Origin of the sequence: Acaryochloris sp. CCMEE 5410 (assembly GCF_000238775.2) — a bacterium.
GTDB lineage: Bacteria > Cyanobacteriota > Cyanobacteriia > Thermosynechococcales > Thermosynechococcaceae > Acaryochloris.
The window spans coordinates 1,441,786-1,498,416 of record NZ_AFEJ02000001.1; the positions used below are offsets into that span (position 1 = coordinate 1,441,786).

Below are 56,631 nucleotides of genomic sequence, written 5' to 3' on the forward strand. Positions count from 1 at the left end.
ATAAAGACGGTGGTTCTTGAGGCTGGGCTGGCTCTTCCTGGCTGACGGGGGCACCAGTGGGAGCCTCAAGGCGCTCACGAATCGCCCAGATAACGCCCCCTAACAGAGTTGCGATCGCCCCCAGAATCATCACTTGTTTCAGCAGGGTAATGGTCCAGTTTTGGACTTTAGTACCGACCTTCGTCACCACGCCTGGCTCTTTAACGATAGGCTCTGCTACAACCGTATGTTGGGTTACTTCAGCCTTAAACTCAGCAATATCTGTTGGCGGCGGTGGCGGAAAATCATCCCCTGTCTGATGGAGTGGGGGAGGCGTCGGTAGTTTTTGTCCTGGAGAAGGCGTGGCCAGATGTCCCAGCTGTTCTAAATCTCTTAGGGCTCGTTGGGCAGAAGGATAGCGGGCATGGGCTTGGGCTGCCACCATAGTCTCTAAAATCCGTGCCAATTCCTCATCCACGCCGAGATGTCGCCATTGGAAGGTCCGAGTATTAGCGTCATAAAATTCTTGGGGGTCTTGGCCCATCAGCATCACTAGAGCCGTTACCCCTAAAGCATAGAGATCGCTATGCTCATAGACTTTTCCCAGTCGAATCTGTTCTTCGGGTGCATATCCGGGCTTCCCGAGAATGGTGGTCCCCCCAAATTTTTGTTCGGGGTTATTGGGATTTACAAACTTACCAAAACTGGCCGTAATTTGCTTAACGCCCCCAAAGTCAATCAGAATCGGCAACCCATCCCTTTGCCGTTGGATCAGATTATCTGGCGAAATATCTCGGTGAATTAACCCCCGACGGTGGATGTAGTCGAGCACCGGTAAAAGCTGAGTTAAAAATCGATAGATTTCGGACTCGGTATAGGTTTGGCCTTGCTTGACTCGCTCTCGCAGCAAAGCTTGATAGGTGGCCCCTTCAACATAGTCTTGGACCAAGCATAGGGACCGATCCTGCGGCCCCATAAACCATTCTCGAAAGTGAGGAATTTGGGGATGATCTAGCTTATAGAGGACTTCTGCCTCCCGCACAAATAGCTCTTTGGCCTTTGTCAGCAGAATTTCGCTACTTTCGCTGGCTGGGGCAAATTCTTTGAGGACACATCGCTCATTGAATCGATGAATATCCTCGACCAAATAGGTACAGCCGAATCCACCCTGACCAAGTTCCCGCACGATGCGGTAGCGGTTGGCAATGGTTGTTGCTGGGGGATGATACTGCTGCGTTGGCATTCAGATGCACTCCACATCGGCAGATTGAAACAGAGCAGGGGCAAGACCCCGATTTCACCCTAAAATCGCGAGCCAAATCGAGTTATTGGCATCTTAGCAAACCCACCCTTGGGAATTTTGGAGGTTGTAGTGCTGCTCGATTCTTTACAAAGGCTAACAAACTCCATCGCCAGCGGGTGTCATCTCAATCACTGCATCTCTGTTAGCTCTATCTCAGTCTCCGTAATCAACATAGACGTTTTGGAACACCCTCTATGTTCCCTAATTCACCTTTTGTGAGTCTCAGAACGAGGGATAAAGGTGTCAATTTAGCATCCCTCGTATACCATGTAGCCAAAAGAAAGCGGTTTGTGGACAGGGTTTATGGTTCGAGAGCAACACAAACAGGCCACCAATGTGATTGGCACGGTCAAAGGACCGGGAGAAAGCGGAAACCAGTATGTGTTCATTACCGCCGATACCCAACACATCAAAATTGGCGAGTTTGTGTCCTATCGCCTCACCCATATCGACAACATCCCCGTTGAAATATTAGGAAAGATTTCAGCCTGCACCCTTGTGGATCATTTGCCGGATCGGATCTTTGCCGATACCGAAATCGACCCTAGCGCCATTGCTTCTCTGATCGGCTTTAAATATTCCAGTCCCGAAATCTATGAAGTCGCTGTGGATGTCATCGGCTACTTCCACCCCAACCTTGGGTTTATGAACCCACGCCAGCCCCCCGAGCCGGGAGCTAAAGTGTATCGGGCTGATGATCAGACTCTAAGGCGGATTCTGAATAAACGCCAAGTAGGGGATGTCGGTTCAGCCACCATTGGGTCACTACTCCTACGGGATCTCGATGCCGTTCCCATTAGCCTTGATGTCAAGGCTCTAGTCAGTACCCATATGGCAATTTTGGCAGGGACAGGTTCTGGAAAGTCTTACACAGCGGGCGTTCTGATCGAAGAACTACTCCGTCCTTACAATCGCGCGGCTGTACTGATCTTTGACCCCCATGGTGAATATGGCACCCTAGAAGCGATGCGGGGTCATCCTGCCTTTAGCAGTGAAGATGGCTATGCCCCTCAGGTCCAAATTCTCACCCCGGAGCAGATCACCATTCGGATTTCCTCCCTCAACTATGCCGATATCAAAATGCTGCTGCCAGAGATGAGTGAGCGCCAGCAAGCCATCCTCAACAAAGCCTTTAATAATCTCCAAGCTCGGAAACGAAAAAATGCCCGCTGGGATATCAATGACTTGATTTATGAGGTCAATGAAGCCGACGTTGTTCAAGATAAAAACGGCAATGAGCAGCCCGGTTCTTCCGCCCAAGCCCTGGAATGGAAACTAGAAAAGCTCGCAAACTCCCCCTATTTCCACGCCTTTGAACATCTCACCCCGCAAGATTTATTTGAACCGGGGCAAGTGACCGTTCTGCAAATGAACGAAATTAGCCAAGAAGAACAGCAGGTGATTTGTGCGGCCATCCTTCGCCAGGCTAACCAGGCCCGCATGAATACCCTCAAAGAAAAAATCACCGCCGAAGACGAAAATTATCTGCCCTATCCGGTGTTTATTCTCCTAGAAGAAGCCCACCGCTTTGCACCAGCCCATGAGCCGTCCCGCTGCAAAGCCGTCATTCGCACCATCCTCAGTGAAGGCCGCAAATTCGGTTTAGGAGTAGGACTAATCACTCAGCGCCCCGGCAAACTGGATTCAGATGTATTGTCCCAATGCATGAGCCAGTTCATTATGCGCATCGTCAACCCAGTCGATCAAGACAGCCTTAAATATGGCGTTGAGGCCGCTGGCCGCGATTTGTTGAAAGAATTACCTGCGCTTACTAAAGGTCAGGTGATTATCTCAGGCATGTGTGTGAATACACCCGTGTTGTGCCAAGTGCGCCTACGCTTAACTGCTCATGGAGGAGAAACCCTAGATGCGCCCTCTCTATGGCAAGCGCACTTCCAATCCCATCGTCTACGGGAACGAGCTGCTGCCAGTGCCCCTCTAGCCGGACGCCGACAAGCTGCCACAGTACGCGGGGTTTCGATTGATTAGAGCTCTTTAGATTAGAGCTATCTGAGGGCATTCCCACAACCTCCAGGAACATTAGGCGTCTGGGATCTGAGGGAAGCTTGGTCCATCTGGGTGGTCCTACTTTGCTTTAGCGCGTAAATTCTTGATCTTGACCTGCTTCCACCAGTCTTGCAGTTCCTGGGGTTCAATGTTGCGCCCATCCACTTCCACCATAAACCGCTTATCCACGAGGAGGCTGAGTTTCCCTTTCTTGGATGCATTGGTATATTCTTCTCGTCCAAAAGCATCGCCAATTTTTAAGCCTTTGCTATAGCCCTCGGTCGATTCTTTACTAAATCGGGCGCTGATCACAAATGGGGCGTAGAGTTGGCGATGGTGGGCCCAGTCAAAGAGCTGCACCTTAACGGTTTTATCACCCTGTTGATAGGATCGACTGGCTTGGCTGATGGCAAACTCGCCAAAGTTTGTGGATTCGCCCTTGGCTTCTGCGGCCTCCCAACCAGATGGCTGGTCGGGTAAACCGGTAATCAAGTCGGTATAGCTGAGGGGATCGACTGGTTTGAGATTCTTGAGTTCTGATTCGATATCTTTGAGATCCTTCTCTAATTTAGAGATTTGATCAATTCCTTTTAGGGGATTCTGGTCAACATCTACGCCCTCAACCACCTCCTGCAAATCAGGAACCCCACCACAGGCAGACAGAAATAGAGCGGAGATGGATAAAAGAAAGGTGATTCTCAGGCACACTCTCTTCGAAAATTCTTCATAAAAAATTCGATCAGGATTATCACTCATTTATCTCAAATCCAATCATTTCAGCAAGGATTAGAATCAGCGACACTTATACATCTGATCAGTAAATTGCGATGAACTTAATCAAAATGCAACTTAGCACTGTCCTAATTACAGGATGCCCTTGGGGCTGGTAAATCTATCGCAGGATGTGTCTGGCTTAATGCTTCTATATCAGTCTTCTCATAGCTTTCAAAGGGCTGATGGATCCACGGATTCTCGGGTAAATAGTCCACATAAAAATGGGGTTTGATTCTAGAACAAGCTTTGTACCACAACACAGCAGTGCGTAAGTCTGCAATCCCATCACCATACCGTTGTTGGAGCCAGATTAGCGTTTGTTCAAGGGTGATACCAGAATCCACTAGGTCATCAACGAGTAAAATGCGGCTTCCCAGGTTTGTGGTCGTCATTGTGAGGGCTTGGCTGACGGTCAGCTGATGGCGGTCTTGCCCGGTGGCTCCCCCATAGGAAGCGGTGGCTAATATGGCTAATGGCTGTTGATAAATGCGAGAGAGTAAATCGCCAACCCGTAAACCGCCCCGTGCTAAACAGATAATTTGATTGAATGACCAGCCTGAACGATAGATTTGGACTGCCAGTTTTTCAATGTGCTGATGATACTCTGACCAAGATACGTAGAGATCTGCCATTCGGGTTTGTTCTATCCACTCAATTTGTTCATGCTACCTCCGTTCACAAGAATAACGATGGCATGAACAAGACTCAATATTATTCTCTATCCCACCCTTAGAGTTGTCAGACAGGGACAATTTTCATTAGGCTAATGATGACTGAGCTGTTTTTGAGGGAACACAACCTGTTATGAATCCTGATATGGTGACCGAATTTCTAAAAAAAGGATTTCATGTAACCCTGGGAGCTACAACTTCAGTGGTGGAATCCCTTCAAGACTCCCAAAAGCGCGAGGAAAATATTTCCCAACTCAATCTTGGCTTTGATCAGCTGTCTCAGATCTGGGCGGACAAAGGGGAAATTACAGAGACAGAAGCTCGCAAAATGATTGATAGCATGGCGACTCAATATGGAGTGAATGCGAATCCCATGTCTTCTGGCAGTTCCACTGCTCCTTCGGCAACTTCCCCCTCCATTGATCCGTCTCTCCAACAAGAACTCAAAACCCTGACCAACCAGTTAGCCAACATTCGTTTGGAATTAACGCAAATGGGTAACCAAGACGACACCTGACAATCATGGGTTTATCCCGACATTGCTCGGAGTTAATTTGGATGCCTCTCTTCTGCACCTAACTGGGTAGTTGGTACTTTGGAGGGCCAAACTAATGCCACCACTCACTTCTAATCAGGCCGTTGCCTGGGGGGCCAATTTAGCTACGACTGTGTTGTTAGGGAGTCTTTTGCAGACTTCAGCACAAGCCATTGAACTCGCCGATGGAACAACGTATTTTGCCAATGTTCCTCGCCTAGAAAATGCTCGGACCACCTACAGCAGTGCCCGTGTCTTTGGAGCGACGTATTACTTTACGTTGCATGTTCCAGACGATGCTGGTGAGCCACTTCGGCGCGTGATGTTTAATCAGCAAGAAGGGGTAGACCCGATATCCTTTAATCTCAAGCGCACTCAAGCCTATCGGAATAAGCAGAAGAAACAACTCCTACCCATAGCCGCAGCTTCTACAGATGAGAAGGGCGCAATCTCGATATTTTTCGACCCACCTATCTCTCCAGGAACGACTGTCACTATTGGTTTGCGTCCCTATCGAAATCCCCGATCGAGTGGCGTTTATCTCTTTGGGGTCACAGCCTTTCCTCAGGGAGAACAAGCTTATGGTCAGTTTTTAGGCTATGGCCGACTCCATTTTTATGATCACTTTCGATGGCCCTCCTATTGGGGGCATTGAGTGAGCTAAAGGCCAGCACCATTTGAGATCAATGACTTTAGGGATCTACAAATAAATAGGGTTTGCTGAAAAAGTAAATTGAGCTAATTCCTGGCATCAAATCGTACAATCAACCCAGTTGTGACGGCCAGGGCCATATTCCTTCACTGGCCCTAGAAAAGCCCCAAGGCAGCCCTGGCAGCTCCATAACGCTTTCCAACACCAGCAATCCCACCCAAAAATGAATGATAAAAGGTGGCGGAGCCACCGCTCTAGATTCATCACCAAGAACGTGATAGCAATCGCACTAGCAGCCGTATCCGCTAACTTCGCCATCACTCGATTCAAGCCAAATCTTCGCTTGGCCTGCCCAAACTTGCCCTCAATTTGGACTCTCACCTTTTCGTCCTCCCGTGCTTGTTGCTTGAGTTGGCCCTGCACCTGGGGGTCTTGTTGAGGTCTTCCTAACGGTGGTCCACTCAATCGGATACCTCGAGCTTTACACCATCGTCGATTAGCTCGGGTTCGATAGATTTGGTCGGCATGGACTGAGAGAGGATAATGGCCAAAGCGACGATGAAAAGCTTCCACTTGATATTGAAGATGCTGGGATTCATTGAACGCATCCCAGCTTAAACGTTCCAGAAACACACATCCGTTGACACAACTGAGGGATAGCTTGGCCCCAAACTCAACAGGTACTCCAGCTTTGCCTCGGACCATCGGTCGGACATGAGGCTGAGTGAGGCTGACAATACGGTCATCTACTCGACGCACGTGCTGTTGATACATCCACTCTTGCTGTCGAAAGACTTCATGAATCACCAGCAACAGACGGTACTGTCGCCGGGACAGTCGGGACAGAGACGCTCCTAAAGCTATCAATCCATCAATGTGGGCTAGATTCCGACGCACATAGCCCAACTGCTGACGAATCCCTTTACGAATCAGCTTGCGACTCGGTTGACGTTTCTTGGCAATGGCCAGATAAGCTTTGCGGGCCTTTTGGCGGTAGGTGCGAGGTTTGCCCTTGAGAGACAGCATGACTTGAGCATATAAAGCATCAAGGATGGCTTCACTCGCTTTGCGGGCATCATTGAGCAGATCTAAGTCTGTCGGATAGCGAATATCGGCTGGCGCACAGGTCGCGTCTATCAACAATTGGCCCTGGTTGGGAGGGGCAGGAGGCTCATCTTCGTCATCTTCAGGAGAAGGAGATGACTCAGGGACATCACAACAGGAGAACCCTCAGATGCGAGCACTGATTCCACGACTGCGTCGTTGACTTGAGTCAGTAGCTCTAGATTCAACCGTTGGCGAAAGTGAACCAGCATGGAGGCATCAAACGGAGCACTCTCTCGATATTCACTAAAACCCAGAAAGTACTGCAAGTAGGGGTTCTCTCGAATCTGTTCTACGGTCTCTGCATCGGATACACCCAGTTTCTCTTTGATGATTAAGGTCCCTAAGGCCACACGAAAGGGTTTGGCAGGTGCCCCCATGGTCTGACTGAATTGCTCTGCATACTCTGACTCAAAGCTCTCCCAAGGAATCAGCTCGGCGAGTTTGACCCAGCGATTCTCTTCTGATAGTTTGCCTCCGAAGGGCAAGTAGAAGTTCTTAAAGGACAGTTGACCGGGGGATGGACGACGATACATTGGGGTGCATGTGCAAAGGTTTTGAGTATTTTGAACGATTTTCCTTGCACTTCTCAAGGGCGCTCAACACTTGGATACACTGCAAATATTCAACCTTAGACTTTCGAAGCAAGCCCTAAATAAGGTACCCATCAATTGGGCACAATCTTGATATCCCATTTGGGTAACGCTTCAGAACATAGCCATTGTTGTTTGTAGGCTTCTAGCTCATCTGAGGGCACAGTAATGTTCTTTTCATAGGTGCCCTCAATCAAATGAACCAAAGGCTTCAATCCATTCCAGGTCATATTCGATGCCCACTGGACAGCCGTATCAATGGAGTTGAGGATAGTGCCATTCCAATATTGTTCCAAGGCTGCCCAACATCGCTCAATCGGATTGTATTTGCTGTGATAGGGCGGATAGTAAATCAGATGAACCGATAATCGTGTCATTTGGACAAACTCAACCATACGCTTGATAAATTGTGTGCGGTTACTGCGCACTGCAGAGCCGCCATCAAGGTTAATTTCTAATCCCTCTATCTGAGGATAGTTATCGTGATGTTCGCGCCACCAAGCCTCTAAACAATCAACAATAAAATCAGTAGTTTCAGCAGACTGACCAAAGTAAATTGACAGTTGCCCTGCGAGCACATCGAGAATCCCGAAGGGTACCAAAATAGCGTCCCAATGGTCATCATGGTCATTGGCTTTTGTCGCGTCTAGGGTACGAGCTTTGCCGCCACGAGAGAGGTTGCCAATTTAACTTTGGCTTTGCTATCAATCGAGATGCGCAATAGGTTGGGGGCCGCATCGGCAGCATAATTGGCTTGAGCGATATTGCGAAAATCGCATCGGTTTGCGGCAGTTTTTTCAGGGGTTTAACTTTTGGGTTTTTAAGCGATAACCCATTCGATTCAATAGATTGCCGATGGTTTGACGGGTTGGTAATGCCTCATCGCTGTAGCCTTTCTCCTCAATCAATGCCTCACGCACGGCCCTGGCACTGATACGGGTGTAGTACAACGTTGATTTGAACTTCGGATCAGCTTGGGCTTCACCATCAACTAAATCCCGAATGTCAGTTGCTAAATGGGGTAGTTTCGTTTCGCTAAGCTGACGACCTCGGGCTTGATAGTTGTCAACGCATCTAATGCCAGTCCGTCGTTCATCAAGGCCCAGTTGAACACTGGTACGTCTCCAACCTAAATGACGCTCAGCTTTGCGGGCAGAGCCGTCCAGGTAGTCTTCAGCCACTTTTGCCATGAATGCTCGCTTGTGTGGGCCTGTCAGTTTCTTGGCGGCATCTCGAAACGTCTCTTTTATAGGGGCATCTAGCATCAGATATCCTCAAAACAATCGGTCAATCATGTATTGACTTGTTTCTTAGATTCGCAGGTACTTTATTTCTTGGCAAGTCCCTTAAAGCATATAACCCCCGCCATTCGGCGGGGGTTTGTTTGTCTATAAAAGCTCTGTATATGAATCTATATTAAGCAAAAATCTTAGAGATGGCTGTAGCTTACGCAACAAGTTTAATAAAAGTTTTTAATTTAATTCTTGAAAATTAAATTAAAAACCTAATGAATCGATTGGATCGTCACTCCAGGGCGTATCACCCCTTATATATCAGCCCTCTTCTTTACCCGCCATAGTGATGTCAGTCTGGATTTATGCCCAAGGGCAGGTGATAGCGAGAGGGTGACGCGGGGCAAGTTTCGAGTGATCCAAGCGGGCTCTAGTACAGAAGTGTTGCACTGGAGCCTGCTCTTTTAGTAGGTAAATAAGGATGTACTGGATATCTCCCTAGTTCAGCAAACTCCGTAGCATCCAAGCTGTCTTTTCATGAGTCTGCATTCGCTGAGTGAGCAGATCAGCGGTAGGCTCATCATTTGCCGCATCTGCTAGTGGAAATACAGATCGAGCAGTACGAACGACGGCCTCTTGGCCTGCAACGAGTTCTTTGATCATCTCTTCAGCAGTGGGAACTCCCTCTGCTTCTTCAATAGAAGTCAGTTGGCTATATTCTTTATAGGTCCCTGGAGCTGGGAATCCCAAGGTTCTAATGCGTTCAGCAACGGCGTCTACAGCGAGTGATAGCTCGTTATATTGTGCTTCAAACATTAAGTGAAGGGTTTGGAACATGGGGCCCGTAACGTTCCAATGGAAATTATGTGTTTTGAGATAGAGGGTGTAAGTATCGGCGAGGAGACGGGATAAACCCTCAGCAATGTGTTGACGATCGTTTTCTGAAATACCGATATTGATAGGAGGTGCTTGCATGGTGATTACCTCAAAAAAACACTACGGGATGGACATCTAAAGATACTGGAATACAGGGGGTGCTTCTACTCAGACGTTAGGCTAAATGTCGCTGGAGTACTGAGCGTGGGGCACGGCGAACACAACAGCGAATGGTCTGATGTCCCAATCGAGTACAGGCTTCAAAACGATGGCATCCTGAGAACCCGTAATATTGACCTTCAACTTCTAGGACTTCAATCGGAGTTTGCAGACCAATTTCTGCAATGGAGACCATTAAGGCTTCGACTCGCTGCTGATCATTTTGCCGATAAAGGGGGCGACGAATGGATTGAAGGGGGAGGTCTAGGATGCGAGCCATAAGCGAGTGCCATTCAATAGTTAAATCATAGTCGTTATGACTTCGCTTTGCAATGGGTAATTTATCTTACCTCCCAACACCTCTCCATGGATGAGGCCTGCTCATTTATAAACGGCCGAAAAATGACCTAGGACTCTGCTAAGAAGCTGTCTATGTCGGGAACATCCACCCAGGCTGCTTGGTGATGAGACTGGTGAGCCAAGTCCATGAGCAGTTGTGAATAGATCCCTTCCTTGAGGGAGGGAGCGGTGGCTTGACCTTTTTGAATCATTTCTACCCAATGCTCGACGACTCTCATGGTTGGGGCAATTCGACCGTCAGGATAGGTTTGTTTAAATTGCAGCCAATCGGAGATAGGAAGGTCTTGTAACTCAGCACCAGACTGACTCCCTTGTAACTGGAAGCCGTGGATATAGTCCTTGGGATTTTGGCTACCGAGAACTAAGGTGCCCCGATCTCCGTAGACTTCTACCCAATGTCCGCGACCGGCATAGGTCGTCGCACTAATATTAATCTGGCAAGTACAGCCATCTTGCAGCTCCAACATCAAAACGCAAGTATCATCGGCATCCACAAGCTTTGCTTTGCTACTGTCCGGATCAGGGCGAGCAGGAATTGTGGTGATTAGTCGGGCACAGAGCCGCTTTACTGGCCCAAATAACCAGGCAACATAATCGAAGGTATGGGAGGCCAATGCACCTAGAGAGCCACCCCCTAATTCTTTGCTAGCATGCCAACTCCAAGGGCGATTCGGATCAGCCCGTCCTGGGACGAGCCAGTCGATCTTGATCAGTCGGGTTTGACCTACGTAGTTTTGGGTGAGTAAGGTTTTGAGCTGCATCCAGGCTGGCACAAATCGAAACTCAAAGTTGAGGGTTGCCTGCAAGTTTTGCTTTTGCATCAGGTGATAAAGTTTGCGAGCATCCCCGGCATTAAGGGTGGTCGGTTTTTCCAGAAATAAATGTTTGCCGGAGTTGAGCACCATCTCTGCCATCTCGTAGTGCTGGAAGGGAGGGGTTGAGATGCTAACCCCCTGTATATCGGGTCTTCCCAGGATCTCAGCTAGGTTATTAGAGGCAAAGGGGATGTTGTTTGCGGATGCGATCGCAGATGCTTTATCGGCATCTCGGTTATAGACCGCCAAGAGCTGGGTCCCAGGAAAATCTCGAAAAGCGGGGATATGAACCTTTTGACCAAACCCAGTACCGACGACGGCGACACCGATTGCAGATTGAGAAGCGTGTTCAGCTGACATAGATTTAATTAGGTGCAATGAACAAATTGGCACAATCCGTATCATACCGACCGCCAGGGAATAGCTGAATGCATAAAATCGATTTCGCCAGATTCTTTAGGATTTATCCCTGATTCTGCCTCAGCAATCGTCTTAAATTGATTAGACTGTATATGCGAACTAAACGGTTCAATCCATTGGATGACATTATAGAACCGTTTGATTTTGTTTATCTCTGTCCTTCTCACCTATTGCATCAATGACAGATTCAACAGCAGAATCCATCCTGGCAACCACCACGGGGTTACTGACGTACTATTGCTACGAAGCTGAGAGCCAAGCTCAAGACTCTTTGTTGGATCGTTGGTTTGGAGATTATTCCCCTGAATGGGTACGGCTGGCCCTGATTGAGTCCTTGTATCGAGGGCGGTATAAAACAATCTCTGTGGGCGGATTGCTAGCTGATTGGAAGCGAAAAGGACAGCCTCTATATCACTTCAACCGAGAATTCGAAGCCCTGATTTGTCACAAATTCCCGCAAATTAAGTTTAAGCAAGCAGACACATCAGTTGACTCGCAGACTAAACTCCAACCGCCCGTGTTGAGTAAGAGGCAGACTCCACAACCGAAATCAACGATTGTAGCGACAGAAGTTAACAAGGTATTGAATCAGCCAGAAGCTGATTTTCTGATGGAGCAAAACTTACAGAGGTCTGAACCAGACATGGGCTCAAGCTTGGATGAGAACAGGATGCCCATAAGTCATAAGCTATGGAGTTTTGTCGCTGAGGTGTCTAGTAACCAGTCCCTAACGTCTGGCTATTCTCATCCCTCATCGCTAGGGAAGGATTTGAACGCTCCTTCAGAAAAATCTGTATGGGACAAAATATCTCAAAAGACTGAGGTAGCCCCAATTGATCAATTTATTCCTAACCAAGAAGTTCCTGAACATTACCAGAAGTTGGTAGGATTAGTCTCCAATCGAACGACCCATTAGTGCTAAAAATCAAGCTAAGGTGAGCCATATCTATTGATATTTTATCTTCTTGATTTCTGCCCCATAAACTCACCAGATTTGAAGCTCAGAAGAGACTTGATCCCGATCTCGATTTTTAAGACTTTGAGAGAATAATGAGCCATCCTAGAGTACTTTTTCCTCTCCTTTGGTTCAGTGGACAAGAACTGCTCAAAGACCCTATACTGGACCCTCATCATCTGTTTAGCGTTTTGGTACTAGGAGGGAACTATTCCTGAACAGCTAACCCTGACCGTAAGCTTACGAGGCACACGAGATATCAGGGAGAAATACCAACTTTTTCGCCTCACAGGCTTACTAGATGCGTTTTCAGAGCCTGTTTTTCGTAAGGTTATGACCAAGTGTCTAGATGACAGCCCCTTTCACGTTATTTTGGACCTTTCCAAAATTGACTTTATTGACAGCTCGGGCTTGGGAGTACTCGTGCAGTTGGCTAAAAAAGCACAAACTGCTGGGGGATCATTCCAAATTGTCTCTAATCCAAGAGTGACCCAAACCGTGAAGCTGGTTCGATTGGAAAGTTTTCTGTCGTTGCAACCCAACGTGGATACTGCGATCGCAAATGTTGATAAATAACTCGAGCTATCGTTTTCAACCCATCGTGATAGTTAATCCAGTTAAAAATCATATCTAAAATAGATTCCTGATGTCCCTCCTTGTTGCTTAGTACCTGAGCAACAGCGATGCTATATTGTCTCCCCTTTCCATTCCTCCAACCAGCGTCCCTTTCTCTTGCAGAAGTGCGGTCAGTTTCGCCAGCAGCACTGGCCTATATCGGAGATGCTGTCTTTGAGCTATATATAAGACGTTACTGCCTTCTGCCTCCATCTCGGTTGCGAGACTATCACCAGAAGGTCGTGTCTTATGTTCGGGCTGAGACACAGGCTGAAATGGTTCGAGACCTTTATCCTCTGTTGTCAGATGATGAGCAAGCAATCCTCAAGCAAGGTAGAAATGCTGCGGCAGGAGGCCCTAAAAGAATTAATCTAGAGACTTATCAATACGCAACGGGTTTTGAAGCCTTGATTGGTTATCTCTATCTTACGGATACCACTCGCTTGGAAGATCTGCTAGCTCAAATTAAGTTTGATCGCTCATCGCCTGATCCTGCTTAAAATAGCTTCAGTTTAATTTTGCCCTGCACGTAGTATTTGTCCCGTAGCTCGAGAGTTTCATCCCTATGACTAAAGCGCGGCCATCCCATAATAATCACGGTAAAAGTAAGCCGCGCAAACCACAGCGCTCTTATTCATCAGCCAAAAAGTCCCATCGTCAATCGACGTCCTCACGGCCACCTCAGAAACCTAGAGTGTTGCCTAAAGAGCCTGCCCAGGTTGAAGAGGAGAAGGGAGACTTAATCTATGGACGCCATTCAGTTCTGTCAGCCCTGGAGCATCAACGGTCTTTAAACCGGGTTTGGATTGTGTCTCGTCTCCGTTACGATCCCCGCTTTCATAGTCTTCTCAACCAAGCCAAATCTCAAGGCACCATTATTGATGAGGTGGATCATCGGCGACTGAATCAACTGACCCAGCAAGCAACCCACCAAGGGATCGCTGCTCAAGTGGCGGCCTATGAATATTTAGATATCTTGACGTTGATAGAGCAAGCTAACGCTGCTAACCCTAAACCCGTCATTATTGCTGCTGATAGTATTACTGATCCCCATAATCTAGGAGCTATGATTCGAACGGCTGAGGCTTTAGGGGCGCAGGGGGTGATTATTCCCCAAAGGCGAGCTGCGGGGGTCACTTCAGTGGTTGCTAAAGTAGCGACCGGGGCCTTAGAAACTTTGGCGATTGCTCGGGTGGTTAACCTTAACCAGGGACTTGAGCAGCTTAAAAAAGCTGGATTTTGGATTTATGGGTTGAGTACTTCAGCACCACAATCTATCCATACCGTGACTTTTACAGAGCCCACTGTATTAGTGATTGGCGCTGAAGGTCCAGGGTTGAGTGTTTCCACTCAGCATCATTGTGACCAAATGGTGTCGATCCCATTGCAAGGGAAAACAGCCAGCTTGAATGCGTCTGTAGCAACGGGTATGGCCCTTTATGAGGTCTATCGTCAACGTTGGGTAGAAACCCTCCATTTGCATCCTTGACGTATACAGATGTTACAGAATATAAAGAGGCTCTACCCTAAACTATTAGCCGAGATGGTTTGAAATTAGGATCTAGCATTGCAGAGGAAAATGTTTTCACCATGACGACAAAAGATAACACTACAGATTTGTCGAGCCGCTTTGCCGAATTCTATAATCGCTTAGGATTAGCCTGGTGGGTTGAAATCAAGACATCTTCGCCGGTTTGCATCTATTTTTTTGGCCCTTTTATCAGTCAAAAAGACGCAGAAGAGGCTTTACCTGGTTATATTGAGGACCTAGAGGCTGAGCAGGCTCAAACGATTGTGACGGATGTCAAACGCTGCAAACCGACCCAATTGACGGTTTGTGATGAACCCGATGTTGAGCCCGTTATCCCTGTCAAAATCAATCCCCAACTGAATTGAGAGTGGCCCTAGGAGTCTTCTTCAGCCATATCTGCAGATCTCGCTCTATCTGTTCAGGTATTTCCCAGGGCAGCAGATGGGCGGTTTGCTCATAACAAATCCACTCACTGATCGGGATCAGTTCAGCAGTGGTTTGACTAGAGGCTGGCGTAATGTGGCGATCTTGAGCCCCTGCCAATACGAGGCAAGGACACTGAATTTCTTTGAGTTGCTCCTCTTGGTTATATCCCTGCCGTAAAGCTTGATTGAGCGCCGCTTGGGCATATTTAGAAGTGCGAATAAAAGCTGGAACTGCGTAGCGAGCTAAATATTCATAGGCCTTCGGGGTTTGCTGCACTATTAAATAGCGAAACAAGGAGCGCTTTCCCAGCAGATTGATATTCCAACGCCAGCCCGGTCGTAGCCAGTTGATGATCCCTGCCAGACCTGTAAAGAGATTGTCTTGCCAGGTAATGGGAGGGTGATTACTGCGAGGATAGGCTGCTGTCGCCACTAGAATGAGCCCGCTGACGCGTTCAGGATAACGGACCGCTAACTCCATCGCCAAAATGCCGCCTAAAGACCATCCTAGAATCAAACATTGTTGAATATGATTTTGGTCGAGTAGGTGGATCAGATCTTGAAGGTGATCCTCCATGGTAAAGGCCGCACGGGTTTGACTCTGACCATACCCCCGTAGATCAGGAGATAAAGTTTTATATTTTTTTGATAAAAAATGGGTAAAAATACCCATGCACTGGCCTGAGCCTGGATGGCCGTGTAAGCAGAGAATGGGGAAGCCTGCCCCAGAGATCTCAACGGCTAAGCTAGGGGAAGATAAAGGATCTTTGGTCACGGTGCTTAATGGGGCTTAGCTTCCTGAACGATGCTCAAGCATGGACTGCACAAACCGTGCAAATAAATAATCCGCATCATGGGGACCAGGGCTGGCTTCAGGGTGATATTGCACGGAGAAGACCGGTAAAGATTGGTGTTTTAGGCCAGCGATGGTCTGATCGTTGAGATTTAGATGGGTAACTTCCACTTCGGCCTGGGCCATGGATTCAGCACTCAAGGCAAAGCCATGGTTCTGACTAGTGATTTCAACCTGCTGCTGTAGTCCTGCCGGTTGATTCAGCCCTCGATGGCCAAATTTGAGTTTGAATGTATCGACCCCCAGAGATAATCCCAATAACTGGTGTCCCAAGCAGATGCCAAACATGGGCTTTTGTTCGGCCATCAGGGTTTTGGCTGTTTCAATACCTACCGTGACAGCGGCTGGATCTCCAGGACCGTTGGATAGGAAAATACCGTCTGGTTGATGGCTGAGAATATCAGCGGCAGAGGTATGAGCTGGAACTACAATGATTCGACATCCATAGCTTGCTAAGCGTCGCAGGATGTTTCGCTTGATCCCAAAATCGATGGCGACGACGGTCAGAGGGGGTTGAGTTGAGTCTGCAGGGGGAATGGACTCGCTAAATTCCCAATCTATAGGGGTTGGGTCGACCCATTCGTAAGCGGTATGGGTGGTGACCCGCTCTGCCAAATTCAACCCTTCCATGGAGGGAGCTTGCAACACCGTTTCTAGCAAAGCGTTCGAGTCTAGTATTTCAGTGGAAATGGCGCCATTCATGGCACCAGCGGAACGGATCTTGCGAGTTAGGGCTCGTGTATCAATGCCGTAAATTCCAGGGATATGGTGTTGTTGCAGGTAGTTGGATAGGGTGTGGGTGGACCGCCAATTGCTGGGTTGGTGACAAAGATTGCGGGCAATGGCCCCTTTGACTTGAGGACGGTCTGATTCTTCGTCTTCAATATTGACGCCCGTGTTGCCGAGTTCAGGATAAGTAAAGGTGACGAGCTGTCCACAATAGCTGGGATCTGTGAGTACTTCTTGATAGCCGGTCATGCCAGTATTAAAAACGACTTCCCCCACTGCAGTGCCAGGTGCGCCAAAGGACCACCCGCGATAGGAACTGCCATCAGCTAGAACCAAGAGGGCGGGTTGGGAATCAACGTTGAGCATAGGGATGGATGGGGCGAATATCGAGTGGTTAAAAGGCAGGCTAATAGTAAACCTTAGTAAAGAATCGCACTTTCTGGAGTGCCTCTTCAATCACCTTCAAGAGTTGACGATGAAAATGGGCAGCATTGTATTGAGGGGGCGTTTGAAATTGAGAAGCGAGTAAATGCACCACTTGGGCGCCAACGTTATGGCTAGCAAGGGTTAAGTCTTCGGCTGTGGAGACCAACCGTTCTTGATCCTGTTCTGCGAAGGCCGCTTTCATTTGCTCTAGGCTTTGCTGGGCCCGTTGCCCATAGGTTTCTAAAATCTCATGCTCAAATTCTCCATCTCCACCTGAAACCGTTTGAAGATGTTTCAAGTTGATGGGTAACTCCCGAATAAACAGCAAAGTGAATTTATCAGAGGGGCCAAAGTTGATCCGATCGCCGAATTGTAGGGGGTGTTGGTGGCCGGTGGGCAACGGTACCTCATTAATATAGGTGCCGTTAGTGCTGTCTAAATCTGCGATCGCACATTGGTCCCGTACCATATGTAGGCACGCTTGTTGCCGCGAGACCACCTCAGAATTGGGAAAATCGAGTACGTCAATATGAGGATAACGTCCTGCCCCAGCCTTCCCAATCAAAATAGGGTTGATCTGAGCTGGCAAGGCCAATAGGGTTCCAGATTGAACATGCAGGAGGCGAAGAGACTCTTGCTGAAACTGGGTTGCATGAGGATCCAATTGTTCAACGAACTCGCTTTCAGGGCCTAGATTCACTGCTTTTAGACCCGGATAGGGGTTCTTAAGATAGGTAAAACTATTCTTGGCAATGAGATTTGCAGGCAAAAGCCTCAGGCCGCAATGATAGCAATATCGCGCAAATTCAAGTTGGGTCGCGCCACAATTTTGACAGCAAGGGATGTCAGTTAAGTCTTGCTGACATTGAGCACAGGTACTCTGCTGTTCGGGCTCATTTTGATAAAAACAATAGGGGCAGAGCCGGTTCATGACCCTTGCATCAACGGGGGACAGCGACACGATAGCATTTTTCCATAAAGGCAGGTAGCACAGCAGTCTGGTGGGTTCATTTCAGGGGTGTTGCTGCCACCTAAGAAAAACCGTCGCTGAGTCTCGGAGTGAAAATGCCAGGGTCATTTAAAGCCCTGAGATCAGCTCCTTTGTTCGGCTGAACCCTTGCTAATATTGAGAGTCCCGTTAAAGTATTGTAAAGACGTTAAGCCAATCTCATTCGGCTTAACCCTGCCCAGTAGGATTCAGATCATTTGAAGGAGCGGTCCAGATGAATGCGGCTGAGCAAGTCACAAACCCTGAATCTGCCACTAAAATAGCTGCCATTGTTAACTTATTTAAGCGGCAGTTCCCTGATGTCAAAGCCAACCTGAAGCCTTGGACCAATGACCCCGATACCCTGGAATGGGTGGATCCCTATTCCATCGATATGGGGTTTAATTTGCCTGCAGGACATACTCTGGTTCAACTACGAATGCATGACAACCGTTTGATTGGCATTGAAGCCTCCTGTTTTGGTCCGTTTGGCAGTCAACGATGGCGGTTCTCAACCATCGGCGATTGGACCTTTCTCGGCAACACCCCTCCTCCTGCAGGATTTCAATCGAAGCTCAAGCAAACTTTTCATGAAATTTTTCAGCTATATAACGCTGCTTCCGAGTAGATCGATATAGACTCAATATCGTCCCGTTCTCGGGGTTTTGCTTTGCTCTTCAATTCAGTCCTCTGCCAGTAAGAGACCCCATGTCCCTCCGCAAATTGTCTTGGTCCACTGCGGCCCCTTATCTCTTCTTAGCCCCTGCCCTCTGTGTTCTCAGCTTGAGTGTATTTTGGCCAGCGCTACAAGCGTTTTATCTGAGTTTTACGCAGTTTGAGACCCTGGGCCAAACCCCAGAATGGATTGGTCTGGGTAACTTTGAGCGGCTTTGGACGGACGATGTCTTTTGGCAAAGTTTGAAGAATTCGTTGATTTACCTGATTGGTGTCGTTCCCATCTTGGTCATCCTGCCCTTGGGCTTAGCGATTCTTGTCAATCAGAAACTGAAAGGAATTCATTGGTTCCGCGCCGCTTATTACACCCCAGTTGTGATTTCCATGGTGGTGGCAGGCATTGCCTGGAAGTGGCTATACGATGAGCGTGGCTTGCTGAATCAAGGTATTCGTCTGATTACCCAGAATCCGCTAATGGAAACGATTCTTGGTCAGTTGGGCTGGACCGGCGAACCCATCGTTTGGCTGCAAAATCCGGATATTGCACTTTACTGCGTGATGGCGGTTACGGTTTGGAAAGGGTTGGGATATTACATGGTGATTTATTTGGCGGGGTTACAAGCAATTCCCCCAGATCTCTATGAGGCCGCCGCAATTGATGGGGCAGATGGCTGGCAAAAGCATTGGGATATCACCATTCCCTTGATGAAGCCTTATCTAATGCTAGTGTCCGTCATTTCAGCCATCTCAGCTGCCAAGGTGTTCGAAGAAGTCTATGTCATGACCCCTGGAGGCGGCGTTTTGGGGAGTACGATTACGATTGTGGCTAATTTATATGAACAGGCTTTTTCGGAAGTGGGCAATGGCTATAGCTATGCCTGCGCTATGGGGCTCGTATTATTCCTGCTGATCTTTGGGTTATCGATTTTGAATTTAAAGCTGGGACAGCTCCGAGGGTAATCCGTGATCTGAAGGAGAAATCTAATAAATATCCAACAAAACTGGACGATTTGATAAAAACGTAATAGAATCCAGCACGTTTACAATTTAAGTGCAGATAAAATAACCTAGTTATAAATTCTTCAAAGGTAGGAAATAGTGGGCCTTTTCAGTCGCTTCTCTCGGGATATTGGCATTGACCTTGGTACAGCAAACACCCTGGCATATGTATCAGGTAAGGGGATTGTGCTGCAAGAACCTTCAGTGGTTGCAGTCGATCAAGTCACAAAGCAAACCCTAGCCGTAGGGGCTGATGCCAAAATGATGTTAGGCCGTACCCCTGGTAATGTCGTTGCAATTCGCCCCCTAAGAGATGGTGTGATTGCAGACTTTGAGAAAGCTGAACTGATGCTCCAGCATTTTATCCGTCGGGTTCATGGGGGTAAAAGCTTAGTGTCTCCTCGTGTGGTCGTGGGTATCCCTAGTGGTGTGACGGGCGTAGAGAGACGGGCCGTTATGGAAGCCGCCAGCCAAGCGGGGGCCCGAGAGGTTCACCTGCTAGATGAGCCAGTGGCTGCAGCTATTGGGGCAGGACTCCCCGTGGATGAGCCGACTGGAAATATGATCATCGATATCGGAGGGGGCACCACCGAAGTTGCGGTGATGAGTTTGCAAGGCAGTGTGATCAGTGAATCGGTTCGGGTTGCGGGAGATGAATTGACCGAGTCGATTGCTCAGTACATGAAAAAAGTCCATAACCTGGTGATTGGTGAACGGACTGCTGAAGATATCAAAATCCGCATTGGCTCGGCCTATCCTACCAACGATAATGATGATGCCAATATGGAGGTTAGAGGACTCCACCTCCTATCTGGACTCCCACGAACGGTGTTGGTCAAGGGACCTGAGATTCGGGAAAGCATGACGGAGCCTCTCTCTTCCATTGTGGAAGCCGTGAAGCGGACCCTAGAGCGGATGCCCCCTGAATTAGCAGCAGATATTGTGGATCGCGGCATTATGTTGGCGGGGGGTGGTGCCTTGCTAAAGGGGTTAGATAAGTTGATCAGCCATGAGACGGGGATTGTGGTTCACATTGCGTCTGATCCGCTCTGTTGTGTTGTGATGGGCACGGGTCTGGTTTTGGAGAACTTCCAGCAGTTTTCTCGTGTATTTTCTAACCCAACGACTGTTCTTTAAGTCATTGGGCTGATTTAGAGACCTTCAGGATGATACTCTCAAACGGAGAAACGTCCTCACTGCCCCATTTAGGCTCATAACAGATGAGTTAAGGTGATTTGATTCATCTTTAATGCCTCTATACAATCAAGCCAGTTATTGAGTGCTGGGTTGGGGGGCTGATTCAGTTCTCAGGCCGGTCGGGGGATCCGTTCTTTAGTTTGATTGTCAATGCTTTTTCTGTTTCGTTGGTGGGAACGGTATCGTTTAGGGTTAATCCTAGCTATTTTGTGCCTAGGAGGAGCGTGGGTATTTAGCCGTTCTCAAGGGGTGGGCTTGCTGGAAGTCTTTCGGTTTGCCCATCGACCGGTGCAGCCGGATGCTGTTAGGCAAAAAGAGCTGGTGGATGCCCAAACGAAACAGCTCCGTCAGCAACTGGCTGATCTGGAATCTCGAAATCAGACCCTCCAGGAGCTGGTTGATCATAAAAGTGTGAAAAGCAAGCAAGCGATCGCAGTTTCAATACTGGGGCGCAGTGGGGATAATTGGTGGCAACAGTTAACCCTGAGCAAAGGCGAAAATCATGGCATTAAAGTGGGTTCCGTGGTATTTGCTCCGGGGGGACTAGTGGGCCGGGTGACCGCTGTTTCTCAAAATACTAGTCGAGTCTTATTGGTTACCGATCCAACGAGCCGCATTGGGGTGATCGTTACCCGGAGCCGCCACATGGGCATCTTTCAAGGCCAGTCCAGTACAGAAGCTCTGATCACCTTCTTTGACAAAGATCCAGATGTGAAAGTGGGAGATGCAGTGGTTACCTCTTCCCTCAGTCGCCTATTTCCTCCGGGGCTGCCAGTCGGTAAAATTAAGACTTTGAAATTAGAGCAAAATTACAATCCTCAGGCCATTGTTGAATTGGCAGTCCCGATTAGCAAGCTGGAATGGGTTAGCGTATACCTGAATGATCAAACCTCTCTCCTTCAGAAAACAGTCCCCGCTTCCCCTTAATCTTTGGAATGCTGCCATCGTGGTTGGATCGGTGATGATCTGTGCCTTGATGCTGCTGTTTCGGTTGCCGGTTATGGTGCTGTCGGGGGTGGGGCCGAATTGGTTGCTGGTGTGGGTGGTGACCTGGAGTATTAAGCGCTCCTCGCTCCAGGGCATTGTGGCGGGTATTTGTTTGGGGCTGATTCAAGATGGTCTGACGGCGGCTCAGCCGACCCATACGGTGGGTTTAGCCCTAGTGGGGTTGCTGACAGGACGCATCAACAAAAAACGCTTTATCCAGGAAGACTTTATCTCCATCGCCCTAATCGTATTTGGGATGGCTCTGATGGTGGAGGCTGTGGCTGCGATTCAGTTTGGCCTAGGGGGGACCCATCGACTAGAGGATGTGTGGCTGCATTTGCGGCAAACGGCCCTAAGTTCTGGGATTCTCAGTAGCTTATGGGCTCCAGTGGTTTATTTCCCGTTGAACCGGTGGTGGACTCGATATCATCGGTTATTGGGAATCGAATAATTAACCGACACCCACATAAAAATTGTTCTCGATCGGCTTTGATCCTTGGCGAATAAATTGAGCGAGTGGGGATCAATTCTCAAAATGTGATCAACGCGACGGCCTGAAATCGACTACAGTAGAGGATAGCGAAACAAGCAAATTGACGGGAGACGACTCCGGTATGCATCTGAGTGAAATTGTCCACCCTAACCAGTTGCACGGGTTATCTATTTCGGAACTGAAGCAAATTGCTAATCAGATCCGGGAAAAGCATTTAGACACTGTGGCGACGAGCGGTGGCCATTTAGGACCGGGGTTAGGGGTTGTTGAACTGACCCTAGCGCTCTATCAAACCTTAGATTTGGATCAAGATAAAGTGGTGTGGGATGTCGGACACCAAGCCTATCCCCACAAACTGATTACGGGACGATACGAGCGGTTCCATACCCTACGCCAGAAAGATGGTGTTGCGGGTTATCTCAATCGTCGGGAAAGCAAGTTTGACCACTTTGGTGCGGGACATGCATCCACCAGTATTTCATCGGTTTTAGGAATGGCCTTGGCCCGAGATGCCAAGGGAGAAAACTTTAAAACAGTCGCAGTCATTGGCGATGGCGCAATGACGGGTGGGATGGCCCTGGAAGCCATTAACCATGCGGGGCACCTTCCTCATACTCGGATGCTCGTGATCTTAAACGATAACGACATGTCCATTTCTCCCAATGTGGGCGCCATGTCTCGTTATCTAAATAAGATGCGTCTGAGTCCTCCGATTCAGTTCTTGTCCGATAACTTTGAAGAACAGCTGAAGCAGCTTCCCTTTGGGGAGCAGGTCGCTCCCGATTTGAAGCGGCTGAAAGGCGGTATGAAGCGCTTGGCGGTTTCCAAGGTTGGTGCGGTATTTGAAGAGCTGGGCTTTACCTATATGGGCCCTGTAGATGGCCATAGCCTGGAGGAGCTGCTGGCAACTTTTAAGGAAGCCCATTTGCATGAAGGTCCTGTGTTGGTGCATGTGGCCACCACGAAGGGTAAGGGATATGCGATCGCAGAGCAAGACCAAGTCAGCTACCATGCCCAAAGTCCGTTCAACCTAGAAACGGGTAAAGCCAAGCCATCGAACAAACCCAAGCCGCCCAGCTATTCCAAGGTGTTTGCTGAAACCCTAATCAAAATGGCGGAAAACGACATTCGGGTCGTGGGCATCACCGCAGCCATGGCTACGGGAACAGGGTTAGACAAATTACAAGCCAAACTGCCAAAACAATATATTGATGTCGGTATTGCTGAACAGCATGCCGTCACCCTAGCCGCCGGGATGGCCTGTGAAGGGATGCGGCCCGTTGTCGCTATCTATTCCACCTTTTTGCAGCGGGGCTACGACCAAATTATTCATGATGTCTGTATCCAAAACCTGCCCGTCTTCTTCTGCTTAGATCGTGCCGGTATCGTCGGTGCCGATGGACCCACCCACCAAGGCATGTACGATATTGCCTACCTGCGCTGCCTCCCGAATATGGTGATGATGGCGCCTAAAGATGAAGCCGAACTGCAGCAAATGTTAGTGACGGGCATCAATTATACCGATGGCCCCATTGCGATGCGCTATCCCCGAGGCAGTGGCCTGGGTGTCGGCCTGATGGAAGAAGGGTGGGAACCGTTACCCATTGGTAAAGCAGAAACCTTGCGTCATGGCGATGATGTCTTGCTACTGGCCTATGGCACGATGGTGAACTTAGCCTCTCAAGTGGCGGATATGCTGACGGAGCATGGTGTGCGGGCTACAGTGGTAAATGCTCGATTTGCCAAGCCTTTGGATACAGAGTTAATTATTCCTTTGGCTCAGAAAATTGGCCAGGTGGTCACCCTAGAGGAAGGCTGTTTGCCCGGTGGCTTTGGCTCGGCTGTCTTAGAAGCCCTGATGGACCATCAAGTGCTGGCCCCTGTGACTCGCATTGGCGTTCCAGATCAATTGGTAGAGCATGCCACACCGGATCAATCCAAAGCGGAGCTGGGACTTACCCCTGCTCAAGTGGCAGAAAGAGTGTTAGGGTTGCTGAAGCAGAAACCAGCGCCTAGCTACGTTTCCTAATACTTGTCCACTGATTCTCAAAAACTGAACTCTGATGACTGCATCGGTTGCCAATCCCGTTTACCCTGTTGTTTGGCGTGGCGACCACGTTGAACTGATTGATCAGACTCGCTTGCCGCAACAATTTAGCGTTGTGGAGATCCGCCGCTCGGAAGATATGGCGACGGCGATCAAAACCATGATTGTTCGAGGTGCTCCGGCCATCGGTGTAGCTGCTGCCTATGGCATGTACTTGGGAAGCTGCGAAATTACCACAGACAACCGGGATGGGTTTTTAAGTGAACTGGTTGGCGTGGGTAACCAATTGAAAGCGACCCGACCGACGGCAGTGAATCTCTTCTGGGCAGTAGATCGGATGCTGAAAGTGGCTCGCCAAACCTTAGGCCCGATTTCCCAGATTCAAGACCAGCTGTTAACAACGGCTCAAGAAATTGGGGCGGATGATGTCCGCACTTGCCAGGCGATTGGTAATCATGGCCTCAGTGTTTTACCCAAAGATCCTGAAAAGCTTTGTCTTCTGACCCACTGTAATGCTGGAGCCCTAGCGACAGCAGGTTATGGTACTGCATTGGGAGTAGTTCGCTCTGCTTGGACTGCAGGTCGATTGGCTAGGGTCTATGCAGATGAGACTCGGCCTCGTTTGCAGGGGGCTAAGCTAACCACCTGGGAATGCGTACAAGAAGATATTCCTGTAACCCTGATCTCCGATGGCATGGCTGCCCATTGCATGCAGCAGAACTTGATCGATGTGGTGGTGGTTGGTGCCGATCGTATTGCCGCAAATGGCGATGCGGCCAATAAAATTGGCACTTACAGCGTTGCCCTCTGTGCTAAAGCCCACAATTTGCCTTTTTATGTCGCAGCGCCCCTCTCAACGATTGATTTTGATCTAGCGGATGGTGGAGGGATTCCGATCGAAGAGCGACATCCATCGGAAATTTATCAAATTGGGACAACGGATATTTGTCCAAAAGGGGTTGAGTTCTATAACCCTGCCTTTGATGTGACTCCTGCTGAATTGATTACTGGCATTATTACGGAGCATGGGGTGTTTGCGCCAGGGGATATCCGAGAGAAGCTCAGCCATCACCGCTCTACTTAAATTTGCCACTTCTGCCCTCTGTCATCCCAGGGATGTGGCCAATGGGGATGCCTATTTGTTATCACAGGAATTGGTGCTGATTCTTAGATGCGATCGCAAAGTCGCTTTTAGAGAGAGTATCTGGCTACTCTGAAGGTAAGGATGGCAAGGAATTGATGGGACAGAATTTGGGGCAGATGCCTAAAAGACGGCTTTTCAGAAGGCGAAGTATTGGGGTGTGGACCTTATTGCTCCTATTTCTCCTAGCTCTAGGATTACCGGTGTATGCCTATAAGATTGAACCCTATTGGTTAGAGGTAAAGACGGTCCCTCTAGTCTTGCCTCATTTACAGCAAGAGTTTGATGGCTATCGGATTGTGCAGCTCAGTGATGTGCATGTGGTCGATCAAATGCCACAGTCTTTTTTGGAAAAGGTGATTGACCAAACCAACCGACAGCAGCCCGATCTCGTCGTTATTACAGGAGATATTGTCACCGCGTCTCCTCAGCGATATGCATCTCGCATTGAAGCGGCATTTAAAACTTTTGAAGCTCCGACCGTCGCTGTTTTAGGTAATCATGATTATTGGTCTGATCCAGAGGCAGTCCAGCAAATTTTGCAGAATGGTAATGTGCAAGCTCTCCGTAATCAGGTCTATACGGTGCGACGAAACCAGGCTCAACTGCATATTGCAGGGGTTGATGATGTATGGGCAGGAGCAGCCGATTTAGATCAGGTGATGGCCCAGTTGCCCAAGATAGGGGCCGCGATTTTATTAGCCCATGAACCTGATTTTGCAGATACCGCTGTCACCACCCATCGATTTGACTTAGAACTATCTGGGCATGCCCATGGCGGTCAGGTTGCGATTCCATTTGTGGGGGCTCCCGTGTTGCCCCCCCATGGCAAACGATATCCCATTGGCCAATATCAAATTGAAGATTTAATCCAATACACCAACCGTGGAATTGGCATGGTTAGCCCTCGCGTTCGGTTTGGGAGTCGTCCTGAAATCACGGTTTTTCAGCTGTCTGCCCCTGCTGAACAGCAATCCTAGTGGGCCTGTATCAGATGCTGGTTTATTCAGCTCCCAAGACTTAACCTTCCGTGGCCTGTAAAGCATTGGCATAAAGAGATGGTCGGAGACATAGATAGACTAACGGTCCCAGGAATGGAACTAACGCAGCGCCCCAAAATAAGGGAGACTGCATCGATAAACCCCGTCGATTGGCATCTGCGATTAATATGGCGGGAAAGACAAGACTGAGCATACAAAAATCTAAGCTCATAACGTGAATAAACCGGCTTGTTTGCCAGAGCTGGACAAAATTGCCCCAGTCTCCTTGGGAAAAGCCAAAAGCTAGAAGGACGACCCCACCCACTAACAAACCCAGCCCTAATCCTCGGCTGTCCCAAAACTTTAAGTTGCGGTTGCTTTCTCCTGCTAGCTCAGGTTGAGGTGATTGGCGGAGAGCCAGGTAGGGCAACAGGGCAAAGGCTCCAAAAGCAAAGGATAGGCTGGCGAATGGCCATGCTGATATTTTTTGCTCGCAACCATCGGCAAACAGGACGCTTCCATAGATCATGGGCCAGATGCCCATCAGGTTAAACAGGGCAATCACTAAGGGATTAATGCCTTCCCAGTTCATCGTCGCTAGCTTTTGAATTAACTCCAGGGAATTTCCCTGATCTGGGGGGGCTAGAACAAAGGCATAGAAACTAAATCCTAGCCATAGCAAACCAAATCCAATTTTTTGCGCCATTCCAACTCCAGTCTTGTCGATATATATTTAAAATATGACTGAATTTGGATGATATGAGGGCGATTTAAACTGGGACTTAGGGATAAGGTGCAATACCTTTACCTCTGACATTGACTGATGCTCAAGTACTGCCAGTTTTCCCCTCTCCATAAGACGGGTTGCATATAAATCTCTGCACTAACGATAGGTCATCAGAATCCCTTTCATTCCTTATAGCTTTCTTGGCCTTGGGCCATGCAACTTGATTTCTCAGTGACAACAATCACACCCCCATTTGACGATTGTCACTGAGATGCAAAGCCAGTGACTGTATATCTTATAGACACACCCCGCTATCCCAAGGGACAGGCAAATGAACCCAACATTCTGGACGGTTTGACGACCAAAGGCTGAGATTTTTATTCAGCCTTTGGGTATCGGCCACGAACAACCCCTCAAAGAATGGCCTACTCTGGAGCTCTCCCATGCTATTGAACAATCGCTTTCGAATCTTAAAACAACTCGCCAAAGGCGGTTTTGGCGCAACCTACTTGGCAGAAGATACCCATATGCTGTCGCGGCGCCACTGTGTGGTGAAGCAATTGCAGCCGGAGGTGCCTAACCAGAGCTGCTATGAGATTGCGCTCAAGAAATTCAAAGAGGAAGCGGCGGTTCTTGAACAACTGAAGCATGATCAAATTCCTCAGCTGTATGGCTATTTTGAGCAAGAGAATCGCTTATTTTTGATCCAGGAATGGGTTGATGGACCCACTTTAGGCGAAAAAGTTCGAGCGTTGGGACAGCTCTCGGCAGAAGAAGTTCAACAGATGCTGCTCCGAGTGCTACCGGTTCTGGAATATCTGCAAAATTTCAAAGTCATTCATCGGGATATTAAGCCAGATAACTTGATTCTGCGGCAGGCAGATAGTCGCCCTGTGCTAATCGACTTTGGCTCCATGAAGCGGCATCTCAAAACCCGGATCAGCTTTTCGGGAAGTGTTGTGGATTCCGTGATTATCGGGACGGAAGGGTTTATGGCCCCTGAACAGGCAGCCCAACGAACGGTCTATGCCAGCGATTTGTATAGCTTGGGGATGACGGCCATCTATGCTCTGACAGCCAAGCTACCGGTGGAGATGGAATCTGACTATGATACGGGGCAGTTTAAATGGCGACAATATGCGCCCCATGTCAGCGATCATTTAGCGAATATTTTGGACAAGGCGACGGAATTTAGCCCCCATGATCGCTTCAGCACCGCAGCCGAAATGCTCGATGCGTTGACCCTCCAGAATGCGAGTGCTGCTGCCACGCTTATCTCTGAGCGAACGATTCATGAACGACCCACAATATTAGATCAGGTTGAGCCTGAGCTGGCTGAACCCGCGACTGTACCTACGCGTCAGACTCTGGCGCTTTCCTCCTCTGTAGTGATGACCTCTCTAGTGGCAGGCGGTATTGGATTTGCGATCGCCCTTGGTTTCCAAGGTTTAGGTCCCCAAGCTGTCACAGCCAACCCGGATCAGACCAGAGATACGGGCACGCCTTTGGTACAAGCAGCCAATACCTTCTCCGGGCAGGGGCAAGAGCTGGGGGCCATCCGTACCCTGTTGAATGTGCCCACCACCTCGAAACATGCCCAGGAAGCCCGAGAAAAAGTTGCGAATCTCGTCCACCTAGAGTTGGGGCAACCCATCGATCAACAGTTGGATGTCATTAATTTGGAGAAGCCTCCTGGTAAAGCCAAGCGAAGTTTGGCCGGGCTTGGCGTCTCCTACTTATCAGAAGTGGACACCAAGACGCAGCGGGATAAAGTACAAACGAAATTTGGCCACTCCCCCATCCAGACTTACCGATCCAGCTGGCCCATCCATCGGCAACCCACGGATGCGGATTTAGTTGCTGATCCCAAATCTTGGTATGACCCTTGGTTTGAGCAGTATGAAATTGCGCCCGGTATGACGATGGAAGTGATGTATGGATGTAAGTCAAACAAGGTTCTGCAAACAGCTGAAACCTTTGACCGCAACAATGTGGATGATGAATTAATCGAAGCCCGCTTCAACCGGATTTTGCAAGGCAGTCGTAAACAAGATATCCAAGTCTCCCAAGCGACCCTCAAGAAACTCGTCGATAACAAAGGTAAAGCTAGAACTGAAACCTTCTCGACAGACCAAGTGCAAGGCTGGATTATCAGCAATCAAGACCAGCTGATGATTGTAACCCGAGGGATTTAATCGATTTAGTTATTCCCTCGCTAAGAAGAGGCAAGTGTTTTCGGGGCAGTGATGCTGTGATTGTCTGGCCCACTCGTCCATAGAGTGGACCTGCATCACTTGACCCCTATTGTTCTTTGGCAAAGAAGCGTGGGCTAACGGTAAAGCTTCTTAGGATGAAATATTAAGCAATAATTAAGCAAACTATTTTAAACTATTGGCAATCTCAATCTTCATTGCCATGAATAGAACTCTGCGCAGACTGCTTAAATTCCTCTTGATTATCGGGGTTGTGGTGGGCTTAATCTGGCTCATCCAACAATATGGAATGGAGCGAATTCGGGCCAATGTTGCCTATATGGGCGTCTGGGCACCGATCGGTATTTTTGCCCTCCGCTTTATCAGCGTCGTGATTCCAGCGTTACCTAGTACGGCCTGGTCTCTGTTGGCAGGGAGTGTTCTAGCTAACTTTTGGACAGCATTATTTACGGTTGTCTTGGCAGATGTCATTTCTTGTAGCCTGGCGTTTTTCCTAGCGAAAAAATTTGGTCGAAATTTGGTGGAAAAGCTTGTTGGAACTAAGTTTATGGATAAAGTTGACAAAGTCAGCCAACGGCATTTGGAGACTAACTTCTTTCTCCTAATGGGGTTCCTAATGACGGGGGTATTTGATTTTGTCAGCTATGGCGTTGGGTTAACGACAACCAGGTGGGTACAGTTTATCCCTGCACTGCTGATTGGTATAACCATTCACAACACTCCTGTTGTCGCCATAGGTGCGGGATTATTTGCTGAGGGCAATGGCCAGTTTTTAGCTGTAGCGGCAGTTTTGGGGATTTTCTCGTTGGCTATCATCACTGGATGGTTGCAACGCCGAAAAAGTCAGACGGCTGGGGGGTAAATGCTAGAGACAAGGCTTTAAGAGCAGTCTCAGGGCTTTCTACTCGCGCTTGGTGATCGTGCACTCGATAGACAACCTTGAGAAGGCTATCTTCGTCTTGGCTAATTTTTTGATCGATTAAGGCAATCGTATTGGCGTTAGATACAACAAAGAGAACTACAGACATGCTCGCAATACATCAATGTCAGCACCCACAATTTTCTCTAGATTGGCTGTGATGGTCTCAATATCCCAATTCCACCAAGCAATACCCAGCAAGGCTTGCACGACTGAATCGGGGAATCTCTGGCGTATCACAGTGGCAGGATTACCACCCACAATGGTGTAGGGTGGGACATCTTTGGTGACCACTGACTGGGCAGCTACGATGGCCCCATCGCCAATCTTGATACCTGGCATGATCACAGCTTCATAACCAATCCAGACATCATGACCAATAATGGTATCTCCCTTGTAGGGATACTCATTTCCCTGAGGGGTAATCCGTTGCCAATCCTTGCCAAAGATTTCAAAGGGAAAGGTGGAGAAGCCGGACATTTTATGGTTCGCCCCATTCATGATGAACCGAATGCCTCGGGATAAAGCGCAGAACTTGCCAATGATCAGCTTGTCGCCAACAAAAGGGAAGTGATAGAGGACGTTGCGCTCAAAGTTCTCGGAGTCAACGGGGTCGTCGTAATAGGTGTAGTCACCAATCACGATGTTGGGATTGGTGACCGTATTTTTGATAAAGCAAATTTGCGGAAACCCCGCCATAGGATGAACCACGGTAGGGTCAGGGTATTCCATGGAGTTTATTGCTTATTGAGGGACCAATCATAGCCTAAATAACTGACTTGATAGTTGCCAGCTTTTAAATAGGCTTTGTCTTCTTCAGAGACATAGTTGCTAATAAAGTTGAGGACTGCTTTTTGCTTATCATCGCCACCGAACTGATCCTTGACGGCAAAATCAGGTTTCCAGTCATCGCCATACCAGTCAAAGATTTTAGACAGATAGACTTTGTTCTCTTGTCGATCAATCCGGAAGCCACTGTCAGGGCGGGCGAGCCATCTTTTGGTTTGATCTTCTAGCTGAGCATCTACATTTTCGGCTGTGAACGGTTCATTGCGCAGGGGAGGACAGCTCTTGGCGGCACAGACTAAGGCTGCATGAATGCGTGGCTCATTGAAGGTGGGACGGATAATATCATGCTCGATATTGTTTAGGGTTTTGGATTCACCTGCCAGCTGAAATTTCTTGGAACTCCAGACCCCTGGAATATCTCGAATACTGGCTTTGAGAGGTTCCTGCTCAATGATGGCGAGCAAGGTCAAGGCGTTATAGGCATTCATCAGGTATGCCAATTGCTGATTCTCGTCCCAGCCTTTGTAAGTATCTGGGGTAACGGCAGCCAACTGAGCGTAGTAGCGATCCAATGCTCCCCGATTTTTTTGCAAACCCTCGTAATTGACCCAACCATCATCTGTGACGTATTCAGTGAGCAACTGTGAATAGTCATCGTTGCTAAAAGGCTTATTGGAATCAATCGCCGCTTGAACTGGGATATCTTCAGCACCGATAAATGGCAGATTGGCACAGCTGCCCAGCAGAAGCACACCTGGTAACAAAATAGAAAAGGGTTTTATCTTTTTCATAATCTATTTATCTCCAGGTATCTCAAAAAAACTATATGCTTCTATGTAGCCCGATGGAACTGAGAATTTACTGAGATGTCCCTGGGCTGGCCTTAAAAAGTGCATTGGAACGTTGAACGTACCAAGTCCAACACCATCCCAAGACAAAGGGAGTCCATAGCCAGATACGCTCACTAGAGGTCAATAGCCAATGACTTGCTCCCAAGCTCTCGCGGTGGGGAAGGGCAAAATAGACAAAGGCTGAGAGACTGACCAGACGCGTTCCCCAATTCCCACTAGCAACCGCAAAAGGGACCAGCCAAGTAAAGTACCAGGCATGAACCACTGGCGAGAGTAGCAGCAAGATTCCTAGATAGCTTTCGGTAAAGTCACCGACTTGGGTGGAGCGCCAAAGGAGAAAAAGGAGTGCGATCGCAAGGGGTATCAACAAAACCGCATTGTGCCATTCGGGGGCTGATAACAATGTGCCAATGGGCAAAAACTCAGCACTACGGCCTTTGGTGACAAAGGAGGAACTGGTCGGAATGAGGGGGCAGCTGGTCAGGGAACAAAACGGTAAGGCACTGATCAGCATAGGCACGACTGGCAGCAGAATAGAGATGCTCGCCCATATCCACTCTCGCTTTTTCACAAAGGTCCAACCCACAAACCCAATGATGGGTAGAGAAATCCATTTGGTGGCAATACTGACGCCCAGCAGCCCTAATCCGACAAGAGTTGCCCGACGGGATTGAGTATCCAAACAGAGCCAGGCCCAAACGAGGGGCAGAATAAACCAGCTATCGTAATGGGCTCCGCCTGCGAAAGAGTAAATGATCAGGGGGTTCCAGGCATAGATCAGGGTGTTCAGGAGGCCAAATCGCCGTTGAAGTAGCCAGCAGACCCCTAAATCCGCTGCAATAAACGCAACTTTAAACAGTAGAACAGAGGTGGAAATCGCAGCCAACCCTCGGAAGCCTAATTGGGTGATGGGTGGATAAATGGCTGAGGTCTCAGCATGATTGATCAGTGACCACCAGGCTGTACGCAGGGGTAATAGCTGAGGTGCGGCAGGAGGCAGTGCAAACGGGTTGAGTCCAAAGTTCTGCAACCGTCCTTCCCAGAGATAGCGCCAAATATCATTGCCGGGAGCCATGGCTAAGAGGATGCATCGAGTTGAGATCGCAACCATCCAAAACCACACCTTCGACACTTGGGGCAATGTCCAAGATATAACAAACCCCAGTCCCATCACGCTTACCCCTCGCCAAAACGGCGGCACCATCCCTGGCTGGGTAAAATCACCATAAGGAACGATCATGGCGCAGCCTGCCACCAGCAAAATGGCACTTAGCCATACAGCATATTTCCGCAGAGGGGATTTTGCGTAGAGCAGTTGTAAATGCTGCCCGTATAGAATCGCCAGAGTACCCAAAATAACGCTACCCGCCTGGACACTTCCCTTAATTGTGCCGCTAATTTTGGAGCGTCCCCCTTGGCGAGGGCGGTAGCCTTGAGGAATCTCGCAGGTACGCAGTTTATGTTCGGCGGCCTTGGCCTGCATTTCCACCGTCCAGCCAAAGCCACGATCTTGCATATTGAGCTGTTCAAGGCGAGAGCGGCGAATTAAGCGGAGGGGACCTAAGTCTTGAAAGGAATGTCCCCACCCCCAACGAATTAAGATGGTGGCTAAACCATTTCCCCAGTTCTGAACAGGGGTCATGGCAGCGCGACTATCGGGGCGGACACGGCGATTGCCTAAAATGAAGTCATAATCTTGGCGTTGATCAAAAAACTCTGGCAATACGGATAGATCATCGCTGCCATCACCATCACAAAACAAAATCCAGTGGATATGTTCGGGGATATTCTGCATTCCTTGCCAGCAGGCTCGGCCATAGCCAGGAACTGGTTCAGAGAGAACGTCCGCACCTGCAGTTCGGGCAGTATCGGCGGTGCGATCGCAACTACCATTATCAACGACTCGAATTTGATGCAATCCCAAATCCTGTAAGGAATGAATGACGGTTTCAATCGTTTCCTCTTCGTTTAGTGCAGGGATAATGACCAGTACATCATCCCAATTTGTGTTAGAAACCTTCATTCAGATGCAGGGTGTATAAAGCGTGGTTGTATTTAGTTAACCTTAGCAAGATTAAATTGAGGACCTGACTTAGCTGAGCGTTTACTGAGAGTTGAATGAGAAGTCTTCCACAAAGGCAGTCAATTTTTAATATTTAGAGCTGGATTTTTGATGGTTTTTAGGTATGATTCTAATTATTTAATCCACAGACAATAAATCAATAAATTTGGACTGTATACCTTATGTATAATATATTTTTGAGATAAATAGTAATACCAAATGTAGCTCTAATGTGGAGTGAGATTATGATTTGGGAATTATAAGAATACAGTTATTTTTACTTAATTTATGTTCGGTGAACGCACAAAATTCTTATTCTTAAGTGTAATGATGGCTCTCAGCACAAATGTTGCTGCTCATGCCCATTCCATTCCTATGGCTAAGCCTCAGTCAGCCGGTCCGCAAAAAATTGCCTCAGCTTGTTTACAGCGTATGGGCCAAGCTGCAGGCGGACAAACGATTCTCCTCAATGTTTGTTCAATTAAACATGAGCAAGGGTTCTATAACTCTTTTATTTACTATTTGGGGCGCGAAAAAATTTCGAGCTTGGCAGATTGTAGAAGTTTATCCTGGATAACTTACCCAGAACAGCAACGCCACTATCCTCGATCGGCTGCAACAGATTTAATGGTTAGGACCGTGTGTCAATAAGGCCCAAAGTCTATCTAGCGACTACAGGGCAATCGGACTGTAAAGGTTGTTCCTAAGCCAATCCTGCTATTGAAGGTAATAGTGCCCTGTAGTAGCTCCACAAACTGTTTGACAGTATTCAATCCCGCGCCCGGTAAATTGCTGATATTCTTGCCACGATAAAACGGATCAGCTATAAGGGACTGCTCTTCAGGCGAACCCCCTATCCCTTAGCCAGCAATTTGAAATGGTGATGAAATGCTTGCGGTGAGAAATCTGGAATTGGCTCTCTCCATGCTCGGGAGAGTAGCGAATCGCATTTTTTTTAATATTGGTCAAAATTGACCAGAGAAGTTGGACAACCATGGGGGTGATCAACTGTCGATGGTGGCAGGTTAGTAAAATTGCATGATTTAGAAGCCATTGACTGCACCTCAGCGGCTAAATCATAAGATCCCACCTCTACCGAGTTCAGCCTTATCCCCTTCACATCATATTGACCGATTTAGTCTGTTCTAAGTCTGTCGTTCACGCTCGGGCTTTTAACTCTAAGGCTGACCTTTTTTCAAAAGAAGTGTATAACTCAGCTCTTTTTGGTATCGGCTGTTACAGAGATTAGTGGCTTCAGAAGTAAATATTATGAGTTGAAGTTGGGGGCAATCGATCAGCGCGGTCCAAGTGGATATGGGGGTATGCAAGGGTTTGATAAACCTATCTCAACAAGACTTCCCTATGCCTTCAATCCCAAGGATTCTACTGAACAATCCATTGCCTGATGAGAGGCACCGAATCTTCAAGGTTAGAATTCACCAGTGGCCAGACTTCTTCAATGTCAATTCAATGCTGGAAGGTCTTCTGATGGAGAGCACTTTTCCCTGAAAATCTAGCCAGCTAGAGCCTACAGAGTTCCAAGCCCCCTCATAACCATGGATCTAGGTACAGCTTGATCCTATCTGATGCCACCTTTGACAATCTCTCGATAAAGCTCTTTATGGTTAATTTATCTTCCGCCGTCCCTGTCACCGTATTAACTGGATACTTAGGGGCAGGCAAAACGACCTTACTCAATCGCATCCTCACCCACGAGCATGGGAAAAAAGTCGCCGTGATTGTCAATGAATTTGGGGCTGTGGGTATCGATAATCAGCTCGTCATTGATGCGGATGAAGAAATCTTTGAGATGAACAACGGCTGCATTTGCTGTACGGTCCGGGGAGATTTGATTCGGATTATTGGGAATTTGATGCGACGACGCGATCGCTTTGATCACTTAGTCATAGAAACCACGGGGTTAGCCGATCCTGCTCCTGTGATTCAAACCTTTTTTGTGGATGAAGAGATTCAGGCCCAGCTTGATTTGGATGCGGTGGTCACTGTGGTGGATGCCCAGCATGTTGAAACCCATTGGCAAAGCGAGGAAGTGCAGGAGCAAATTGCCTTTGCTGATGTGATTCTCCTCAATAAAACCGACTTGGTCCCTCCAGAAAAGCTCACAGAACTGGAGCAAAAAATGCGGGCGATGAATGCAATGGTCAAAATTCACCGCACCCACCAATGTCAAATTGGGATGGATGCCATTCTGGGCGTTAAGGCCTTTGACCTGCAGCGGGCGTTGGAGATTGACCCAGAATTTTTAGGAGAAGATGCTCATGAACATGACGAATCTGTGTATTCTTGCGCTCTTGTAGAACCAGGGGCCGTCAATCTAGACAAGCTGAATACTTGGATGAGTGACCTCCTACAAACCCACGGTCCCAACATTTTTCGGATGAAGGGCATTCTCAATGTCGAGGATGAGGACCGTCGTTTTGTCTTTCAAGGGGTGCATATGATCTTTGAAGGGTCTCCTGATCGTCCCTGGAAATCGTCTGAGACCCGCCAGAACGAAATTGTGTTTATTGGCCGAGATTTAGATGCCATGAATTTAGAAGCCTCTTTCCAAGCCTGTTTAGTGTGAGTACAGCGCAGTTTAAGCTTCAGGCCAAAGATCAGCTCTCTGACTATGTGCGGGGGTTAGCCTGGTCGGCAGATGGCCACACTTTAGCGGCGGTTTCGGCAGCGGGAGAGGTGGTGCTGTGGACTGATGCAGATCGCCCCAGCCGACGGCGGATCGAGGTGCAAGGGGTGTGCGATCGCACCTGTGATTGCGTCGGTTTCTCCGCCAATCATCAATTCCTGGCCGTAGGAGGAGAAGCGGGCCTATTACAAGTGTGGGATCTACAATCCGACTCTCCTAGGCTGGTGTTTAAGGAGTCCTATGGGTCTAATTGGATAGAGCGGTTGGCCTGGCATCCGGTGCAGGAGTGGCTGGCGATTCCCGTCAATCGCACGGTGCAAATCTGGGATCTCTCCCACCAAAAACAGGTGGCAACCCTAGACTTTGAAACGTCCACCGTTCTGGATTTAGCATGGCATCCCACGGGACAATATCTAGCCGTTAGTGGTCAGGGCGGTGTCAAAGTCTGGGATGTGCAGAAACCAGAGAGTCCCCCCGTCCGGTTTGAGGTGCCAGGGGCGAGCCTTACCTGCCGATGGTCTGGGGAGGGGCAGTACCTGGCATCTGGCAATCTGGATCGCACCCTTTCCGTCCTAGCGTGGGGGCAACCTCCGCCCTGGTTGATGCAGGGATTTCCAGGAAAGGTGAGTTCGATTGCCTGGTCCGATTCCAGTCCCCCACTCTTAGCCGCTGCCTGTGTGGATGGGATTACCGTTTGGCGGCGACAGGGCAATCAATGGAGTAGTGAGGTGTTGACAGAGCATCAAGGATTTGTAAAGGCAATAGCATTTCAGCCAAACTCCCAACTTTTAGCGTCCGGGAGTAATGAGGGGGGTGTTCTACTCTGGCCTAAGGCCAAAAAGGTGAGCCAAACGCTGAAGTCTTTAATGTCAGGAACAGCTTGTTTAGCCTGGCATCCCTCTGGGAATTTTCTAGCAGGCGGAAGTAGGGATGGAAAGATTATGATCTGGACACTAGGATCATCTAAGCAAGGATTTGGTTAGTGAGTGTCATCATGAAGATTCAATTCGTACCGAGCTTTAACCAGCTAAATATTTCCTCTGCCGTCAGGTTCAAGTCCATTCCATCTAGACCTTGGAGCTGTTGGTCACCCCGATAGATTTCTATCTCTTTGTGAGGTGTTAATACCAGCACAGAGTAGTCATCTGGATCGATTAACCAGCCCAAGAGACCGCCATGACGTATACAGTGAAGTAGATTATCAATCACACGATTGGCATTCTGATCGGGAGAAAGAACTTCAATTGACCAATCTGGAGGCTGAGTAAAGTTATCTTCTGGCTCCCCCCAGTCATTCAGTTTAATTTTATCTAAAGACACCACCACAAGGTCAGGGACCACTGAGCGACCCCCAAAGGTACAGCGCAGTTCAGGTAAAGTCAGATAACGGCCCTCTGAATCCTCTAATTTAGTCAATAGCCGCTTTTGCAATAAAGAGTGTCGAACTTTAGGCATTGGTTTTTGAGCTGCCTCGCCATCGACATATTCCCAAGCTGGTGATTGTTCCAAATTCGGGAATTTAAGAAACTCTTCTAAGGTGAGTGTTTGAGTCTTGGCAAATGTCATGCGAGTCCTCCAAGCTTGAGCCTAGCATAGGTCGATAGTTATGGTTTAGCTCCCGATTGATTGCGTCAGACCGTCAGACCGTTAGACTGTCGTATAACCATAGTTAGGCAGCAATGCTGTTAGCTCACCCCTAAATTTCGCAGCATGCTTTATCACCCCCTTCGCAAGACGTTGACCGAAGTCCGGTCCGCACTTGATAGGTTCCATGGTCACACCGGTCCGGACTTTCTCGAACCTGTATCACCCGAATTACAAGTGCTTCTTAACGGAATCGAGTCTACAAAAGTCGGAATCCGAGCTTACCTCGAATTTCTGCATGCAACATGTACAGCAACCCCAAATGATCATGTTTTTGGGCCAGTAATGCACATCAACGATGTACATCTTGCAGCTTCAATCACTGTCCCGTTTGCACTTACGCCCGACTCCACTGTCCCGACTGAATCGTATGGTCCTGTAGAATTTCTGAAAGAGAAGCTATGTGTTCTTCTCTGCGCCATCAAGATTTATGTTCACTGGAAACAATACACAAATGGTAAACAGCCAACCAAATGGCAAGGATTCGAAAGTGTAATTCCGGCTGAGCAATTTTCCGATTTCATGCTTCTCGACAGCACCACACCTTATCTTGGGAGGCTTTTTCAGAATATAGTTGAGAGTAACGATATGGCTAAAACTGGCGTCGAATTTTATCTTGGTGCAACAGTAGACACGCTGTAACCACCTGCATAACAATACTGTCTTGACAGTCAAGTAGTTGGCATTACATATGAGCTAATCTGGCGATTCCAGGGGCAAACGGATTCGAAAAGACGTCCCCATGCCCAGGGTACTGTCAAAGGTGATGGTCCCGTGTAGTAGGGCCACAAACTGTTTGACGATATTCAGCCCCAACCCCGTCCCTGGAATATTGCTGACATTACGTCCCCGATGAAAGGGCTCAAATAGAAACGGTTGATCTGCCTCGGGAATGCCTAAGCCGTGATCGGTAATTTGTAGGGTCAGCTGCTGTTTGCGGCGAGCTAGCTTTAGCTCAATCGGCTTGGGGTTGGGGGAATAACGAATCGCATTCTGCAAGATATTGACCAGAATCGAGCGCAGCACTTGCTCATCCATCTGCACCCATATTTGGGTGTGGCGACAGGTGAAGTGCAAGGCATGATCGGGGGTGGTTGGCTGCAGTTCCTGCAAAACCTCGCGACAAAACCCAACCAGTTCCAAAGTCGTGGGGGTGAAGGGCAACTGCTGGGCTTCAATCCGACCGAGGACCAAAATATCATCAATCATTGCCGTCATTCGATCGGTATTGGCAATAATGGCCTGCAGGTACTCCTGCTTTTGGATGGCCGAAAGTTGTTGGTCATAGCGCTCCAGGGATGAAACCGAGAGAGCGATATTATTCAGGGGGTTACGGAATTCATGACAGACCATGGCTACGAAGCGCGATCGCAAATCACTAAGTTCTTGCAATTGTTGGTTGGCCTGGAGCAACTCTGCGGTTCGTTCTTGGACTTTGAGTTCGAGGGCTTCATTGGTTTGCTGGAGAATTCGCTCTGCCCACTGTCGTTCCGAGACATCTCGAAAGGTGACCACCGCCCCCACAATCTGGCCCTGTTCATCCTGCATCGGGGTACTGATATATTCCACTGGGAAAGAGGTGCCATCTTTGCGCCAGAACACTTCATCGGTGACTCGGTGAACAACCCCGTCCTTAAAGGCGGCATAAATTGGACAGGTCTGGCGGGGATAGTGACTGCCGTCGGGATGGGAATGATGCAAGACCCGATGCATGGACTGGCCGATCAGATCCGATGTCTGCCAACCAATCATCTCCGCTGCGGCTGGATTCACAAAGGTGACGTTTCCCTCTAAATCGAGGCCATAGATTCCTTCCCCCACGGAATTAAGAATCAGTTCATTTTGCCGTCGTAACTGTTCCAGTTCACTGGCCGTGGGCGAGGGAGCCTCTGGAACCCAACTGTTATCCATTACACCAAAGCGTCCTCCATAAAACGGTTAACTAACGGTTATGCGATCGTCAGAAACAACAATGAGGTAGACGCTGGAGCGATGACCCAGACGATTCTCATTATCGAGGATGAGGCCCAGACTCGCAGGGTGTTCCTTAGCAGTTTATCTTTTGAGGGGTTTAGTGCCTTAGAGGCCAGCTGTGGCTGGGAAGGGGTAAAGTTGGCTCAAACCCACCATCCGGATCTGATTGTTTGTGACATTATGATGCCAGATATGGATGGCTATCAGGTGCTAACTGAGCTGCGACAAAGTGCTGATACGGCGGGCATCCCGTTTATTTTCCTGACGGCAAAGGCGACCATGGCTGAACTGCGCGTCGGCATGAACCTAGGGGCGGATGACTATTTGACCAAACCTTGTACGGTGGGACAGTTTTTAGATGCGATCGCAACTCGTCTGCAGCGCCATGCCAACTTCCAACAGCAATCTCTGGAAGCAACCCCTCCCACTCGTATTTTTCCTGACTGTCCTCGACTCAATCCTATCTTTCAATTTATTGAAGACCATTATCAGCAACCGATTCAGCTTCAGGACGTCGCCCAGGTGGTCGGCTATTCTCCGGCTTACCTGACCAGCTTGGTCAATAATCAAACAGGCCGTTCCGTTAAGCAGTGGATTATTGAACGCCGGATGGTGCAAGGCCGCCAACTATTGTCGGATACGGATGCATCCATCAAACAGATTGCGTCTAAAATTGGCTACACCGATGCGGGCTACTTTATTCGTCAATTTCGCCGAATTCATGGGGTTTCTCCCCAGGCTTGGCGACAAAGCCAAAAATAATACGAGGGGCCGGAGACCAGGTCTGCCTCGACGGGTTAACGCCAACCGAAAGAAAGTCCCATCATCGCTAAAGATTCTCCAATGCGTTGGGGATGGGTAGGCTGATAGGATTTGAAGTGAGTATAAAAAATAATCTGTTTAAACAAACTTACTAGGCTAAAAACGCTAATTAATTATATTTATATTTTCAGGATGTAAAAATAATTCATGTCTTGAGAATGATGGAATAAGTCCGGGTGTAAGACTTCAGCTTAATGCTATAAATGACTGATTTCTGAATTAGAAGAAGAGGCTGGGCAGGGCTTATTTTTTTCTGAAATCATGACATATATGGGTTTCCTTGGGCGTAAAAGCCTTTTATAGGTCAAATTTATATGGTTTTGATCAGGTTTTTATCCGTTTACCCCTGATTTCACTTTCCATTTGTCTGAATAGTCATAAAGCAAAAAGTTTTGACGATGTCAATGGGATTTTTGTATTTGTAAAAAATAGGGATGCCTGAATTATTTCAGTTTTTGCGAGCCGTATCAAATACTACAAAATCACTTTAAAAATCAAGCTTTAATTATTTTCAAATCTAGCAATGCCTATACCCGGAAATTATGGCGGTATCTTCGTTTAATCACTCCGCACAGAAGTGGAATAACCTCACGTCTCAGCGGGGGAACCTCCGTGAATTAGAGCTACTCTGCATCATTTGCGGTGGGTCGCATATGACCCAAGATCATTGGCAATATATGGAGACCCTCCCCAGCGACCCGGTGGAGATGATTGATGATCTGATCAAAATGCGACTGTATAAGCCTGAAGCGTTGGGATTGGCGGAGACGATCAGCCAAACAGAACTGAGAAAGCAGCTTTTTCTCAAAACGGTGTCCAAGGGTGACCCGAAGCGCGAGCGCTTGGTCAATGACTTAATTCAGCTTGCTGGTGGATTGGATCAGGCCTTCTCAGCGGCCTTTGGTCCCCAAGCGGGTCGATTCTTTAGTGATGCCCAACGTGTGAGCAGTGTGACTCGCCGGGAATTTCTGCGCAATATTGCGGTTGGAGCGGCTCTGGTGACCCTCACGAACTGTGCCCCTGGCGGTGATAAGCCCGATATTGGGGACACCAACGTCGATCCAGAATTAACCGCCAAGCTGGAAAAAACAGATCTCAAAGTGGGCTTTATCCCCATTACCTGCGCGACGCCGATCATTATGTCTGAGCCGTTAGGGTTCTACAAAAAGCATGGTTTGAACGCCAAAGTGGTCAAAATGCCCAGCTGGGGGGCGGTGCGAGATTCTGCGATCGCAGGTGAACTCGACGCGTATCACATGCTTGCTCCCATGCCCATCGCCATGACCTTGGGATTAGGGTCCAGCTCCTTTGGCGTCAAGCTGGCCAGTATCGAGAATATTAATGGCCAAGCAATTACCGTGGCCAACCGTCATAAGGGCAAGGTCAAAGGTCCGGCAGACTTCAAGGGGTTTGTGATTGGTGTGCCCTTCCCCTACTCTATGCATAACCTGCTGCTGCGCTACTACCTCGCAACGGGGGGCATTGATCCAGATAAAGATGTCAAGATTCGTCCCGTTCCTCCCCCTGACAGCATTGCCCAGTTGGTGGCCGGTGATATTGATGCCTACTTAATGCCGGATCCGTTCAACCAGCGAGCCGTCTTTGAGGGAGAAGGATTTATCCATAAATTAACGAAAGATTTGTGGCCTAATCATCCCTGCTGTGCCTTTGCCGCCAGTGATGAATGGATCGACGCCAATCCCAATACCTTCCGGGCCTTAAACAAGTCGATCATCGAGGCGGCTGGCTATGCTAGCAAGGCTGAAAATCGGCCCGAAATTGCTAAGGCGATATCTGAACGAGCCTTCTTGAATCAGCCAACGGAAGTGGTGGAAGCCGTTTTGACGGGCAAGTTTGACGACGGCAATGGTCAAACCCTGGATATTCCCGATCGGATTGACTTTGACCCCTATCCTTGGCAAAGCTTTGCCAACTGGATTTCCTCTCAGCTTGTGCGCTGGGACTTGCAAGGCGATGGTAAGGCCAAAACCGCCATCGATGGCAAGTATGACGAAGTGGGCAAAGATATTTTCCTCACCGATGTTGCCCGTGAACTGGCGACGGAACTAGGGCAGACTCCGCCTGACGAAATCTATAAAACTGAAACCTTAGCCTTTGATGAATTTGATCCGGCTAATCCAGCCCAATACATCGAAGAGCAAATCAAGAAATATGATGTTTAATCCCAGAAATCATGGCCCTGAGTACTGATCAAAGCCCCAAAGCCCCCACCAAACCAGGACTCTCTGAGAATGCTCAAGCAATCCTGATTTCCCTGCTGTTTCTGGGACTGTTTCTTACGGTTTGGGAAGTGGGGGCCAATGCCAAAATCTTTGCCAAGGGCATGCCCAATGCTACCGACACCCTGGGAGAACTCTGGTTTTGGATTTCCGACCCCTTCTTTGACAATGGCCCCAATGATTTAGGGATTGGCTGGAATTTGCTGACGAGCCTGCGCCGGGTGGCAATTGGCTATACCTTAGCGTCTATTATTGCGGTTCCTCTGGGAATCTTACTGGGCATGTCTCGGGTAGCTGCCAAAGCCTTTAATCCCTATGTGCAGCTCCTCAAGCCAGTTTCTCCTTTGGCCTGGCTACCGTTGGGACTTTATATTTTTCGCAATTCCGAGAATACAGGCGTTTTCATTATCTTGATTAGCAGCATCTGGCCGACCCTGGTGAATACCGTGTTTGGCGTCGCCAATGTGAGTCCTGAGTATCTCGATGTGTCGAAAACCTTGGGTGCGTCCAAATTGAGGACGGTCTTTAAGGTGATTATTCCTGCGGCCCTTCCCAATATCATTGCTGGTTTACGCATCAGCATGGGGATTGCCTGGCTGGTGATTGTTGCGGCTGAGATGCTCCTGGGCTCTGGATTAGGCTATTTCGTCTGGAATGAGTGGAATAACCTGTCCATCTCCAATATCTTGGTGGCCATTTTCATTATTGGTTTGGTGGGTATTGTTTTGGACCAAATCTTCGCTTATCTGGAAAAATTAGTCTCTTTTGGACGGCAAGCCTCATGATCACCTCTTCTTCTCCTCCTGTTGATATGGAAGCGTCCACTAGCGTTCAACTGAGCTTGCGCGATGTCTCAAAAGTTTTTCCCGCTAAAGGGGGAATCCCATTCTTCAAGCGCGAATCAGCATCGAACTTTATCGCCATTGAAGATATCAGTTTAGATATCCAACACAATACCTTTGTCACCATTATTGGGCCATCGGGCTGTGGCAAATCGACGCTATTGAACATCATTGCTGGCTTGAGTACCGCCACCTCTGGCACCGTCGATCTGGATGGTCAGCCTATCCTCGGTCCTGGCCCAGATCGAGGCATGGTCTTTCAAAACTATGCACTGATGCCCTGGATGACGGTGGAGGAAAATATTCGGTTTGCGGTGGAGACCGTTTATCCGAAGTTATCCAAGCAACGTCTGCAAGGGATTGTCCGGGAAAATATTAATCGAGTCGGGTTAGATGGGGCTGAGAAAAAACACCCCCATGAATTATCCGGCGGCATGCGGCAGCGGGTCGGCATTGCCAGGGCCTTAGCCATTGACCCCAAAATTCTGCTGATGGATGAGCCTTTTGGGGCTTTAGATGCCTTGACGCGGGGCTTCTTGCAAGAAGAGGTGGAGCGCATTTGGGAGCAGGATCGCAAAACAGTGGTCATGATTACCCACAGTATTGATGAAGCCCTCTTGCTATCCGATCAGATCGTGATGATGACCCGGGGGCCAGCCGCCAAAATTGATGAGGTTTTAGAGGTGCCCTTCCCCCGACCCCGCAACCGCTTGGAGGTGGAGCAACATCCTGAGTACCACAAGCTCAAGGCAGAAATGGAAGCCCACCTATACCGGGAGACGCGGTTTGTAGAACAGGACCGGATCAAGGTCAAAGCCTAACCCCCTTGAAGATTCACTTTTCGACTGCAAATTTCTTATTTTGGAGAATCCATTCCTATGGCTATTGCTGAAATTACCGAGAAACTTCTAGCAGCAAAGAAAGCGAAAGGTATTTCCTTTGAAGATTTAGAAAAGATCTTGGGTTGCGATGAAACCTGGATTGCCTCGGTGATTTATCGCCAGGCAAGTGCCTCTACCGAAGAAGCTGAGAAGATCGTCACAGCGTTGGGCTTACCCGCAGAGCTAGCGGAACCCCTAACCGTACCGCCCATGAAAGGATCTTTAGAACCCGTTATTCCTACGGACCCGTTAGTCTACCGATTCTACGAAATCATGCAGGTTTATGGAGTGCCGGTTAAAGCCGTGATTCACGAGAAATTTGGGGATGGCATTATGAGCGCCATCGATTTCTCCATTGAGGTAGATAAAGTGCCGGATCCAAAAGGCGATCGCGTTCAGGTAACCATGTGTGGAAAGTTCCTGCCTTATAAAAAGTGGTAGGTCATTCCCCCAAATTTATACCAACCCAATTCCTTGAGGACAAGATGATTGGCGATGGTGGCCAAACCGTCCACGGAGTTGAAATCAAAGACGTATCAGTAGGCCAGTGCGAATGCTAAGTATGTTATTTTCCATGGGGTCAAAAATGAGGGGGGCTGGGTCTTCCGCTTGGGGCCGTTCCCTCTGGGGTATCTTACTGGCTGGGTTTGGGCTCTTACTCTTCACCCCGAATGCCCTAGCCCACCATCCCCTAGACGGTCGTTTACCCTCGAATTTCTTTGAAGGCTTTATGTCGGGGGTCGCTCACCCCGTTATTGGTGTCGATCACTTTGTATTTGTGATTGCTGTGGGTTTGTTATCGGCTCTGATGCTTCATGGCATGACGATTCCGATTGCCTTTGCGATCGCAGGTCTGGCGGGGACGGGAATTCATCTCCAACGATTAGATTTGCCTGCTCCAGAGTTTTTTATCTCTGCTTCAGTGCTACTATTTGGGGTTTTGTTGGCTCTCAAGCGCCATCCCAACTGGCAGATAGTTACTGGATTAGCGGCAGTTGCAGGAGTTTTCCATGGCTATGCCTATGGGGAAGCAATTGTGGGTGCAGATATGACGCCCATGGTGGCCTACTTAACGGGTTTCACCGTTATTCAACTTGGGGTTGCCCTGGGAGCGAGGGTTATTGGGCAACAGATGCTCAACCGTCATCAGATGCCGGAGTTGCCACTGCGGTTTTCGGGCTTTGCCATTTGTGGGGTCGGCGCAGCCTTTCTCTCTTCCGTTTTTTTGGGATAAGGGAGATAGTTGAGAATTTCTAAGTTCTTACCCTATAAGCAGCGGTAAATCCCTTAGATATCCAATCGCTGATAAACCTGATCGAGGTTCTGTAAGTGGCGACTGGGGTCAAAACAGTGGTCTAGTTCCTCAGCTGAGAGTCGTTTTTGCACCTGTGGGTCTTGGCTGAGGGTAGCTTTAAAGTTGCCGCCTTCTTTATTCCAGGCTTGGTGAGCATGGGTTTGGACAATGGCATAGGCCTCTTCGCGAACCATCCCTTTATCCACTAGGGCGAGTAGAACGCTCTGGCTAAAGATAACGCCACCATACAGGTTCATATTCCGCTTCATATTCTCGGGATAGACCTGGAGGTGCTTCACTAGGTCGGTGATTTCCACCAACATAAAGTGAGTCAAGATGGCGGCATCGGGAACAATCACCCGCTCCGCAGAGCTATGGGAAATATCCCGTTCATGCCAGAGGGCCACATTTTCCAGCCCCGTCATGGCATAGCCCCGGACCACCCGAGCCAGTCCCGTGAGTCGTTCTGACCGAATCGGGTTGCGCTTGTGGGGCATGGCCGAAGAGCCTTTTTGCCCCTTAGAAAAGAACTCTTCCACTTCCAGCACATCAGTCCGCTGAAGATTGCGAATTTCTACAGCAAATCGCTCAATGGATGCGGCCACTAGGGCTAGGGCATTGAGATAGTAGGCATGACGGTCCCGGGAAATCACCTGGGTGGAGGCTGCTTCTGGTTGTAGCCCTAATTTTTGGCAGGTGAGGCATTCAATCTGGGGGTCGATATTGGCATAGGTGCCAACGGCACCTGAGATTTGGCCAACGGCGACTTCTTTTTGCGCTGCGATTAGGCGATCGCGATGTCGCATCATTTCAGCTAACCAGCCCGCTAGCTTAAATCCCAGAGTAATGGGTTCGGCATGAATACCGTGACTACGGCCCACCATCACGGTTTGGCGATGCTGTTGGGCTTGGTAACGAATGGCTTGAATCAGATTTTCCAGTTGGGGCAGCAAGATATCGAGGCTGGCCACCATCTGCAGAGCAATGGCTGTATCCAAGACATCGGAGCTGGTCATGCCCAAATGGATATATCGCCCGGCTTCACCGACGTATTCGTTGACGTTGGTCAAGAAGGCAATCACATCATGCTTGACTTCCGCTTCGATTTCTAAAATGCGCTTAACGTTAAAATTGGCTTTGGCTTTGATCGTGGCTAAGGCATCAGCAGGAATCTTTCCCAGTTCTGCCTGGGCTTCACAAACGGCAATTTCCACCTGTAACCAGGTTCTGAACTTATTCTCGTCTGTCCACAGATCGCCCATTTCGGGCAAGGTATACCGCTCGATCAATGTATTGCCTAGATTTCAACTGAACTATTGTACGCTGCCTTGCTATTCTCTAACGGTTTTTAATCGGTAAAGGCAGAGCGCCAAGATTAGACAAAGCCAGCAGTACACAGGGAATTCAGTCTTTGCTTAAACTGTCCTGTAATTTAGCGAGTAATTCTGCGTAAGCATCCCTCGCTTCTCGAAAGGTCGCGTCAGGATGAGCAGCGCGAAATGCTTTGACAGCTTGCGCTTCGTACTGGTCTTGTACCGCTTGAATAAATTCAATTGGAACCGAGCGTCCACTTTTCAGACCAAGATTAGGATGTGCTGGGTCCCATAATCCCCAATCCAGTGTGCGCGGGAATCTTCCCCAACGCTCTTGTTCGTAACTACACACAAACCCTTGGATTTGATCTAGTTTAAGATGTCGGCATGACCGACATTTTGCGGGAACATAAACCTTACTGGTGTAGTAGGGTGTATTCACCAAAATAGGATTTGTGGGGCCTTTAATGGGACAAGGGCCATGATCGAGCGCCAGGTATCCCTGTACTTGCTCCATCGCCCGCGTACACCCGCCCTCAAAGAGATGATCACAACTTCGACATTTTTGGGGAATTGCCCCCCACCCGAAATGGCAATATGGGACGGGTTCAACCGAACCGGGGACAGTGCAGCGTGGAAAAGCAGTTCTAAACATTTATCCAGATCTCTTCTATGCCTATCAGCACAGCACCCTTAATGACTTTTTCACTAATGGTCATGATCTGAGCGAAAGTAAATGCTCATCCAATCTAGCAATAGACTTAGGAGTTATTGCTCTTGATCGGGCTGATGGGTCTGAAGCCAACTCCTCAAATTATTTAGAGCTGGGATCTCCCCATCCTGTTTACACTGCTCTAAATATCGATAAAAAATCTCTTTGGGAACCCAAGGGAACGTAGGGCTGACTTCGACTTCTTGATATTGACGTTGAATAAGCTGAAAAATACTAAGCGTCTTGCCATTGTAGCGCCAGAACTCTGGTACTCCCATCACCGCATAGAGGCTATTTTTATCGACATCCGTATGGGTGATATCAATTTCAATCACTAGATCAGGGGGAGGATCTTTCTCCAGATCAACTGTTCGTCCCCTTACTAACGCTTCATTTTGGATGTAGTAGCAGCGATCAGGCTCAGCTCCCTTAAGTAGATCATGGCGACGAAGCGTTGTAGAGGCCATACTTTTGATATTGAAGCCACTTTCGCTGGTCACAGCCTTGACGAAATCCCCGATGATGTCGCTAGGATTTTCATGGGCTTCCAAAGGAACCATAAATTCTAAAATCCCTTCGTCATAAGTAATGTGAGCAGCCCGATGTTCGCCAAACGCCTCCAAAATTTTCTCATAGGTCTCCCAACTCACGCTATGGAGGGTTAAGCGTTGCTCGGCGACAGGGGTAGATATGAGTCCATCAGTGGGTGGTGGTTCAGTTTTAACCACGATCAAGCTCCTGATTAGTGAGATGTTTCTAAGATTAAGGCAATCTACTAAAGGGGCGACATGCCCCATGAACACCTTGCTACTTGGGCAATAACCAGATAGACAAGACAAAAGATGGGCCACAAAGGATGTATCTCCAGCTCACCTTACTGATAATGATATTGCCACTATACCAACCCCATTTACGCCATCACCGGTCTCCTGCCCCTCTTTTCTCAAGTGAAGCGATCTTCTAGGGGAATTCCCATGCCCGAGTACAACTGGATTACCGAACAAATTTCAACCGTTACGGAATTCTTGACACCCGCAGAATGCGAATCATACATTGACCTGGCGGAATCCATCGGTTTTGAGGATGCACCTATCAACACGGCGTTTGGCCTTCAAATACAGAAAGATGTGCGTAACAACTCTCGTGTAATCCTTGATGACATCGAACGAGCCGCTGGATTGTTTGAAAAGATTACGGATTATGTACCTGTCAATATTGGTGATTGGGCTATTTGCGGGGTTAATGAAAGATTCCGTATCTATCGCTATGATGTGGGCCAACAGTTTGATTGGCATTACGATGGGTATTTTGAACGAAACAAAGATGAGCGTAGTCAACTAACGTTCATGGTCTATCTCAATGATGGTTTTGCAAGGGGTGAAACAACCCTTGAATCTATTGAGATCAGACCTCAGCAAGGGCTGGCATTGTTCTTTGTGCACCAAATACGTCATAAAGGCCAATCGGTTACGGATGGTAGAAAGTATGTTCTTAGAAGCGATGTTATGTACCGACGGATGAAAGCATGAGTATGGAATGAATCAGAGCGATAAAAAGCAGGTTGGATGACTTGCCAGCTTTTGCATCAACAGCTTATACCTGACCATTAGTTCTGAAGAGCTGTTGTGCCCTCTTAGGAAACGTTACACTAGCGCTTACGCACCTTATTTATCGAGCAATATAGATATGAAGTTTGACCTTCATCAGGCTCTCAATACCTTAGATATCAACGCGGATTGGGTGGGCCTACGTCAGGTGAATGAGAAAACCACCACCCATGCCGTTCGAGACGGGCGACCCCAAAGTAATGGTCGCGATTTTACCCAAGGCGTGATGGTGGAAGTCCTCGCGGAAGGCCAGTTTGGCTATGCCGCCACCAACCGCTTAGACCCAGCCAGTTTGCAAGGGGCCGCTGAGCAGGCGTATCAACAAGCGATCGCAACCTCTAAATGGGCCGTCCATTCCTTTACCCCCGAGGTGCGTCCTAAAGCCGTGGGCCAATACCAATCTCCCTTTCAGCAGCCCCTAGACCTGATTAGCGTTGCCGATCAGCTCGATCTATTGGTGAAAGTCTGTGACACTCTCCATGTTTCTGACCAAATCGTAAAAACCAGCGCCTTTACCCAAACCCTAGAAACGGAGCAGATTTTCGTTAGCAGTAACGGTACGGATACCCACCAAACCTTTGGGTTTGTAATCACCAACTATGAAGCGACGGCCCAAGACGGCAGCATTATCCAAAAACGCACCGACAATGGTCCCTTAGCCCGCTGTTATCAGGCTGGCTCTGAAGTATTTGACCCCGACCAGGTGCTCGCCCGTGCCCAGCAAGTGGGGGAACAGGCTATTGCTCTACTCGCCGCCGAAGACTGTCCCACCGCCACTACCACCTTGGTGCTGGCACCGGACCAGATGATGCTGCAAATTCACGAGAGTGTTGGTCACCCCCTAGAACTGGATCGGATCCTTGGAGATGAGCGGAACTATGCTGGATCCAGCTTTGTAAAGCTCTCGGACTTTGGTCATCTGGTGTATGGCTCGCCGCTGATGAATATTACCTTTGACCCCACGGTACCCGGTGAGTTTGCAGGCTATGCCTTTGACGATGCTGGGATGCCTGCTCAACGGGAGTATCTGATTAAAGAAGGTCTACTACTACGGGGACTAGGAAGCTTAGAAAGCCAAGTCAGAGCCCAGGTGCCAGGGGTTGCTAACTTCCGGGCTCGTTCCTGGAACCGCGCCCCCATTGACCGGATGGCCAATCTCAACCTAGAACCGGGCCAATCCTCCTTTGAGGAGATGATTAGCACTATCGAATCTGGCGTCTATATGGAGGCCAATCGGTCCTGGTCCATTGATGACTATCGCAATAAGTTCCAATTTGGCTGTGAATATGCCCGCCTAATTGAAAAGGGCAAGCTGACCAAAGTCTTGCGCAATCCCAACTATCGCGGCATTACCAATCAGTTCTGGGGGAATCTGGCGCAAGTGGGGGATGCCAGCACCTTTGCCATGTATGGCACCCCCTACTGTGGCAAGGGCGAACCCAATCAGTGCATCCGGGTCGGCCATGCTTCGCCCACCTGTGTATTCAAAGAAATCGAAGTATTTGGAGGAGCCGCATGAGCACTAGCGTTGTAGTCAGCCCCACGGAGACCCTGGCGGCGTGGGAATCCACCTTTAACCAGTTGGCCGATTTACTGTTGGATAACCTACAGGCGGGAGAACATCTCTCCATTGAGTTGGCGGGAGAGCAAAGCCACTTTATGCGCCTCAATGCCGGGAAAGTTCGCCAGTCGGGTCTAGTGACCGATGCTAGCATTAATATTCGCTTGATTGCCAACCAGCGCACGGCCTATGCGGGATTCCCCTTTACGGGAGATCTGGCGGTGGATAGTACCGTGGCTTTAGAGCAACTCCAGCAATTGCGCCAAGACTTACCCCAACTGCCAGAAGACCCCTATATTGTCCTGCCGGAAAACTATGGCTCCAGTCGGGAAGCCTATTCTGGTCAGCTACTCGCCCCCGATCAGGTCTCTGCTGCCCTTTTACCTGCGGTGCAAGGGGTCGATTTTACGGGCATTTATGCCTCAGGTCCTATCGTTCGCGCCAACCGTAACTCCGCAGGTCAACAGCATTGGTTTGCCACGGAAACCTTTGTGCTTGATTATTCCTTAATTGCCCCCTCTGAAAAAGCCGTCAAAGCCACCCTGGCAGGCCAAGCCTGGGACCAAACCGCCTACACGGACCAAATCCAGCAGTCCATTACCCAGCTCGAAGTGCTCGATCGCCCCGTTCAGGTGATTGAACCAGGGCAATATCGCACCTATTTTGCCCCCGCTGCCACTGCTGAATTGATAGGTATGCTCTCTTGGGGCGGGGTGAGTGAAGCCTCCATGCAGCAGGGCGGCAGTGCCTTGGCTAAACTTCGGGAAGGCAAGTCTTTGTCACCCCATTTGTCCTTAAAAGAGAACTTCAGTTTGGGCTTGGTGCCTCGATTCAATAGCTTGGGAGAGGTTGCCCCGGAAGAGGTGCCCCTGCTTGTGGAGGGTCAGCTCGTTAATACCCTGGTCAATGCTCGCACGGCCAAGGAATATCAAGTTACAAGCAATGCTGCTAGCGCCCATGAGGGGATGCGATCGCCGGAAGTATCGCCTGGAACCCTCAGCACAGCAGACATCTTGGCGCAATTGGGAACGGGGTTATACCTATCTAATTTGCATTACCTGAACTGGAGCGATCGCACCGGCGGACGAATTACGGGGATGACCCGCTATGCCTGCTTTTGGGTGGAGCAGGGTGAAATTATTGCACCGATTAAAGATCTGCGGTTTGATGACAGTCTTTATGAATTTTTAGGTACAAAGTTAGAGAACCTCACCGACACCCAGGAATTTATCCCTTGTGTGGACACCTATGGCGCTCGCTCCTTGGGTGGTTCTCTGATGCCAGGATTACTGGTTAATGACTTTACCTTTACCCTGTAACCCAGTATGAGTAGCAGTTTTAAGCCTGACGCCTTGTCTATGTCTCAAAAGTGATATTGGATAATTGCTAAATGTCCAACAAGTAGCGGTCTAGATTTACTTGTGCTCCCTTCTCTGTGGAGTTTACATCACGAAAATGGAATGGTATTCCACCACAATTTGTGATGGTCTTCAGTTAACTTTCATCAAACGATTGAAATCAGCAGTTGCTAAAGGGCTAAAAGGTAATTTCTGTATTATTGATCCGCTGCATCGATTTGTTATTCATCTCAAGTTAGCTGCTGATCGGCTCTCGTGTATCGCCCTGATTCCAACTCAGCATCAAGAACCGCGCGGAGAGCTTCGACAAACTCCCTCTTGCAAGCTGGGTCGACACTGCCTCCATCATCTAATAAACTCATGTCGCTGAGTTCGTCGGCTATCAATCGCTCGGGCAGATACTTCCATCTACGCAGCAGGTACTCATATGCTGCCAAGTAGGCTTGTTCAACAGTAATTTCGTCAGAATATTCAGTCATTTACAGCAAATGATTGGTAGCTTGCTATGAGTCATCTCTTCTACTCCGTTCCCAGTCATTCCAATATTTTTTGCATGCCAGAGACAGATTGGTGTAGGTAACTAAAACACCGTTGTCCAGCTCACAAGCGGCATCCACGTAGTTTAGATACAGTATGCCATTAGTACAGCAGACTGAGATGTGGCACTCCTCATCTTTTGCGCTCAGGATTTCGAGGTCACAATCCCTCAATTGAGTGAGATCTTTGGAAAGCTCTGAGTTCTCGAAGGGGATGAATGCCGCATTACTACAACTGTGAAGGTGTACCCAGAGAAACTTAGACCCACTGGCTAGTACATCACATAGATACTCTACTTCGACCTTCACAGAGATGTCGCCGGGACACTCACCACTGAAAGCGACAATGCTACCGTCGTGTAGCAGGTTCCAGATATTAACACAGGAACTCATCAGAACTCAGGTCACTATGGTTGGTTACCCTCACAATTGAGGACTTGCGGCATAACAGTTTGCTTAGCCGCATTCGTTCCAGATCCGCTGGCCACAGAAGAATTATCAGTAGATGTCCGTTGCAGCACAGTGTAATGCCACCGCCGACGCGATTAATTCGATTCCGCTTCACCAGAAGTTATTTGTTGGATCTTTTGCTCTAAAGCATCCTCCCAGTTTGGATCACCAGGATTGATTGTAATCATTCGCCCTGACGCTTTTGAGCGATCAACGTAGACCTGAAAGGCATTGATGTCTTCTCGATGAGCTAAGACATACTGACGTAACTTGTCAAGATTCATCTTGTCAAAATTAGCTTGTGTCATGGCTCATACCCTCCACTTGGCTTGATCTCAAAATCTAGACTGTCCCCAGCGAGCACATACAAGTTACCCGTTCGCTCATCGATCCTGACAAGTTCAACAGATCTAAACTGCCATCCAGGGTAAATTACGTTGGTCAGGCGATAGCAGAGTCTATAAAGCCCTTGAGCTTGCTCATCATTTGGTTCCATGTTTGTTCAGTTTAACCTAACCCACTGATGATAGCGGCTTGGAGCTTTGCACACACAGATAGGCTCACTGGAGTGAGCAAATAGACACAAAGAATACAGTAGCTGTGTAAATCGAGCGTCCGAAGTAGTGCTTATTAGGCAGCAACTTCTATATAGGTCGATGAGGTGGATGGCTCAGGGATCTTATACCCTTCTAACTTTAGTCCATTCAAATGAAACTCGATAGCTTCACGCATATTTTGTTCAACCTCTTCGTATGTTAATCCAGTTGAAACACAGCCAGGTAAATCAGGTGAATAAGCTGAATATCCAGTCTTTGTTTGTTCAATTATGGTGAGATAACGCATTATTTCAAGCCCGCTTGTTTTAAGATACTATTCAAAGTCCCTGCTGCAAGATCATCACTCAGTTTTCCTGAAACAGTTACTAACCCAGTTTTTGTGGAATGTTTGTACTGACGATGACTACCTTTTGTTCGAGCACCGACACGCCCAGCCCAGTGGCACCAGTGCATGCGATTGTTATCCGCTTTGTGCCTCGACCGTATGTCCTTTGAGATAGTCTCGTAGAGCAGCATTGACAGCCTCGTCATCTGGGAATGTGTCCTTCAGATCATCGGCTATCCAGACTATTTGGGGATGGTGCTTTGCTTTGGATGCATACTTGCTACGCACCACGCCTTTCAACTGTGTAAAGTCATACTCTGGCAGCATATCACCAGGATCTGGATCAGCCATCATTGTAGTTTTCTCGTTCGCATTTGGTTGCCTTCCGAACCCCAATAATGCGGACCACGTCATTCTGGTCGGTGGGCCATACAATTCAGAAGACGGCCCTTGTTGGAGATACCTGTAGTGAGATAACGGTCTTCATCGCCCGAATGCATTGAATCGTAACCAGTCATGCCGTTGGCATCATCGAATACGGCGGAGGCTTTGTAAAAGCTAACACCATGTTTGGCAAGATTGATTGCAGCTTTGGCAGCATTCCATTCAAAGTCCATAAACTGAGTCGATAATTACTCAGACAAAGCCTTAAAAGTCACTTTGAGACCATCTCGGGGACGAGGCGAAGGCACAACCATTAAATCTAGATTTTGGTCAGGCAACAATTGCCAGTCATAATGCCGCAGCAGAGTTGCAGCAAAGATTTTCATCTCCAAACGCGCAAACTCCTTGCCCAGGCATTCTCGAATCCCGCCACCAAAAGGGAAATAGCCAAATTTCTGCCGTTCTGCACTTTGCTGAGCCAGCGCCTCAGGGCTAAACCGTTCCGGGTCAAACTGCTTAGGGTTTGCATATAGCCCTGGATCTTCATGGGTACCGCCAATGGAGCAGAGAACCGACCAACCTTGGGGAATTTGATATCCGCCAAACTCACAGGTCTCCAGAACCGACCGAAATACCCCACCCACAGGGGGAATAAGCCGCATCACTTCCGTCAATACCTGTTCTAAGTAGGTCATTTCTTTCAACCCTTCTAAGGTTAGCGGACTATCCGTATCCCATTGCTGCTGCTCCTGATGAAGACGGGCTGTAATCTCTGGATGCTGAGCCGTAAGCAAACAGAAGGAGGTGATCGCTGACGTTAAGGTTTCATGACCTGCAAATAGCATCAGCAGCACATTATCTTTCAATTCCTCCTGACTTAGCCCTTGGCCGTCCTCATCACGGGCCTGGATCATTAGCCCTAAGGTGTCATCACCAGGGTCTGACAGGGACTGTCGGGCTTGAATAATGTCTTCTAATTCCCGTAACAGCAGATCACGACAGTGTTTAGCCCGTCCAAACCGTGTCCAAGGCAACGAGATGGGCAAAGAGAATAATCCACCACTCCAGATTTCAAAGTATTGTCCTAAGGGAGTCTTTGAACCCTGATCAAGGCCAACCAATAACTTACAGGCCACATCTAGCGTGAAGTTACGAAGTTCTGGATACCAAGTTAATGTCTGTGCTTGTAGCCATCGCTGAGTATACTGCTGTGCAATATCAGACATAGCCCCAACATAGGTAGATAGTGTTCGGGGTTTAAACGCTTGAGCTAACAGCTTACGACGGTTTCGATGCAGTTCTCCTGTTTGGATCACCAGCGACAAGGGGCCGAGTAACGCTTTCGTTGTTGGAGGCCAGCTGGCCACAAAATACTTATTCTCGTTGGTGAGTACAAACTGAT

The 56,631-nt window shown here is 48.6% G+C and carries 58 protein-coding genes and 2 pseudogenes (2 of these 60 cut by a window edge); 30 read left to right on the forward strand and 30 right to left on the reverse strand.

The features are described from left to right. Nucleotides 1-1,222: the 5' portion of a serine/threonine-protein kinase gene (locus ON05_RS06350; protein ID WP_010471565.1), read on the reverse strand. Its footprint begins 446 nt before the window's first position; the window shows 1,222 of its 1,668 coding nt (coding positions 1-1,222); its start codon is at nt 1,220-1,222; its stop codon lies beyond the left edge, outside the window. Nucleotides 1,223-1,585: 363 nt separating this feature from the next. On the opposite strand from ON05_RS06350, the gene ON05_RS06355 reads away from it, so the two are divergent. Next, the gene (locus ON05_RS06355) at nt 1,586-3,271 is read left to right on the forward strand and encodes an ATP-binding protein (RefSeq protein WP_010471563.1); all 1,686 of its coding nucleotides are present in this window, start codon (nt 1,586-1,588) and stop codon (nt 3,269-3,271) included. A gap of 96 nt (nt 3,272-3,367) precedes the next feature. On the opposite strand, the gene ON05_RS06360 is transcribed toward ON05_RS06355, so the two are convergent. Together ON05_RS06360 and ON05_RS06365 are read right to left on the reverse strand one after the other, a co-directional pair. Next, on the reverse strand, nt 3,368-4,045 hold the full coding sequence (locus ON05_RS06360) for a hypothetical protein (protein ID WP_010471560.1): 678 nt from the start codon (nt 4,043-4,045) through the stop codon (nt 3,368-3,370). A gap of 104 nt (nt 4,046-4,149) precedes the next feature. Further along, nucleotides 4,150-4,695: a phosphoribosyltransferase gene (locus tag ON05_RS06365; protein ID WP_010471559.1), complete on the reverse strand. Its 546-nt coding sequence runs from the start codon at nt 4,693-4,695 to the stop codon at nt 4,150-4,152. Between the two features lie 184 nt (nt 4,696-4,879). Here ON05_RS06365 and ON05_RS06370 point away from each other — a divergent pair, with 184 nt between their 5' ends. Further along, a complete protein-coding gene (locus tag ON05_RS06370) occupies nt 4,880-5,251 on the forward strand; it encodes a hypothetical protein (RefSeq protein WP_236618897.1) in 372 nt (123 codons plus the stop codon). A gap of 94 nt (nt 5,252-5,345) precedes the next feature. Continuing rightward, the gene (locus ON05_RS06375) at nt 5,346-5,924 is read left to right on the forward strand and encodes a DUF2808 domain-containing protein (RefSeq protein WP_010471554.1); all 579 of its coding nucleotides are present in this window, start codon (nt 5,346-5,348) and stop codon (nt 5,922-5,924) included. A 109-nt stretch (nt 5,925-6,033) separates the two neighbouring features. On the opposite strand, the pseudogene ON05_RS06380 reads toward ON05_RS06375, so the two are convergent. The 5 genes and pseudogenes from ON05_RS06380 to ON05_RS06400 all read right to left on the reverse strand — a co-directional run bounded on the left by ON05_RS06380 (nt 6,034) and on the right by ON05_RS06400 (nt 11,420). Continuing rightward, nucleotides 6,034-7,561 (reverse strand): annotated as a pseudogene (locus ON05_RS06380) (IS5 family transposase). 131 nt (nt 7,562-7,692) lie between these two features. Beyond that, nucleotides 7,693-8,883 (reverse strand): annotated as a pseudogene (locus tag ON05_RS06385) (ISAzo13 family transposase). A gap of 465 nt (nt 8,884-9,348) precedes the next feature. Beyond that, nucleotides 9,349-9,825: a Dps family protein gene (locus tag ON05_RS06390; RefSeq protein WP_010476784.1), complete on the reverse strand. Its 477-nt coding sequence runs from the start codon at nt 9,823-9,825 to the stop codon at nt 9,349-9,351. 76 nt (nt 9,826-9,901) lie between these two features. After that, nucleotides 9,902-10,165, reverse strand: coding sequence for a ParB N-terminal domain-containing protein (locus tag ON05_RS06395; RefSeq protein WP_010476783.1), 264 nt, complete (start codon nt 10,163-10,165; stop codon nt 9,902-9,904). A gap of 127 nt (nt 10,166-10,292) precedes the next feature. Next, nucleotides 10,293-11,420, reverse strand: coding sequence for a Gfo/Idh/MocA family protein (locus ON05_RS06400; RefSeq protein WP_010476781.1), 1,128 nt, complete (start codon nt 11,418-11,420; stop codon nt 10,293-10,295). 238 nt (nt 11,421-11,658) lie between these two features. On the opposite strand from ON05_RS06400, the gene ON05_RS06405 reads away from it, so the two are divergent. The 5 genes from ON05_RS06405 to ON05_RS06425 all read left to right on the forward strand — a co-directional run bounded on the left by ON05_RS06405 (nt 11,659) and on the right by ON05_RS06425 (nt 14,946). Continuing rightward, the gene (locus tag ON05_RS06405; RefSeq protein ID WP_010476780.1) at nt 11,659-12,396 is read left to right on the forward strand and encodes a hypothetical protein; all 738 of its coding nucleotides are present in this window, start codon (nt 11,659-11,661) and stop codon (nt 12,394-12,396) included. 249 nt (nt 12,397-12,645) lie between these two features. Then, on the forward strand, nt 12,646-13,011 hold the full coding sequence (locus ON05_RS06410; protein WP_071819965.1) for an STAS domain-containing protein: 366 nt from the start codon (nt 12,646-12,648) through the stop codon (nt 13,009-13,011). A 107-nt stretch (nt 13,012-13,118) separates the two neighbouring features. Then, nucleotides 13,119-13,550: a Mini-ribonuclease 3 gene (locus tag ON05_RS06415; protein ID WP_010476778.1), complete on the forward strand. Its 432-nt coding sequence runs from the start codon at nt 13,119-13,121 to the stop codon at nt 13,548-13,550. Between the two features lie 65 nt (nt 13,551-13,615). Further along, nucleotides 13,616-14,539: a 23S rRNA (guanosine(2251)-2'-O)-methyltransferase RlmB gene (gene rlmB, locus ON05_RS06420; protein WP_029315426.1), complete on the forward strand. Its 924-nt coding sequence runs from the start codon at nt 13,616-13,618 to the stop codon at nt 14,537-14,539. Nucleotides 14,540-14,640: 101 nt separating this feature from the next. After that, nucleotides 14,641-14,946, forward strand: coding sequence for a DUF1816 domain-containing protein (locus ON05_RS06425; RefSeq protein WP_012165418.1), 306 nt, complete (start codon nt 14,641-14,643; stop codon nt 14,944-14,946). Here ON05_RS06425 and ON05_RS06430 read toward each other — a convergent pair. From ON05_RS06430 to ON05_RS06440, 3 genes are read right to left on the reverse strand one after another with little or no spacing between them, the layout of a single operon-like run. Further along, nucleotides 14,927-15,781, reverse strand: coding sequence for an alpha/beta fold hydrolase (locus ON05_RS06430; protein ID WP_010476775.1), 855 nt, complete (start codon nt 15,779-15,781; stop codon nt 14,927-14,929). The two genes, ON05_RS06425 and ON05_RS06430, sit on opposite strands and share 20 nt — an antisense overlap. A gap of 15 nt (nt 15,782-15,796) precedes the next feature. Next, the gene (gene carA / locus ON05_RS06435; RefSeq protein WP_010476774.1) at nt 15,797-16,954 is read right to left on the reverse strand and encodes a glutamine-hydrolyzing carbamoyl-phosphate synthase small subunit; all 1,158 of its coding nucleotides are present in this window, start codon (nt 16,952-16,954) and stop codon (nt 15,797-15,799) included. Nucleotides 16,955-16,994: 40 nt separating this feature from the next. Beyond that, a complete protein-coding gene (locus tag ON05_RS06440) occupies nt 16,995-17,975 on the reverse strand; it encodes an FHA domain-containing protein (RefSeq protein WP_262561292.1) in 981 nt (326 codons plus the stop codon). Between the two features lie 262 nt (nt 17,976-18,237). Between ON05_RS06440 and ON05_RS06445 the strand changes: the two genes are divergently transcribed. The 8 genes from ON05_RS06445 (at nt 18,238) to ON05_RS06480 (ending at nt 26,521) form a co-directional block, all read left to right on the forward strand. Beyond that, nucleotides 18,238-18,630, forward strand: a complete 393-nt coding sequence (locus ON05_RS06445) for a hypothetical protein (protein WP_010476771.1) — start codon at nt 18,238-18,240, stop codon at nt 18,628-18,630. Between the two features lie 80 nt (nt 18,631-18,710). After that, nucleotides 18,711-19,637, forward strand: coding sequence for a carbohydrate ABC transporter permease (locus tag ON05_RS06450; protein ID WP_010476770.1), 927 nt, complete (start codon nt 18,711-18,713; stop codon nt 19,635-19,637). Between the two features lie 138 nt (nt 19,638-19,775). Beyond that, the gene (locus ON05_RS06455) at nt 19,776-20,813 is read left to right on the forward strand and encodes a rod shape-determining protein (protein WP_010476769.1); all 1,038 of its coding nucleotides are present in this window, start codon (nt 19,776-19,778) and stop codon (nt 20,811-20,813) included. 210 nt (nt 20,814-21,023) lie between these two features. After that, nucleotides 21,024-21,800 (forward strand): rod shape-determining protein MreC, encoded by a 777-nt coding sequence (gene mreC / locus ON05_RS06460; protein ID WP_029315422.1) that lies wholly within the window; start codon nt 21,024-21,026, stop codon nt 21,798-21,800. Nucleotides 21,801-21,819: 19 nt separating this feature from the next. After that, entirely contained in the window at nt 21,820-22,311 is a 492-nt protein-coding gene (mreD, locus tag ON05_RS06465; RefSeq protein WP_010476767.1) for a rod shape-determining protein MreD, read from the forward strand. Between the two features lie 163 nt (nt 22,312-22,474). After that, nucleotides 22,475-24,382: a 1-deoxy-D-xylulose-5-phosphate synthase gene (gene dxs, locus ON05_RS06470; protein WP_010476766.1), complete on the forward strand. Its 1,908-nt coding sequence runs from the start codon at nt 22,475-22,477 to the stop codon at nt 24,380-24,382. Nucleotides 24,383-24,416: 34 nt separating this feature from the next. After that, a complete protein-coding gene (gene mtnA / locus ON05_RS06475) occupies nt 24,417-25,484 on the forward strand; it encodes an S-methyl-5-thioribose-1-phosphate isomerase (protein ID WP_010476765.1) in 1,068 nt (355 codons plus the stop codon). Nucleotides 25,485-25,660: 176 nt separating this feature from the next. Beyond that, nucleotides 25,661-26,521, forward strand: coding sequence for a metallophosphoesterase (locus tag ON05_RS06480; protein ID WP_063825639.1), 861 nt, complete (start codon nt 25,661-25,663; stop codon nt 26,519-26,521). A gap of 40 nt (nt 26,522-26,561) precedes the next feature. On the opposite strand, the gene ON05_RS06485 is transcribed toward ON05_RS06480, so the two are convergent. After that, a complete protein-coding gene (locus tag ON05_RS06485) occupies nt 26,562-27,227 on the reverse strand; it encodes a hypothetical protein (RefSeq protein WP_010476763.1) in 666 nt (221 codons plus the stop codon). A 464-nt stretch (nt 27,228-27,691) separates the two neighbouring features. On the opposite strand from ON05_RS06485, the gene ON05_RS06490 reads away from it, so the two are divergent. Next, a complete protein-coding gene (locus ON05_RS06490) occupies nt 27,692-29,443 on the forward strand; it encodes a serine/threonine-protein kinase (protein WP_010476761.1) in 1,752 nt (583 codons plus the stop codon). 220 nt (nt 29,444-29,663) lie between these two features. Further along, nucleotides 29,664-30,323, forward strand: a complete 660-nt coding sequence (locus ON05_RS06495; protein WP_029315420.1) for a TVP38/TMEM64 family protein — start codon at nt 29,664-29,666, stop codon at nt 30,321-30,323. On the opposite strand, the gene ON05_RS06500 is transcribed toward ON05_RS06495, so the two are convergent. The 5 genes from ON05_RS06500 to ON05_RS38430 form a co-directional block, all read right to left on the reverse strand. Continuing rightward, nucleotides 30,277-30,489 carry a hypothetical protein gene (locus ON05_RS06500; RefSeq protein WP_010476758.1) on the reverse strand — a complete coding sequence of 71 codons (213 nt, stop codon included), beginning with the start codon at nt 30,487-30,489 and terminating at the stop codon, nt 30,277-30,279. The genes ON05_RS06495 and ON05_RS06500 overlap by 47 nt on opposite strands. Further along, entirely contained in the window at nt 30,480-31,112 is a 633-nt protein-coding gene (locus tag ON05_RS06505; protein WP_010476757.1) for a Vat family streptogramin A O-acetyltransferase, read from the reverse strand. The genes ON05_RS06500 and ON05_RS06505 overlap by 10 nt, the downstream gene beginning before the upstream one ends. 5 nt (nt 31,113-31,117) lie before the next feature. After that, nucleotides 31,118-31,960, reverse strand: coding sequence for a DUF547 domain-containing protein (locus ON05_RS06510; protein ID WP_010476756.1), 843 nt, complete (start codon nt 31,958-31,960; stop codon nt 31,118-31,120). A gap of 67 nt (nt 31,961-32,027) precedes the next feature. After that, nucleotides 32,028-34,043: a glycosyltransferase family 2 protein gene (locus tag ON05_RS06515; RefSeq protein ID WP_010476755.1), complete on the reverse strand. Its 2,016-nt coding sequence runs from the start codon at nt 34,041-34,043 to the stop codon at nt 32,028-32,030. A gap of 704 nt (nt 34,044-34,747) precedes the next feature. Then, nucleotides 34,748-34,939, reverse strand: a complete 192-nt coding sequence (locus tag ON05_RS38430) for an ATP-binding protein (protein WP_085945219.1) — start codon at nt 34,937-34,939, stop codon at nt 34,748-34,750. A gap of 764 nt (nt 34,940-35,703) precedes the next feature. On the opposite strand from ON05_RS38430, the gene ON05_RS06520 reads away from it, so the two are divergent. Then, a complete protein-coding gene (locus ON05_RS06520; RefSeq protein WP_029315418.1) occupies nt 35,704-36,669 on the forward strand; it encodes a GTP-binding protein in 966 nt (321 codons plus the stop codon). Continuing rightward, complete coding sequence (locus ON05_RS06525) at nt 36,666-37,712, forward strand: WD40 repeat domain-containing protein (protein ID WP_010476752.1); 1,047 nt, start codon at nt 36,666-36,668, stop codon at nt 37,710-37,712. The genes ON05_RS06520 and ON05_RS06525 overlap by 4 nt, the downstream gene beginning before the upstream one ends. A 19-nt stretch (nt 37,713-37,731) precedes the next feature. On the opposite strand, the gene ON05_RS06530 is transcribed toward ON05_RS06525, so the two are convergent. Further along, nucleotides 37,732-38,295: a Uma2 family endonuclease gene (locus tag ON05_RS06530; protein WP_010476751.1), complete on the reverse strand. Its 564-nt coding sequence runs from the start codon at nt 38,293-38,295 to the stop codon at nt 37,732-37,734. Nucleotides 38,296-38,658: 363 nt separating this feature from the next. Here ON05_RS06530 and ON05_RS06535 point away from each other — a divergent pair, with 363 nt between their 5' ends. Next, nucleotides 38,659-39,015 (forward strand): hypothetical protein, encoded by a 357-nt coding sequence (locus ON05_RS06535; RefSeq protein ID WP_262561297.1) that lies wholly within the window; start codon nt 38,659-38,661, stop codon nt 39,013-39,015. Nucleotides 39,016-39,069: 54 nt separating this feature from the next. Here ON05_RS06535 and ON05_RS06540 read toward each other — a convergent pair whose 3' ends face one another. After that, nucleotides 39,070-40,284 carry a PAS domain-containing sensor histidine kinase gene (locus ON05_RS06540; protein WP_010476748.1) on the reverse strand — a complete coding sequence of 405 codons (1,215 nt, stop codon included), beginning with the start codon at nt 40,282-40,284 and terminating at the stop codon, nt 39,070-39,072. Nucleotides 40,285-40,365: 81 nt separating this feature from the next. Between ON05_RS06540 and ON05_RS06545 the strand changes: the two genes are divergently transcribed. The 6 genes from ON05_RS06545 (at nt 40,366) to ON05_RS06570 (ending at nt 46,366) form a co-directional block, all read left to right on the forward strand. After that, on the forward strand, nt 40,366-41,109 hold the full coding sequence (locus ON05_RS06545) for a response regulator (protein WP_010476747.1): 744 nt from the start codon (nt 40,366-40,368) through the stop codon (nt 41,107-41,109). Nucleotides 41,110-41,711: 602 nt separating this feature from the next. Further along, the gene (locus ON05_RS06550; RefSeq protein WP_029315416.1) at nt 41,712-43,352 is read left to right on the forward strand and encodes a CmpA/NrtA family ABC transporter substrate-binding protein; all 1,641 of its coding nucleotides are present in this window, start codon (nt 41,712-41,714) and stop codon (nt 43,350-43,352) included. 11 nt (nt 43,353-43,363) lie between these two features. Then, a complete protein-coding gene (gene ntrB, locus ON05_RS06555) occupies nt 43,364-44,194 on the forward strand; it encodes a nitrate ABC transporter permease (protein ID WP_010476745.1) in 831 nt (276 codons plus the stop codon). After that, a complete protein-coding gene (locus ON05_RS06560) occupies nt 44,191-45,072 on the forward strand; it encodes an ABC transporter ATP-binding protein (protein WP_010476744.1) in 882 nt (293 codons plus the stop codon). Before ntrB ends, ON05_RS06560 begins: the two co-directional genes overlap by 4 nt. A gap of 57 nt (nt 45,073-45,129) precedes the next feature. Beyond that, the gene (cynS, locus tag ON05_RS06565; RefSeq protein ID WP_010476743.1) at nt 45,130-45,573 is read left to right on the forward strand and encodes a cyanase; all 444 of its coding nucleotides are present in this window, start codon (nt 45,130-45,132) and stop codon (nt 45,571-45,573) included. A 145-nt stretch (nt 45,574-45,718) separates the two neighbouring features. Further along, entirely contained in the window at nt 45,719-46,366 is a 648-nt protein-coding gene (locus tag ON05_RS06570) for a HupE/UreJ family protein (RefSeq protein WP_010476742.1), read from the forward strand. Nucleotides 46,367-46,419: 53 nt separating this feature from the next. Here ON05_RS06570 and purB read toward each other — a convergent pair whose 3' ends face one another. The 3 genes from purB to ON05_RS06585 all read right to left on the reverse strand — a co-directional run bounded on the left by purB (nt 46,420) and on the right by ON05_RS06585 (nt 49,179). Next, entirely contained in the window at nt 46,420-47,715 is a 1,296-nt protein-coding gene (purB, locus tag ON05_RS06575; RefSeq protein WP_010476741.1) for an adenylosuccinate lyase, read from the reverse strand. Nucleotides 47,716-47,830: 115 nt separating this feature from the next. Continuing rightward, the gene (locus ON05_RS06580; protein ID WP_262561300.1) at nt 47,831-48,394 is read right to left on the reverse strand and encodes a hypothetical protein; all 564 of its coding nucleotides are present in this window, start codon (nt 48,392-48,394) and stop codon (nt 47,831-47,833) included. A gap of 113 nt (nt 48,395-48,507) precedes the next feature. Beyond that, nucleotides 48,508-49,179 carry a Uma2 family endonuclease gene (locus ON05_RS06585; RefSeq protein ID WP_010476738.1) on the reverse strand — a complete coding sequence of 224 codons (672 nt, stop codon included), beginning with the start codon at nt 49,177-49,179 and terminating at the stop codon, nt 48,508-48,510. Between the two features lie 246 nt (nt 49,180-49,425). Between ON05_RS06585 and ON05_RS06590 the strand changes: the two genes are divergently transcribed. From ON05_RS06590 to ON05_RS06600, 3 genes are all read left to right on the forward strand, one after another. After that, the gene (locus ON05_RS06590) at nt 49,426-49,980 is read left to right on the forward strand and encodes a 2OG-Fe(II) oxygenase (RefSeq protein WP_010476736.1); all 555 of its coding nucleotides are present in this window, start codon (nt 49,426-49,428) and stop codon (nt 49,978-49,980) included. A 157-nt stretch (nt 49,981-50,137) separates the two neighbouring features. Next, nucleotides 50,138-51,577: a TldD/PmbA family protein gene (locus ON05_RS06595; RefSeq protein WP_010476735.1), complete on the forward strand. Its 1,440-nt coding sequence runs from the start codon at nt 50,138-50,140 to the stop codon at nt 51,575-51,577. Further along, the gene (locus tag ON05_RS06600) at nt 51,574-52,938 is read left to right on the forward strand and encodes a TldD/PmbA family protein (protein ID WP_010476734.1); all 1,365 of its coding nucleotides are present in this window, start codon (nt 51,574-51,576) and stop codon (nt 52,936-52,938) included. The genes ON05_RS06595 and ON05_RS06600 overlap by 4 nt, the downstream gene beginning before the upstream one ends. A 269-nt stretch (nt 52,939-53,207) precedes the next feature. On the opposite strand, the gene ON05_RS06605 is transcribed toward ON05_RS06600, so the two are convergent. The 8 genes from ON05_RS06605 to ON05_RS06635 all read right to left on the reverse strand — a co-directional run. Further along, nucleotides 53,208-53,456, reverse strand: coding sequence for a hypothetical protein (locus tag ON05_RS06605; RefSeq protein ID WP_010476733.1), 249 nt, complete (start codon nt 53,454-53,456; stop codon nt 53,208-53,210). Between the two features lie 602 nt (nt 53,457-54,058). Next, nucleotides 54,059-54,271 carry a DUF6887 family protein gene (locus tag ON05_RS06610; RefSeq protein ID WP_010476731.1) on the reverse strand — a complete coding sequence of 71 codons (213 nt, stop codon included), beginning with the start codon at nt 54,269-54,271 and terminating at the stop codon, nt 54,059-54,061. Next, complete coding sequence (locus ON05_RS38435) at nt 54,268-54,459, reverse strand: DUF6888 family protein (RefSeq protein ID WP_010476730.1); 192 nt, start codon at nt 54,457-54,459, stop codon at nt 54,268-54,270. The genes ON05_RS06610 and ON05_RS38435 overlap by 4 nt, the downstream gene beginning before the upstream one ends. 134 nt (nt 54,460-54,593) lie before the next feature. After that, nucleotides 54,594-54,806 (reverse strand): type II toxin-antitoxin system HicB family antitoxin, encoded by a 213-nt coding sequence (locus tag ON05_RS06615; protein WP_010476728.1) that lies wholly within the window; start codon nt 54,804-54,806, stop codon nt 54,594-54,596. Then, a complete protein-coding gene (locus ON05_RS06620; RefSeq protein WP_010476726.1) occupies nt 54,806-54,973 on the reverse strand; it encodes a type II toxin-antitoxin system HicA family toxin in 168 nt (55 codons plus the stop codon). Before ON05_RS06620 ends, ON05_RS06615 begins: the two co-directional genes overlap by 1 nt. Nucleotides 54,974-54,980: 7 nt before the next feature. Then, a complete protein-coding gene (locus ON05_RS06625) occupies nt 54,981-55,199 on the reverse strand; it encodes a hypothetical protein (protein ID WP_029315413.1) in 219 nt (72 codons plus the stop codon). Between the two features lie 56 nt (nt 55,200-55,255). Next, on the reverse strand, nt 55,256-55,462 hold the full coding sequence (locus tag ON05_RS06630) for a BrnT family toxin (protein ID WP_010476724.1): 207 nt from the start codon (nt 55,460-55,462) through the stop codon (nt 55,256-55,258). A 15-nt stretch (nt 55,463-55,477) separates the two neighbouring features. Continuing rightward, on the reverse strand, nt 55,478-56,631 hold the 3' portion of the coding sequence (locus ON05_RS06635; RefSeq protein WP_010476723.1) for a cytochrome P450. 190 nt of this gene lie beyond the right edge of the window; the window shows 1,154 of its 1,344 coding nt (coding positions 191-1,344); its start codon lies off the right edge, out of view — the gene reads right to left on this strand; the stop codon is at nt 55,478-55,480.

Excerpts from the sequence above, each read along its gene's own strand:
- ON05_RS06355 (WP_010471563.1), top strand. The coding sequence starts at position 1,586 with ATGGTTCGAGAGCAACACAAACAGGCCACCAATGTGATTGGCACGGTC.
- ON05_RS06360 (WP_010471560.1), bottom strand. The coding sequence starts at position 4,045 with ATGAGTGATAATCCTGATCGAATTTTTTATGAAGAATTTTCGAAGAGA.
- ON05_RS06365 (WP_010471559.1), bottom strand. The coding sequence starts at position 4,695 with ATGGCAGATCTCTACGTATCTTGGTCAGAGTATCATCAGCACATTGAA.
- ON05_RS06370 (WP_236618897.1), top strand. The coding sequence starts at position 4,880 with ATGGTGACCGAATTTCTAAAAAAAGGATTTCATGTAACCCTGGGAGCT.
- ON05_RS06375 (WP_010471554.1), top strand. The coding sequence starts at position 5,346 with ATGCCACCACTCACTTCTAATCAGGCCGTTGCCTGGGGGGCCAATTTA.
- ON05_RS06390 (WP_010476784.1), bottom strand. The coding sequence starts at position 9,825 with ATGCAAGCACCTCCTATCAATATCGGTATTTCAGAAAACGATCGTCAA.
- ON05_RS06395 (WP_010476783.1), bottom strand. The coding sequence starts at position 10,165 with ATGGCTCGCATCCTAGACCTCCCCCTTCAATCCATTCGTCGCCCCCTT.
- ON05_RS06400 (WP_010476781.1), bottom strand. The coding sequence starts at position 11,420 with ATGTCAGCTGAACACGCTTCTCAATCTGCAATCGGTGTCGCCGTCGTC.
- ON05_RS06405 (WP_010476780.1), top strand. The coding sequence starts at position 11,659 with ATGACAGATTCAACAGCAGAATCCATCCTGGCAACCACCACGGGGTTA.
- ON05_RS06415 (WP_010476778.1), top strand. The coding sequence starts at position 13,119 with ATGCTATATTGTCTCCCCTTTCCATTCCTCCAACCAGCGTCCCTTTCT.
- rlmB (WP_029315426.1), top strand. The coding sequence starts at position 13,616 with ATGACTAAAGCGCGGCCATCCCATAATAATCACGGTAAAAGTAAGCCG.
- ON05_RS06425 (WP_012165418.1), top strand. The coding sequence starts at position 14,641 with ATGACGACAAAAGATAACACTACAGATTTGTCGAGCCGCTTTGCCGAA.
- carA (WP_010476774.1), bottom strand. The coding sequence starts at position 16,954 with ATGCTCAACGTTGATTCCCAACCCGCCCTCTTGGTTCTAGCTGATGGC.
- ON05_RS06445 (WP_010476771.1), top strand. The coding sequence starts at position 18,238 with ATGAATGCGGCTGAGCAAGTCACAAACCCTGAATCTGCCACTAAAATA.
- ON05_RS06450 (WP_010476770.1), top strand. The coding sequence starts at position 18,711 with ATGTCCCTCCGCAAATTGTCTTGGTCCACTGCGGCCCCTTATCTCTTC.
- mreC (WP_029315422.1), top strand. The coding sequence starts at position 21,024 with ATGCTTTTTCTGTTTCGTTGGTGGGAACGGTATCGTTTAGGGTTAATC.
- dxs (WP_010476766.1), top strand. The coding sequence starts at position 22,475 with ATGCATCTGAGTGAAATTGTCCACCCTAACCAGTTGCACGGGTTATCT.
- mtnA (WP_010476765.1), top strand. The coding sequence starts at position 24,417 with ATGACTGCATCGGTTGCCAATCCCGTTTACCCTGTTGTTTGGCGTGGC.
- ON05_RS06480 (WP_063825639.1), top strand. The coding sequence starts at position 25,661 with ATGCCTAAAAGACGGCTTTTCAGAAGGCGAAGTATTGGGGTGTGGACC.
- ON05_RS06485 (WP_010476763.1), bottom strand. The coding sequence starts at position 27,227 with ATGGCGCAAAAAATTGGATTTGGTTTGCTATGGCTAGGATTTAGTTTC.
- ON05_RS06490 (WP_010476761.1), top strand. The coding sequence starts at position 27,692 with ATGCTATTGAACAATCGCTTTCGAATCTTAAAACAACTCGCCAAAGGC.
- ON05_RS06495 (WP_029315420.1), top strand. The coding sequence starts at position 29,664 with ATGAATAGAACTCTGCGCAGACTGCTTAAATTCCTCTTGATTATCGGG.
- ON05_RS06500 (WP_010476758.1), bottom strand. The coding sequence starts at position 30,489 with ATGTCTGTAGTTCTCTTTGTTGTATCTAACGCCAATACGATTGCCTTA.
- ON05_RS06505 (WP_010476757.1), bottom strand. The coding sequence starts at position 31,112 with ATGGAATACCCTGACCCTACCGTGGTTCATCCTATGGCGGGGTTTCCG.
- ON05_RS06510 (WP_010476756.1), bottom strand. The coding sequence starts at position 31,960 with ATGAAAAAGATAAAACCCTTTTCTATTTTGTTACCAGGTGTGCTTCTG.
- ON05_RS06515 (WP_010476755.1), bottom strand. The coding sequence starts at position 34,043 with ATGAAGGTTTCTAACACAAATTGGGATGATGTACTGGTCATTATCCCT.
- ON05_RS06520 (WP_029315418.1), top strand. The coding sequence starts at position 35,704 with ATGGTTAATTTATCTTCCGCCGTCCCTGTCACCGTATTAACTGGATAC.
- ON05_RS06530 (WP_010476751.1), bottom strand. The coding sequence starts at position 38,295 with ATGACATTTGCCAAGACTCAAACACTCACCTTAGAAGAGTTTCTTAAA.
- ON05_RS06535 (WP_262561297.1), top strand. The coding sequence starts at position 38,659 with ATGCACATCAACGATGTACATCTTGCAGCTTCAATCACTGTCCCGTTT.
- ON05_RS06540 (WP_010476748.1), bottom strand. The coding sequence starts at position 40,284 with ATGGATAACAGTTGGGTTCCAGAGGCTCCCTCGCCCACGGCCAGTGAA.
- ON05_RS06545 (WP_010476747.1), top strand. The coding sequence starts at position 40,366 with ATGACCCAGACGATTCTCATTATCGAGGATGAGGCCCAGACTCGCAGG.
- ON05_RS06550 (WP_029315416.1), top strand. The coding sequence starts at position 41,712 with ATGGCGGTATCTTCGTTTAATCACTCCGCACAGAAGTGGAATAACCTC.
- ntrB (WP_010476745.1), top strand. The coding sequence starts at position 43,364 with ATGGCCCTGAGTACTGATCAAAGCCCCAAAGCCCCCACCAAACCAGGA.
- ON05_RS06560 (WP_010476744.1), top strand. The coding sequence starts at position 44,191 with ATGATCACCTCTTCTTCTCCTCCTGTTGATATGGAAGCGTCCACTAGC.
- cynS (WP_010476743.1), top strand. The coding sequence starts at position 45,130 with ATGGCTATTGCTGAAATTACCGAGAAACTTCTAGCAGCAAAGAAAGCG.
- ON05_RS06570 (WP_010476742.1), top strand. The coding sequence starts at position 45,719 with ATGAGGGGGGCTGGGTCTTCCGCTTGGGGCCGTTCCCTCTGGGGTATC.
- ON05_RS06580 (WP_262561300.1), bottom strand. The coding sequence starts at position 48,394 with ATGTTTAGAACTGCTTTTCCACGCTGCACTGTCCCCGGTTCGGTTGAA.
- ON05_RS06590 (WP_010476736.1), top strand. The coding sequence starts at position 49,426 with ATGCCCGAGTACAACTGGATTACCGAACAAATTTCAACCGTTACGGAA.
- ON05_RS06595 (WP_010476735.1), top strand. The coding sequence starts at position 50,138 with ATGAAGTTTGACCTTCATCAGGCTCTCAATACCTTAGATATCAACGCG.
- ON05_RS06600 (WP_010476734.1), top strand. The coding sequence starts at position 51,574 with ATGAGCACTAGCGTTGTAGTCAGCCCCACGGAGACCCTGGCGGCGTGG.
- ON05_RS06605 (WP_010476733.1), bottom strand. The coding sequence starts at position 53,456 with ATGACTGAATATTCTGACGAAATTACTGTTGAACAAGCCTACTTGGCA.
- ON05_RS06610 (WP_010476731.1), bottom strand. The coding sequence starts at position 54,271 with ATGACACAAGCTAATTTTGACAAGATGAATCTTGACAAGTTACGTCAG.
- ON05_RS38435 (WP_010476730.1), bottom strand. The coding sequence starts at position 54,459 with ATGGAACCAAATGATGAGCAAGCTCAAGGGCTTTATAGACTCTGCTAT.
- ON05_RS06615 (WP_010476728.1), bottom strand. The coding sequence starts at position 54,806 with ATGCGTTATCTCACCATAATTGAACAAACAAAGACTGGATATTCAGCT.
- ON05_RS06620 (WP_010476726.1), bottom strand. The coding sequence starts at position 54,973 with ATGCACTGGTGCCACTGGGCTGGGCGTGTCGGTGCTCGAACAAAAGGT.
- ON05_RS06625 (WP_029315413.1), bottom strand. The coding sequence starts at position 55,199 with ATGATGGCTGATCCAGATCCTGGTGATATGCTGCCAGAGTATGACTTT.
- ON05_RS06630 (WP_010476724.1), bottom strand. The coding sequence starts at position 55,462 with ATGGACTTTGAATGGAATGCTGCCAAAGCTGCAATCAATCTTGCCAAA.